Genomic DNA, 54082 nt, shown 5'->3' on the forward strand with positions numbered 1-54082 from the left:
CGGAACGTGATCAACATCGGGCAAGTGGCCAATGAAGTGGCGGGCGGAGCGGATGAGTCGAGTGCGGCGAGTGCGGATCTGACCAAGCTGGCTGAGCAGCAGCGGCGGTTGATCAATCAGTTCAAGGTTTGATCAAAGGGCCCCTTCGCGAGCAAGCCCGCTCCCACACTGGATCTCCATTGATCGCGGATTTTGTAGCCACTGGAGATCAAATGTGGGAGCGGGCTTGCTCGCGAAGAGGCCAGCACAGACGCACAATTAACCGGGGGTCAGACACTCCGGCCCATTAAGCTTCGGATCATTCACCAGATTCGCCAACACCCGCTCGCGCAACGCCGCGGGTTCACTGGCGAGCAACGCTTGCAACGCATGCAACGGAGTCTCTGGATTGAGCCACGCCTCCTGCCCCGCCGCATCGAGAATCAACGGCCGCCGCTGACTCGCCGCCGGCTGCGTGATCACCGCTGTACTCAACCACACCTGCTCCTGCACCGGATACGCTTCCCAAATCGCCGCAAAGAACAGCGTCGAGCCCTCTCCCGGTGTCAGCCAATACGGACGCTTGCGGGTCGTGCCGCGCCATTCGTAAAAACCGTTGGCCGGCAGCAGGCAACGGCGCTCGCGCAGGGCCTGGCGAAACATCGGTTGTTCGGCAACGGTTTCGGCCCGGGCATGGGCTGGCGTACGGGACAAATCGGTCAGCCACGGCGGCGTCAAACCCCAACGCGCGCGGGCCAGCTCACGCTGGCCATCGATGCCTGCACGCAGCATCAACACCGAATCGTTGGGAGAAATATTCCACTGGGCCTGCTGATCGGCGGGGAAGCCAGGCAGGGCCGCGAAGGCGGGGTTCCAGCGAAACAGGGCATAACGTCCACACATGGGGCAACACGACTCTTGATAAAACGAACGTCAGCCTAACAGACCAGCGTGCCGGGAAAACTTTCCGGTTCATCGCCGGGCAGTGGCAGCGCGGCATTGTACGCGGTGATCAACTCCCGGGCGTACTCGGCCTCGTCGTTATCGACTGACAGGCCCAGCAGACCGAAAATCGGCAATTCGCCGCTGCCACCGAGCAAATCGCGCCCCACCAGATGCGCTTCGATGCCCTCGCTGGCCAACATGCTTTGCAGCAACTCACCTTCCATTAGGTTTTCCGGCTCGTAGATTCGCTGCATGGGGTGCCCCTTTCATTCGTTTTCGCTGTGAACTTCGAGCAACCATTCCTGACCGTCAGTCTGCAGAACAAACGTGATCGGGCGACAACACACCGGACAGTCTTCGATATAGGTCTGATCGCCACCGGACAAGTCCAGAACAGCCTCAGCCTCTTCACCACAATACGGACATTCGTAGCGCTCGGTTTCCAGCATCGCGGTCTCCCAGGTGACTTGTGCGTATAATCGCCGGTCTATTTGCAGGGCTATTTTTGTCTGGCTACCGTTTCAGACCGTGCCCCGTTGGTTTTCGATCAAAACCTTTACTTACCCTAGCCGTTTCTAACAAGAGAGCATGATGGGCGAATTCGATGCCATCCGACCGTACGACGATAGCGAAGTCCCAGCGGTGCTGGACAGGCTGCTCGGCGACAAGGCGTTTCTAGACATCCTCATCCACTTCCGCTTCCCGCGCTTTGCCGGTGCTTTCGGCTGGGCGCTCAAACCTCTTATAGCTCATCGGCTGCGCCGTGAGTTCGCCGGCGTTACGTCGGTGGCCACGTTGCAGGATAAAGTCGAGATGTACGTCGACCACACCATCGAGCGAGCCACAGACGGTGTGACGTACACCGGCGTCGAGCAGTTCAAGTCCGGCAGCGCCTACCTGTTCATCGCCAACCACCGCGACATCGTGATGGACCCGGCCTTCGTCAACTACGCCGTGTACCACGCCGGCCTGCCGACACCGCGCATCGCGATCGGCGACAACCTGCTGCAAAAGCCCTTCGTCAGCGATCTGATGCGCCTGAACAAGAGCTTCATCGTGCACCGTTCGATCGCCGGTCGACGCGAGAAGATGGCGGCGTATCAGCTGCTGTCGGCCTACATCAACCACTCGATCCGCAAAGATTGCGCCTCGATCTGGATCGCCCAGGCCGAAGGCCGGGCCAAGGACGGCGACGACCGTACCGAGTCGGCGATCCTCAAGATGTTCCACATGAGCCGCAAGGACGAGCCGTTCGGCGAGGTCATCCGCTCGCTGAACCTCACCCCGGTGTCGATCAGCTACGAATATGACCCGTGCGATCAAGCCAAGGCTCGCGAGCTGTTCATCCGCGCCACCACCGGCAGCTACACCAAAGTGCCGGGCGAGGACGATGTGAGCATTGCCAAGGGCATCACCGGCTACAAGGGCCGCGTGCATGTGAACTTCGCCTCACCGATCACCGAGCTGTTCGATGACACCAAGCAATTGGCGATCGAGATGGACCGGCAGATCCTCGGCGGCTACCGCCTGTTCCCGGTGCACTACCTGGCCTACGCCCAGTGGAAAGACGCCGATCCGCAATTGCAGGTGCCGAAAGCCGCTGAGGTGTTTGCGGCCGACGAACTGGCCAAGGCTCAGGAGCAATGGCAACAGCGTCTGGACGCGTGCCCTGAGGAGCATCGTCCGTTCATGGTCCTGCAATACGCGACGCCGGTGCGCAATCAGTACCGTGTGAAAGCAGGTTTGCCGCTGTAAGGTTTTTGGCTGGATACGACAACGGCGCCCTCGAGCGCCGTTTTCATTGCTGCGTATTTTGCTGTCAGAAGCGCGTGCTGATCCACGACACCAGCAGCGCCAACCCCAGGCAGGCAAAACCGAACCGATAGAAAAACCGGTTCATGCGCAAGGTCGCCCCATCCAGCATCAACGTTGGTTCATCAATACGACGGCTCTGGCTTTGCGCTTCGAGAATGGCCAACGCGCGCTGTTCGCGGCGACGAGTGGCATGCAGCAACCAGCCGCCCGGAAAGGCAAACAACAAGGCCAACAGGTTGATCAACTTGGCGGGATGGTTGGTAAACAGCGAAATCAAATGCAACGACATCACGGACCTCAGCAAAACAGGTGTGGCAGACGCCGAACCGACGACCGCGGCGCGGATTCTACCGAAAGCCTCGCCTTGTGCCCTTGCTTTCCGACAAGTAACGGGCTGCCTGACAGGTCCGTGGGAAATCGACAGGCATGAAAAAACCCGGGACCATCACTGGCCCCGGGTTTTTTTGAATCCAGCGAACGCTTACTCGCCGAGAACCTGACCAATCGTCGGATCCTTGAACAGACGCGTCAACGCATCGCTCAACACATCGCTGACCAGCTTGGTATTGGTTTCCTGATTCGGCGCCATACCAAAACGCTGATCCAGGGACGCACCATAGCGACCGCTGTAACGACGATTGGCATTCTGCACATCGGAGCGGAACGTCGCGCCGATGGTCGCTTCGGTCACGTACATGCCTTCTTTAGGCGACTGATACTTCAGCTCGGCCAGGGTCACGGTGATTTGCGGTGCATTCGGTGCATTGTTGGTTGGCGTAAAACCCAGCAACCGCACGGCCGCTTCGGCCTGAGCCTGCAATTTCGGCAGAATCTGCGCGCCCTGCACGGTGATCGCGCTGGTCTCAGGGTACAGGCCACCACGGGTGCCCAACGTCGGCGACGGACGACCGTCCACCACACGCACCACCACCGGCTGACCATGACCGACCGGTGCCAGCTGAGTCGTCAGCTTGGGTTCCGGATTCAGTTGTTGCGGGCTGTGGGCGCAGCCAACCAGGGTCAAACTGGTCACAGTGATCAAACCGAACAACAGGCGTTGCAACATGCTCTTCTCTCCAGAATCAGGCACAAACAGGCCCGCAGTATAGCGGTGGGCCACTGTGGGTAACTAGCACCTCACAGTGAATACTGAAATCTCTGACAAACCCTTCAGACCGCGGTTCCTGTCACAGAGATGTCACCGCCCATACACTTGCTCGTCACGGCTCGCTGGCAACCTTTACAGCAGTCACCCCACAAGGTACTTCGCCATGCGCTATCTCATTTCGCTGTTCAACCCACGTCCTCTGCATCGCTGCTTCGCCCTGCTCGACCGCAACGGCCACTGCCAGGCATTCAAACAGTGCAGCCTCCAGCCAATGGGCGATGGCTGGGTCGAAATCGAAGAAATCCGTCTCAATTGGCTGCACCATCCCCTGCCCCCTAGCGCCCGTGTCAACCAGCGCCAGCCACGTGCGCGGGCTCAGCAACTGTTGACCACCTGACCGAACACCTAATAAAAGTCATTAAACACGACCATTTCCCTGCGTTTCTTCGCTACAATCTCCCCCCGATTATAAGGACGTCTCCTGATCGGGCCTCGCAGCATCGTCAATGCGCTTGTATTGACACCCCGCACCGCCCACAGAGAGCCGCCCACACAGATCGAGTGAAGCTGGCGCGCTTGCTGTTCCTTGAGCAAAAACCCCACTTTTCGCGAATCTGCAGAGCTGTCATTACGCTCGGTCACTGAGCTGTTTGCCCGTTTTGCTTGTCATGTATCCCATGGCGGCAATCCATCCGGGCACGGTGCCAGGCTGGGGCAGCCCTTTTTTGAGGTTCACGTCTTCAAAAGAGCGTGAAAAAAACGGGTTTTCACAACTTCACAAGAGTGTGGCGAGCAAATGAATAGTTTTGCGTCTGAATATGCACCATTAGCGTCTGAAACAGCCCAACGACACAGGACCGAGTACGCCTCGAATACCGGAGCCTGAAGCCTGTCCTCTACGGATTTGGTTGCACAAACGGATGTATCGACCATAAGTCGAATTGCCAGCCGCGCGTTGAAGTGAGTTCATGTAACTCTTTTAGACCCGGCCGGTAGCGTCCGTCGAAGTTGCGAAAAATTGCGAAGATTCGGACATGGCGATACTGCCATGGGTACTTGGGGCCTCACTGACACGCCCCTGAACGCCTGGCAGCCATGCCGACAATTTGGTGCTGCAGATTTTGGAGACGCGTTAAATGGCGCATAACGAAGCAGTCGACGTAGTACTGGTTGGGGCCGGCATCATGAGTGCCACCCTCGCTGTACTGCTCAAAGAGCTCGACCCCGCGATCAAGCTGGAAGTCGTCGAGCTGATGGATTCCGGTGCCGCGGAGAGTTCGAACCCGTGGAACAACGCCGGTACCGGTCACGCCGGGCTGTGTGAGCTCAACTACACGCCGCAGGCCGCCGACGGCACCGTCGACATCAAGAAAGCCGTGCACATCAACACCCAGTTCGAGGTGTCGAAGCAGTTCTGGTCCTACCTGACCAAGAAAAGCACGTTCGGCTCGTGCAAGACGTTCATCAGCCCGGTGCCGCACCTGAGCTTCGTCCAGGGCGACAATGGCGTTTCCTTCCTCAAGGAACGCTTCAAGACGCTGAGCAAGCACCACGCCTTCTCGGACATGGAATACACCGAAGACAAGGCCACCATGGCCGAATGGATGCCGCTGATGATGCCTGGCCGGCCGGCCGACGAAGTCGTCGCCGCCACCCGCGTCATGAACGGTACCGACGTCAACTTCGGCGCCCTGACCAATCAACTGCTCAAGCACCTGACCAGCGCACCCGACGCCCAGGTCAAGTACTGCAAGCGCGTGACCGGCCTCAAGCGTAACGGCAGCGGCTGGACCGTCAGCATCAAGGACGTCAACAGCGGTAATTCCCGTGACGTCGACGCGAAATTCGTGTTCCTCGGCGCCGGTGGCGCGGCACTGCCGCTGCTGCAAGCGTCGGGCATCGAAGAAAGCAAAGGCTTCGGCGGCTTCCCGATCAGTGGCCAATGGCTGCGTTGCGACAACCCGGAAGTGGTCAAGCACCACCAGGCCAAGGTTTACAGCCAGGCAGCGGTGGGTTCGCCACCGATGTCGGTGCCGCACCTGGACACCCGCGTAGTCGATGGCAAGAAGTCCCTGCTGTTCGGACCTTACGCCGGTTTCACCACCAAGTTCCTCAAGCACGGCTCCTTCATGGACCTGCCGATGTCGGTTCGCGCCGGCAACATCGGCCCGATGCTGGCCGTGGCCAAAAACAACATGGACCTGACCAAGTACCTGGTCAGCGAAGTGATGCAGTCGATGGAGCAGCGCCTGGATTCCCTGCGTCGTTTCTACCCTGAAGCGAAAGCCGAAGACTGGCGCCTGGAAGTGGCCGGTCAACGGGTGCAGATCATCAAGAAAGACCCGAAAAAGGGCGGCGTTCTGCAGTTCGGCACCGAACTTGTCGCGGCCAAGGACGGTACGCTTGCTGCCCTGCTCGGCGCTTCGCCAGGCGCGTCGGTGACCGTTTCGATCATGCTGGAACTGATCGAAAAATGCTTCCCGAACAAAGCGTCCGGTGAATGGGCTGCCAAACTGGCGGAAATCTTCCCGGCTCGGGAAAAGGTTCTGGAAACCGATGCTGCGCTGTATCGCAAGATCAATGTGCAGAACAACGTCGCGCTGGAACTGGTTGAAGCCAGCAACGAGACCGAAAGCTACGCTTGATTCGGCCGCATAAAAAACGCCCCGTTCTCATTGAGAGCGGGGCGTTTTTTTGTGCCTTTAAAAGATCGCAGCCTCGCTACGCTCGACAGCTCCTACAGGTATGAGCAAACCATTTGTAGGAGCTGTCGAGCGGAGCGAGGCTGCGATCTGTTGATCTTAACCGCGAGCCTTGTTGATCAGTTCGATGTACTCGGCCGCGTTGCGCTGATCCTTGATCAGGGCGACGAAGTCATTGCCGTGCTCATCCTTGCCGTCCAGATCCAGACCGGCTTCGACGAAGAACGTCAGAAAGCGCTCGAAGTCATCGATGCGCAGGCCGCGGTAGGCCTTGATCAGTTTGTGCAGCGACGGCGACGTGGCGTCGACCGGTTCGAAATCGAGGAACAGCTTGATCTGCTCATCGCCGATCTCGTCACCAATCACTTGCTTCTTATCTTTACGCATTGCCGACTCCAGCTCGCAGACATTTCACGGGGCGGGCAGTTTACCCCTCCCTTGCCACCGGGCTCAACGCGGACGAACAGCGCCCGTGTGCAGATCGGCCCAGACATGGCCATTGGCGTAGCTGAGGAACTGGCAATACACCGTGTCATTGCGCAACAAGTCGATCACCACCCGATATTGGGCCATCGGGTAAAACAGCGTCAGGGTTTTGCTCTTTTCGTCGTAGATCGGCTTTTTCAGGCTTTTGCTTTCGCCATCGAAATTGACCAGCACCTGGTTGATGGTCGCGCCTTTGTTCAAGGATTTGCCCTTGAGACGGATCAGCAACGGTGAGGTCACCGGAATCGGCTGCTGGTTGGACTGGCGCTGGCTGCCGACCACCACCGAGTACTCGGTGACCTGCAACAGCTGTTGCTGCTCGGGCTCCGCGTCACGCAGGGTCAGGTCATCGGGGGGCAGGAACTGCGCGTGCATCGGCGCCGGGGCGGCAGCCAGAGGCAGGCTGACGGTCAGCAACAGGGCGGCGCAACTGCGGATCAAAAGGCTCATGACAGGCTCCGGAGGGCGGGGCGAGCACTGTAGCAGTTGAGTGAACTTCAATCGAACTGAGCGCGCATCCACGCCTGATACTCAGCCACAGCAGGCTCGCCTTCGCGCGGCGCCCAGCGAGCAAGCTCACCTTCACCGACCGGGCGATAGGGGCCGGCCTTGCACTCGAACATCAGGCTGTCCGCTTCCAGTACCACCAGGCTATGGAACACTCCGGCTGGCAGGTCCACACCAAGACAGTCGCCACCGGCCTGCAGGATTTGTTTGCTCAGCACCCCGCCAGACTCATCGAAGATCAACACACCCAGTCGCCCTTTGAGAACCAACAAGGTTTCAGCCTTGTTTTCCCCCAGGTGCCGGTGAGGCGCAACATAGGTGTCGGGCTGCAAGCCAACCACCATGCGATGACAAGCCTCTTCCATCTGATGGAAGTTGTGATGCTGCCGTCCACGTGGATTTGCCGCAGCCTTCCCGGCCAATTCATTGAACAAAGATTGATCAAGAAAGCTCGGCGCGCTCATGGATTACATCCCTTTAACAGCAAAAATCCCGTTGGCGTTACGCCAGTAGCCTTTGTAGTCCATGCCGTAACCGAAGATGTAACGGTCGATGCATGGCAGGCCGACGAAATCGGCTTTCAGGTCCGGGCGAGCCTTGCGGTCGTGGTCCTTGTCGATCAGCACGGCGGTGTGCACAGCGCGGGCGCCGGCGTGTTTGCAGAAGTCGATGATCGCGCCCAGGGTGTGACCTTCGTCGAGAATGTCGTCGATGATCAGCACGTCGCGGTCGATGAACGACACTTCCGGCTTGGCTTTCCAGAACAGATCGCCGCCGCTGGTTTCGTTGCGATAACGAGTGGCGTGCAGGTAGGACGCTTCCAGCGGGAAGTTCAGATGGGTCAGCAGCTTGCCGGAGAAAATCAGACCGCCGTTCATCACGCAGAACACCACCGGATTGCTTTCAGCCAGCTGGTCGTTGATTTGTGCACCGACGCGGGCGATGGCCGCCTCGACTTCAGCTTCGGTGTACAGGCAGTCAGCCTCTCGCATGATTTGACGGATATGCTCGAGATCAGCGGACATGGCGCTCTCCAGGGGGTGGCAGTTCGGGGAAAAGCGGGCAAAGGTACGCATCCCGCACGGCCAGATCAAGCGTTTGTGGACTAACGTACTTTATGTCTATAGGACAACACCCTCGGATAGATTAATCTAGGCCGGTTTTTTTGCCCGCCGCCGGAGCCTTTCCCATGCCCATCCTCGAGATCCGCCATCCGCTGATCCGCCATAAACTCGGCCTTATGCGCCGCGCCGACATCAGCACGAAGAATTTCCGTGAGCTCGCTCAGGAAGTCGGTGCCCTGCTGACCTATGAAGCCACCAAAGACCTGCCGCTGGAAACCTACGATATCCAAGGTTGGGCCGGCACTGTGTCGGTCGAGAAAATCGCCGGCAAGAAAATTACTGTAGTACCAATCCTGCGCGCTGGTATCGGCATGCTCGAAGGCGTGCTGAGCCTGATCCCGGGCGCCAAAGTCAGCGCCGTCGGCGTGGCCCGCAACGAACAAACCCTGCAGGCCCACACCTACCTGGAAAAACTGGTTCCGGAAATCAACGAACGCCTGGCGATGATCATCGACCCGATGCTCGCCACCGGCAGCTCCATGGTCGCGACCATCGACCTGCTGAAAAAGGCCGGTTGCCGGGATATCCGCGCGATGGTGCTGGTGGCTGCCCCTGAAGGCATTGCCGCCGTAGAGAAGGCTCACCCGGACGTGACCATCTACACCGCGTCCATTGACGAGAAACTCAACGAACACGGTTACATCATCCCAGGCCTGGGCGATGCCGGTGACAAGATCTTCGGCACCAAGCAGAAGGACGCTTGAGCATGCAGCAAGAGTTCAACGATCCGCTCTGGCGCACGGTGCTGTCGGGTGCGCAGATGCTGTTCGTGGCCTTCGGCGCCCTGGTGTTGATGCCGCTGATTACCGGCCTCGACCCGAACGTGGCGCTGTTCACCGCAGGCCTGGGGACGATTCTGTTCCAGATCGTCACCGGGCGTCAGGTGCCGGTGTTCCTGGCGTCGAGCTTTGCTTTCATCACCCCGATCATTCTTGCCAAGGGCCAGTTCGGCCTCGCGGCGACCATGGGCGGCGTGATGGCGGCCGGTTTCGTCTACACCTTCCTCGGCCTTGCCGTGAAGATCAAAGGCACCGGTTTCATTGACCGTCTGCTGCCACCAGTGGTGATTGGCCCGGTGATCATCTCCATCGGCCTGGCCATGGCGCCGATAGCCGCCAACATGGCGATGGGCAAGGCCGGCGACGGCACTGAGCTGATTCACTATCAGACGGCGATGCTGATCTCGATGCCAGCACTGCTGACCACCCTGATCGTCGCAGTGTTCGGTAAAGGCATCTTCCGCCTGGTGCCGATCATCTCCGGTGTGCTGGTGGGTTTTGCGATGGCGTTCTACTTCGGCGTCGTTGATACCGCGAAAATTGCCGCTGCACCATGGTTTGCAATCCCGCACTTCACCGCGCCGGAATTCAACTGGCAGGCGATTCTGTTCATCGTTCCGGTGGCCCTGGCCCCGGCCATCGAGCACATCGGCGGCGTGATCGCAGTTGGTAGCGTGACCGGTCGCGATTACCTGAAGAAACCCGGCCTGCACCGCACCCTGCTCGGCGATGGCATTGCCACCACCGCAGCCGGCCTGTTTGGCGGCCCACCCAACACCACCTATGCCGAAGTGACGGGCGCGGTGATGCTGACCAAGAACTACAACCCGAAGATCATGACCTGGGCGGCGATTTTCGCCATCAGCCTGGCGTTCATCGGCAAGTTCGGCGCGCTGCTGCAAAGCATTCCGGTGCCAGTGATGGGCGGGATTCTGTGCCTGTTGTTCGGTTCGATCGCGGCGGTGGGCATGAACACGCTGATTCGCCACAAGATCGACCTGGGCGAAGCGCGCAATCTGGTGATTGTCTCGGTGACCCTGGTGTTCGGGATTGGCGGCGTCCTGGTCGGCACCGGCACAGGGCCGGACGACTTCGGCCTCAAAGGCATCGCGCTGTGCGCGGTGACGGCGATTGCGCTGAACCTGTTGCTGCCGGGTAATGACAGCTGGAAGCACAAGAAGGCGAATGAATCGCTGCTCTAACAGGCGACTCTGATCGTTCCCACGCTCTGCGTGGGAATGCAGCCCGTGACGCTCCGCGTCACTGGACGCGGAGCGTCCCTTGAGGCATTCCCACGCAGAGCGTCACTAGTGTCCGGTAAAACCTTTTCAAAGCTGAAGGCTGCCTTGGGCAGCCTTCAGCTTTGTTCGCTTTTGCCTTCGCTGTTCAAGGTGTTCAATGCTTAATGGGCGTTCGAACAAGCTGTGGGTTAGCCGAATGGCAAAGTCTGAAATAGATCCCGAGCAACCTGAACGGCGCTGATAAAGATGCAGCAAAAGATAGGTAATCAAGGCGCTGTAGATCTGCAAACGAACGGCATTTTCAGAGAAGCCGAAATACCGTTTGAGCTTGAGGTTTTGCTTGATCCACTTAAAAAACAGTTCGATCTGCCAACGTTGTTTGTACAGATCGGCGATCTCCTCCGCTGAGCGAGAGAAGTCGTTGGTGACCAGAATCAATGGCGTTTCGTGGTCCTCTCGGCGGATCTGAACCCGACGCACAGCCTGATTTTGGTAGAGATTCGGACGTCGAGTGTTCAGGTATTTCTTCCCGAACAATACCGATTCGTCCGCCTCAATGAATTCGGGTGCATCCTTTTCCCTCAAATTTTCTACCGGCTTTAGATTGGCGTTTTTCTTCAGTCGGGTGACGAAGAAAGAACCCATCTGATCAATCTGGTGCCACCAGTTGTAGTCGCAGTAACCCTTGTCGAAAACGTACGTCATACCTGCTTCAAGCGGCATGGTCAGGGCATCGCTCAGATCGTTGACGTTGGCGGCGGTGATGTTTACGTAAGTCGGGGCTGTTTGCTGTGGATCGATGGCCACATGTACCTTCAAGCCTTGGGTTATGCGGGTTTTCGTCGCGGTGGTCCATTCGTCAAAACCGGGTCCGCGCAGGCTGATCGAGGTCGAATCGATCAGGGTGATCATGGCTTCGAGCGACTTGCGCTGCTTGCGGCCAATGCCTTGAAGCAAGTGCTCACAGGCCAGCCGAAACGGCTCTGAGCTGCGCTTGTTCAACGCATCACAAAGGGTCGAACGCACCATGTTCTTGGCGTTGAGGTGGTGGCGATGGGGTTGCAGCGACTGCGAGGCTGTCGCCAACGTACGCAAGCTTTTGGCTTGCGTCAGCTGACCGTAAATCAGCGTGACGAGCAGATCCCAGGACGTGAATTGTTTGGCGTAACGATCAGCGCCACAGCGTTTGACGGCGGCTTTGAAGAGCTGATGAGGAAGGGCTTGAAGCATTTGCGCAAATCGAGTGCTGCTGAACATGGGCGAAAATCAAGTCTGAAAACCTGATTATTGCTTACGAAGCAGGCACAGCAAGGGGGAGCAAGCTCCCCCTTCGGTTTTTACCGGACACTAGTGACGCAGAGCGTGGGAACGATCATCAGAGGGCCAACGGGGCTCTTTCGCACAAGGTGCTCAATGCCCGCGCCCACTGCGGATCGTCGTTGAGGCACGGCACCAACACCAACTCCTCTCCCCCCGCCTCGCGGAACAGCTCTTTACCGCGATCACCGATCTCTTCCAGCGTCTCGATGCAATCGGCAACGAACGCCGGGCACATCACCAGCACTTTCTTCACGCCCATCCCGGCCAACTCGTCGAGGCGCGCTTCGGTGTAGGGTTCGATCCATTTGGCCCGCCCCAGACGCGACTGGAACGACACCGACCACTTGCCGTCCGGCAAACCCATGCGTTTGGCAAACTCTGCAGCCGTACGCAGGCATTGCCCGCGATAACAGGTCGCGACCACTTCCGGTGGTGCTCCAGCGCAGCAATCGCCGCCACCCTCAAAACTGTGGCCTGGATTGAGCTTCTTCAGGTGCCGTTCCGGCAAGCCGTGGAAGCTCAACAGCAAGTGATCGTAATCCTGCTGCAGATACGGCTTGGCACTGGCCACCAGCGCATCGAGGTATTCCGGCTGATCGTAAAACGGCTGCAAAATAGAAAACTGCAGCTCAAGATTCTTCTCCCGCACGACCCGCTTGGCTTCTTCGATCACCGTGGTCACGGTGCTGTCAGCGAACTGCGGGTACAGAGGCGCCAACGTGATACGTTTGATCCCCTGCCCCGCCATGCGCACCAGCACCGACTCGATCGACGGCTCACCGTAACGCATCGCCAGTTCCACCGGACCGTGGGTCCACCGGGCCGTCATGGCCTGTTGCAGGCGACGGCTGAGCACCACCAACGGCGAGCCTTCCTCCCACCAGATCGAGGCGTAGGCGTGGGCAGACTGCTCCGGGCGCTTGAACAGGATCAGCGACACCAGCAAACGTCGCACCGGCCATGGCAGGTCGATCACATACGGGTCCATCAGAAATTGATTGAGGTAACTGCGCACATCCGCCACCGAGGTGGAGGCCGGTGAGCCCAGGTTGACCAGAAGCAATGCGTGATCGGTCATGCAACGTCCTATTTCAAAGGCGGCTGGAAAGGTCGTCCAGAGCCGCGCGCAAATCAGTGAACTGGAAAGTGAAACCCGCTTCCAGCAAGCGAGCCGGTACGGCCTTCTGGCCGCCCAGCAACAGCAATGACAATTCGCCCAGACACACCTTTAACGCCAGGGCCGGCATAGGCATGAACGTCGGGCGGTGCAGCACGCTGCCCAATGTCTTGGCAAACTCGCGGTTGCGCACCGGCTTGGGCGCGCAGGCATTATAAGGACCACTGCTGTCTTCCTGATGCAGAAGAAAATCAATCAGGGCGATTTGATCGTTGATATGAATCCACGGCATCCACTGCCGGCCACTGCCGATAGGCCCGCCCAGCCCCACTTTGAACGGCAGCAACAGCCGCGACAAAAAGCCGCCCTCTGCCGACAACACCAGCCCGGTACGAATGAAGATCACGCGAATGCCCAAGCCTTCGGCACGCTGGGCGGTTTCTTCCCAGGCGATGCACAACTGGCTGGCGAAATCATCGATGACCGGTGGAGACTTCTCGGTCAATTCCCGCTCGCCCCCATCACCGTACCAACCGATCGCAGACCCCGAAATCAACACCTGCGGTTTTTGTTCACGGGTTTCGAGCCAGGCCAGCAGGGTTTCGGTCAGGGTGATGCGACTGCTCCACAACAGCGCTTTGCGCCTGGTTGTCCATGGGCGATCGGCAATCGGGGCACCTGCGAGGTTGATAATTGCATCCACTGGCTCCGGGCCAATGTCCTCGAGGCGGGCCACTCCGCGCACTTGGGCACCGCAGATTTTCGCGACTTTCTCAGGCTTGCGACTCCAGACCGTCAGGCGATGACCCTGACTCAGCCAGAGGCGGCAGAGTTGACGTCCTATCAAACCAGTACCGCCGGTCAGCAATATGTGCATGACTACTTCCTCGCGTAACGTTTTACCCTGATCCCTAGTCTATTTTTATATGCAGGGATCTTTGGTATCGGGCAGGCTCTGTGATTAACAATAGGCCAAGCTGTCAGAACGAGAACGCTAAAAGTTATACCAAAAAATAATATTGTACAGGTTTAAACCACGGCGTAGTCTGTACAGAAAGGTAAACGAGGCCCCTATGACTGTACCTATCGCAATCATCGGCACCGGCATCGCCGGGCTCTCCGCCGCCCAGGCCCTGACAGAGGTCGGGCATGTCGTACAACTTTTCGATAAAAGCCGCGGCAGTGGCGGACGCATGTCAAGCAAGCGCAGCGATGCGGGTGCTCTGGACATGGGCGCGCAATATTTCACCGCCCGTGATCGCCGCTTCGTCACTGAAGTCCAGCGCTGGCAAGGCAACGGCTGGGTCGCTGAATGGATGCCGCAGCTCTACACCTACCATGGCGGCCAGCTCAACCTGTCGCCGGACGAACAGACCCGCTGGGTCGGCACGCCGCGCATGAGCGCCATCACCCGCGGCCTGCTCGGCGACCTGGAAGTGCATTTCGCCTGCCGCATTACCGAGGTCTATCGCGGCGAGGAGCACTGGCATCTGCAGGACGCCGAAGGCTTCACCCACGGCCCGTTCAGTCATGTGATTATCGCCACGCCGGCGCCTCAGGCGACTGCACTGCTGGCCTCCGCGCCGAAACTCGCCGGTGCCGCCGCCGGGGTGAAAATGGACCCGACCTGGGCTGTCGCGCTGGCGTTCGAGACACCGCTGGATACGCCCATGGAAGGCTGCTTCGTACAGGACAGCCCACTCGACTGGCTGGCTCGCAACCGCAGCAAACCCGGGCGCGATAACACTCTCGATACGTGGGTGCTGCATGCGACCAGCGCCTGGAGCCGGCAACATATCGACCTGTCCAAGGAAGCGGTGATCGAGCAATTGCACGGCGCATTTGCCGAGCTGCTGCACAGCGCCATGCCCGCCCCGACCTTCAGCCTCGCCCACCGCTGGCTCTACGCCCGCCCCGCCAACAGCCATGAATGGGGCGCCTTGGCCGATGCCGATCTAGGCTTGTATGTGTGTGGCGACTGGTGCTTGTCCGGTCGTGTCGAAGGCGCTTGGCTCAGCGGCCAGGAAGCCGCCCGACGCTTGCATGCGCATCTGCAGTGAACTGCATTGATCCGGTAGGAGGCCCGACGGTAAAACCTATACAAACAATTTGACTTGTACACCTTTGAATCTATGATGAAGTTATGTTGTACAGACCGAGCAGTCTGTACAGGTTTAGATTCGAGGTGCTCCGATGCCCCACGTGACCGTGAAACCGAAGATCGCCATCAGCGCCTGCCTGATGGGCGCAGAAGTGCGTTACAACGGCGGGCACAAGGCGTCGCGGCTATGCAGTCGCACCCTCACTGACTATTTCGATTTCATCCCGGTCTGTCCGGAAGTCGCCATCGGTCTCGGCATTCCCCGTGAACCGATCCGTCTGGTGGGAGATCCACAACATCCAGAAGCCATCGGTACCGTTAACCCAACACTCAATGTCACCCGGCCACTCGCCGAGTACGGTCAGAAAATGGCCGCGGAACTGGGCGACATCTGCGGCTACATCTTCATGCAGAAATCCCCGTCATGCGGCCTGGATCGGGTCAAGGTCTACCATACCAACGGTGCGCCGGTGGACGGTGGTGGCCGTGGCATCTACGCCCAGGCGTTCTGCGCGCGGCATCCGGATTTACCGGTGGAAGAAGACGGCCGACTCAACGACCCGGTGCTGCGAGAAAACTTCCTCACCCGCGTGTTCGCCTACAGTGCCTGGCAGCAGTTGCTGCGCGAAGGCCTGACTCGCCGTGGCCTCACGGACTTTCACTCGCGCTACAAATACCTGCTGATGGCCCACAACCCGGTGCAATACAAAACCCTGGGCAACCTGCTGGGCAACATGGGCCAGACCGATCCGAACGAACTCGGTCCACGCTATTTCAGCGAGCTGATGACGGCCTTGAAAAAATGCGCCACACGCCGCAGCCACACCAACGTCCTGCAACACATCAGTGGCTATCTCAAACAGGCAATCAGCCCTGAAGACAAACAGGAAGTGCAGCACGTCATCGGTCAGTACCGCCATGGCATCGTGCCGTTGGTGGTGCCGCTGACGCTGCTCAAACACTACTTCCGTCAACACCCGGATCCGTACATTGCGCAACAGGTTTACCTGCAACCGCACCCGGAAAATCTCAGTCTGCGAAACGCGATCTAATGACAATCCAATGAAAAGCCCACTCGACACCAGCGCCAGCGAAGACCTCGGCGCCGACTTCAAGAAAGCCCTCGACGAAGGCTGGTTGCCGATCCGTGAAGTCGCGCGGCAGACCGGCGTCAACGCCGTCACCCTGCGGGCCTGGGAGCGGCGTTATGGCTTGATCGTGCCGCAACGCACGCCCAAGGGGCATCGGCTGTTCTCTGGCGAACACGTTCAACGCATCCTGACGATCCTCACCTGGCTCAACCGTGGCGTGGCCGTCAGCCAGGTCAAGCCACTGCTCGACACCCCGCAGGCCTTTACCGAATCCGTCGAAAACGATTGGCAAGTGCTGCGCCATACGCTGCTGCAGGCGGTCACTCAACTGAACGAACGCACTCTCGATGACACCGTCAATCAGGCCATGGCGCTGTATCCACCACGGACCCTGTGCGCACAACTGCTGCTGCCGCTGCTGGCTGAACTGGAGCAACGCTGGCAAGGACAGTTCGGCGCGCAGATGGAGCGGGTGTTTTTTTACTCCTGGTTACGCAGCAAATTTGGCGCACGCATTTACCATAACAACCGTCAGTTACGCACCGCGCCACTGTTGTTGATCAATCAATCGGACTTGCCACTGGAACCTCACCTGTGGCTGACCGCCTGGCTGATCAGCAGCGCCGATTGCCCGGTGGAAGTGTTCGACTGGCCACTCCCCGCCGGCGAACTCGCGCTGGCGATCGATCATCTGCAAGCCCGCGGCGTACTGCTGTATTCCAGCAAAGCCATGAACCTTTCGCAGCTGCCGAAACTTTTGAATGGTGTCAGTTGCCCAAAAATGATTGCCGGACCCACGGTGTGCATCCACCACACCGAGTTGTCCGCACGAACGTTCAAGATTACTGACTTGTTCCTGGCTGAAGATCCGTTAGCAGCGCATCAGGGCCTGGTTCAGCGTGGGCTCATTTAATGGCGAATTTTTAATGAATCGTGCGGACACCTCTCTGCAATTGATCTGGTTGCGCAGCGACTTGCGCTTCCATGACAACACCGCCCTCTCGGCCGCCGCAGCCCGCGGCCCGACTGTGGCGGTATATCTGCTGAGCCCGGAGCAATGGCTGGAGCACGATGACGCGCCGTGCAAAGTGGATTTCTGGCTGCGCAACCTGAGCGAGTTACGCAGCGCGTTGGAGGAGCTGAACATTCCCTTGTTGATCCGCAAGGCATCCCGCTGGGAGGACGCACCCAAGGTCCTGCTTGATCTTTGCCAACAGTTGAAAATCGACGCGGTGCACGTCAACGAGGAGTACGGCATTCATGAAAGCCGTCGTGACGCAGCCGTGGCCGAAACGCTGAAAGCCCATACCATCGAATTTTATAGCCACCTTGATCAACTGCTGTTCAAACCGGGTACCGTGCTGACCAGGACCGGCACTTACTTTCAGGTGTTCAGTCAGTTCCGCAAGGCATGCTACGACCGCCTGCGCGGGTCGCTGCCGAGGCGGGTCTCAGCACCCGCCATACAGGCGCCGCTGGCGATCAGCAGCGACAAGATCCCATCAAACGTTGAAGGCTTCGCAACGCCCAACGAAAACTTGCGCAGTCTTTGGCCTGCCGGTGAAGTCGAAGCCCACCGCCGCCTCGTCACCTTCGCCAATGCTCAGATCGACTACTACAAAAACGAACGCGACTTCCCGGCCAAACCCGGCACCAGTCAGCTGTCGGCCTATCTCGCCGCCGGGGTGATTTCCCCCCGTCAGTGTCTGCACGCCGCGCTACAAAGCAATCAGGGCGAGTTCGAAAGTGGCAAGGTCGGCGCCGTCACCTGGATCAACGAATTGCTGTGGCGCGAGTTCTACAAACACATTCTGGTGGGCTACCCACGGGTCGCGCGTCATTGTGCCTTCCGCCCGGAAACCGAAGCCCTCGCTTGGCGCGATGCTCCGGAGGAACTCCTGGCCTGGCAAGAGGCCCGAACCGGCCTGCCGATTATCGACGCGGCCATGCGCCAATTGCTTGAAACCGGCTGGATGCATAATCGCCTGCGCATGGTGGTGGCGATGTTCCTGACCAAGAACCTGCTGATCGACTGGCGTGAAGGCGAGCGTTTTTTCATGCGTCACCTGATTGACGGCGACCTGGCGGCGAACAACGGTGGCTGGCAGTGGAGTTCGTCCACTGGCACCGATTCGGCGCCCTACTTCCGGATTTTCAACCCGCTGAGCCAGTCGGAGAAATTCGACAGCGAAGGTCTGTTTATCAAGCACTGGCTGCCAGAATTGGCCAGGCTGAACAAGAAAGAAGTCCACAACCCGGCGAACGTCGGCGGATTGTTCGGCGCGGTGGATTATCCGTCACCGATCGTCAATCTGAGTACTTCCCGCCGGCGAGCCCTGGCCGCATTCAAGAACCTGCCATCACGACAAAATGACGGGCGATTGCCTGGTTGAAAAGGAGAATGGGATGAGATTTACACCTCCACGGCGATATTGGTTGACTGGCGCCAGCAACGGCATTGGTGCCTCGCTGGCCGAAGAAATACTGAAAACCGGTGCTCATCTTGCGGTGAGTTCTCGTTCGGTGGCGCCACTCAAAGTCTTGTCCCAGCGTTATCCGGGGCAAGTGCTGGTGGTGGCCGGAGACCTGACCAACAGCCAGACCGTGCGAGAAATCGGCGAGCAGATTGCCGGGGAGTGGGGAGCTCTGGACACGGTGATCCTCAACGCCGGCACTTGCGAATACGTCGACGTTCAGCAGTTCGATTCGTCGATCGTCGAGCACGTAGTGCGTACCAACCTGCTTGCCAGCAGCTATTGCATCCAGGCTGCCCTGCCACTCTTGCGCGCCGGCACCGCGCCGCATCTGGTGGGCATCGCCAGCTCGGTCACCTACCTGCCGTTGCCGCGGTCCGAGGCTCATGGCGCCTCAAAGCCCGGGCTGCGTTACCTGTTTGAATCGTCGCGAATTGATCTTGCACCGGAAGGCATCGAAGTCACCGTGGTCAACCCAGGGTTTGTCGAGACGCTGCTGACGGCGCAAAACGTCCCCATACCACTCAGCTGGCCGGTGGACAAGTCCGCACGCTACATCTTTGCCGAACTCAAGAATCGCCCGCTGGAATTAGCCTTTCCGGCGTTGTTCATGGCCGACCTCTGGCCACTGTCGAAAGTAACCAACCGGGGGAAACTGGCGATCGGCAAACGCATGGTGCGCAGCAATCCGCCGATCAAGGACCAGCCCTGAAATCACCATCGCCGGTAGCCGCATCTCGGGGTGATCGCACCTGGCTGCTGAATCGCAGCCATGCGATCACCCTGTTCGAACCCGGCTACCAAGCGTCCGTCAGGCCTTTCACACAGCACCGGCCCACTGCCTTACACTGGGCGCCATGAAAACCATTCCCCATACGCAAATCGCCGAGCCTGCGGTCACCTGCTCGACCTGCGCAGCTTGCTGCTGTCAGCTCGAAGTCATGCTGATCACGGACACGGGCGTGCCCGAACGTTTTATCGATACCGATGACTGGGGTGGGGAGGTCATGCTGCGTCTGGATGACGGCTGGTGCGCCGCGCTGGATCGCAACACGATGATGTGCACCATCTACGAAAAACGCCCGTTGATCTGCCGGGAGTTCGAGATGGGTGCACCGGAATGTATCGAGGAACGCCAAGGGATTACCACGGCGTATCGGTGAAAGTCAGACCAATGAAGATTTAATGTGGGAGCTAGCCTGCTCCCACATTAACAGCGCCAAGGCTTACAACGGCATCGTGTAATGCAGCGCGTAGCTTTCTACACCATCGTTCGGGCTGCTCAGCCCGGCATTTGAGTAGTGTGTCGCACGAATCCCGACTTCATGTCCGCCCGTAAAACGTAGCCCAAAACCGAACCGGTCTTCAAACTGAAAGGCATTGCCGAGATTGTTGTTTTCGACTTCGGTATTGGCGAACACTGCTACGCCAACTCCCAACTCAAGATAAGGTTTGATGGTCTGCCCGGCAAACTCGTAAACCAGCACCGGCGCGAACGACAGGCTGTGGTTGCTGGAGGTCTTGTCGCCTTCCCAATAGGTGTAGGCACCGCTCCAGTAACCAGTCAAACGACCGATATCACTCTGCAACCAGCTCTTGTCCCAATCGAATTGCATGCCCAGTCGATAGGTCATGGTCGACTCGCTAGTCTGACCGACCGCGAACTCCACGCCTGCCGCCTGTGCGGTAAAACTGTGCCCCATCAGTGCGGCCGCAATCGCGGCCAAGCAGAATAGTCGCTTCATTAGAAACATCCTTTTCCGAACGATTTCGTATGGTTTTTTTGTTGCTTGACGCTATAGAAGTCGACGCTTAATCAGAAGTTCACCCCAATTACTCGCTTGCCCCGAGTTTTGTTTACTCCTTGAAGCTTCGCACAACACCAGCGGTATTCCACAGTATCGGCAAGATATTTCTGAAATGCTCCGGATCGGCACTCGTCCAGAACTGTGCAGCACGAGCAGGCTCCTCGGCGAGCAATTCACGCTCGGCCAACAATCGCTGAAGTTGCCGCGCAACAGCGGCGCCAGTATCAATCAAGCTGATGTCATCGGGGATCATCTGCTTAAGCAACGGCTTTAGGAAGGGGTAATGCGTGCAGCCAAGAATTATCGTGTCGCACCCGGCGCCGAGCAGTGGTTCGACATACCTGGCAAGCAACTGGCGCAAGGCCTCGCTGTGCAGATCGCCGTTTTCAATCAGCTCCACCAGGCCGGGGCACGGCTGGGTGATGACTCGCACATCGGTGGCGAAACGGTCGAGCAACGCGGCGAACTTGGCACTCTGCAAGGTGCCGGTGGTGGCGAGCACACCGACCACACCGCTACGGGTGGCGGCAGCGGCCGGTTTGACCGCCGGCTCCATGCCGACGATGGGCCACTCGGGATAATCGCGCCGCAAGTCTGCAACGCCAGCGACAGTCGCCGTGTTGCAGGCCAGCACCAAGGCCTTGGCGCCCTGCTGCTGAAAAAAACCGGCCATCACGCTGCAGCGATGACGGATGAATTCCGGGGTTTTCTCGCCGTAGGGAATATTCCCGCAATCGGCGACATACAACAGTGATTCGTTGGGCAGCAAACGCTGGATCTCGGCCAGCACCGAAAGCCCACCGACGCCGGAGTCGAACACGCCAATCGGCGCTTCACGCATGCTTCGAACCACAGACGCTGCAGCCCGGATCACGCTTGACCCGCAATTCGCGAAAACGCGAGCCCAAGGCATCGATCAACAACAGGCGCCCCACCAGCGGCTCGCCGAAACCCACCAGCAACTTCATGGCTTCCAGCGCCTGAAGGCTGCCCACCAGGCCAACCAATGGCCCTACGACGCCGGCTTCGCTGCACGTCAGTTCGGCTTCGCTGCCGTGACCATATAAACAGTGGTAGCACGGGCTTTCCGGACGGCGCGGGTCGAACACCGACAACTGCCCTTCCAGCCGAATCGCAGCGCCACTGACCAGCGGTTTGCCGGCGGCGACACACGCAGCGTTGACCGCTTCGCGGGTGGAGAAATTGTCGGAACAGTCCAGCACCAGATCTACCGCAGCCACGGCGGCGGCCAGGGAGTCTTCGTCCAGCGCGGTGCGATGGGCGATCAACTGAATCTCGGGATTGATTGCAGTCAGTCGGCGAATAGCCGAATCGACCTTGCTCAGGCCGACGCTGTCGGTGTCGTGAACGATCTGGCGTTGCAGGTTGGTCAGGTCGACCGTGTCGAAATCCGCCAGATGCAACTCACCGACGCCGGCGGCTGCCAGATACAGCGCAACCGGCGAGCCGAGGCCGCCGAGACCGACGATCAACACGCGGCTTTCTTTCAGTCGCAACTGGCCGTCGATGTCGACGTGCTGCAACAGAATCTGCCGACTGTAGCGCAACAATTCCTGATCATTCAGCACGGCAGGCGCCCCAGGCTGATACGTTCGTGACCGCCCAGATCGGTGCGGCTGTGGACTTCTTCAAAGCCGCGGGTCAGCAGCAAATCGCGTACCGCAGTGGCTTGATCGTAACCGTGTTCAAGCATCAGCCAACCGCCCGCCTCCAGATAATCTGGCGACTGGGCGACGATCAGACGCAGATCGTCGAGCCCGTCGACGCCGGCCACCAAGGCACTGGCCGGTTCGAAGCGCACATCACCTTCTACCAGATGCGGGTCGGCGGAGGCGATGTAAGGTGGATTGCTGATGATCAGTTGAAAACGCTGACCTTCCAGCGCACTGAACCAATGACTGCTCAGCACGGTGGCGTTGTTCAGGTGCAAGCGCTGGCGATTACGCTCGGCCAGGGCCACGGCTTCGAGCACGCGATCCACGGCGGTAACCTTCCAGGCCGGACGTTCGCTGGCCAGGGCCAACGCAATGGCGCCGCTGCCGGTGCCGAGGTCGAGCACCGAGGCGGGTGTGGCCGGCAGCAGTTCCAGCGCAGTCTCCACCAGCAGTTCGGTGTCCGGGCGCGGGATCAGCGTGTGAGGCGCAACTTCCAGATCAAGCTTCCAGAAACCTTGCTGACCGAGGATGTAGGCCACTGGCTCACCGCCACGACGGCGTTGCAGGTACTCGGCAAACTTCAGCGCCGCTTCGCTCGGAACGATACGCTCGGGCCAGGTGTGCAGAAAACTGCGGGACTTGCCCAACGCAGCGGCCAGCAACAATTCGGCATCCAGGCGCGCGGAGGGCGAATCCGGCAGGTCGGCGGCGCGTAACAAACTGGCAATGATCGTCATTTACTCACCTATCGCTGCCAATTGGTCGGCCTGGTATTCGGCCAGCAACGGCTCGATCACCGCATCGACGCCACCCGCGAGGATTTCGTCGAGGGAATACAGCGTCAGGTTGACCCGATGGTCGGTGACCCGCCCCTGGGCAAAGTTATACGTGCGGATCCGCTCCGAGCGATCGCCCGAACCGACCAGCAATTTTCGCTCGCTGGCGATAGCGTTCGCGGCGGCGCTGGTCTGCTGATCGTTGAGCTTGGCCGACAGCCAGGACATCGCCCGGGCGCGGTTCTTGTGCTGGGAACGTTCTTCCTGGCACTCGACGACAATACCGGACGGCAAGTGCGTGATGCGGATCGCCGAGTCCGTCTTGTTTACGTGCTGACCACCGGCGCCGGAGGATTTGTAGGTATCGATGCGCAAATCCGAAGGGTTGATCTCGATCGCTTCCTGTTCGTCCGGCTCGGGCAACACGGCTACGGTGCAGGCCGAGGTGTGGATGCGGCCCTGGGATTCAGTAGCCGGAACCCGTTGTACGCGGTGGGCACCGGATTCGAACTTCAGCTTGCCGTAGACGTTGTCGCCTTCGACGCGGGCGATGACTTCTTTAAAGCCCCCGTGTTCACCGATGTTCTCCGAGAGGATTTCCACCCGCCAGCCACGACGCTCGGCGTAACGCGAATACATGCGGAACAGGTCACCAGAGAAAATCGCCGCCTCGTCACCGCCGGTGCCGGCGCGGATTTCGAGGAACACGTTACGCCCATCGTTCGGATCCTTGGGCAGCAGCATGCGTTGCAGGCTGGCTTCTATTTCGATCAATTGCTCTTTGGCTTCGCGGACTTCTTCCACGGCCATTTCGCGCATGTCCGGGTCGCTGTCCTTGAGCAGCGCCTGAGCGCCCTCGAGATCGCTTTGTACCTTGAGCAACTGTTTATAGGTTTCGACAATCGGTTCGACTTCCGCGTATTCCTTGGAATAGGTGCGGAATTTGTTCTGATCGGAAATGACTTCGCCGTCGCCAAGCAAGGCGGTCAATTCCTCGAAACGGTCCTGGAGGATGTCCAGCTTATTGAGCAGTGACGCTTTCATTGCGGTTTTTTATCCGAAAAGCTATCCGATGAGCCCTCATTCAGGGCAAAGAGTTCCTGGGCCATGGCCAGCGCATCGAGGCGGCCTTCGGCAGAGAGCTTTTTCAACTGCACGCTCGGTGCGTGCAAGAGTTTGTTGGTCAGGCCCCGCGCCAGTTGCACCAGCACGTCTTCGGCGCTGCTGCCGTTGGCCAGCATGCGCTGGGCCTTCTGCAATTCTTCGTCGCGCATGCGCTCGCTTTGTTGGCGATAGGCCTTGAGCACATCCACCGCCGCCAGTTCACGCAGGCGGACCATGAAATCTTCGGCACCGACCGAGACCATCTCTTCCGCCGCCTGGGCTGCGCCCTGGCGACTCTTGAGGTTCTCGGCGACCACTTCGTGGAGATCGTCGACGCTATAAAGGTAAACGTCATCCAGTTCGCCGACTTCCGGCTCGATATCCCGGGGGACGGCGATGTCTACCATGAAGATCGGCTTGTGCTTGCGCAGTTTCAAGGCGCTTTCCACTGCGCCCTTGCCCAGGATCGGCAACTGGCTGGCGGTGGAGCTGATAACGATGTCGCTGCGCACCAGCTCCGCCGGGATGTCCGAGAGCAACACCGCGTGGGCGCCGAACTGCTCGGCCAGAATGCTCGCGCGCTCCAGGGTGCGGTTGGCGACGACGATGCGCTTTACACCCAATTCGTGCAGATGGCGGGCGACCAGGGTGATGGTCTCGCCGGCACCGATCAGCAAGGCCTGGCTGCGTTGCAGGTCGCTGAAAATCTGTTTCGCCAGACTGACCGCGGCAAACGCCACGGACACCGGGTTCTCGCCGATGGCGGTGTCGGTGCGCACCTGTTTGGCCGCATTGAACGTGGCCTGGAACAGCCGCCCGAGCAACGGACCGATGGTGCCGGCTTCGCGGGCCACGGCGTAAGCCGATTTCATCTGACCGAGAATCTGCGGTTCGCCCAACACCAGCGAATCGAGCCCGGAGGCCACCCGCATCATGTGACGAACTGCCGCATCATCTTCGTGCACATAAGCACTCGCGCGCAGCTCTTCGAGGCTCAAATGGTGATAATCGGCCAGCCAGCGCAATATGATGTCAGCCGAAAGGTGATCCTGTTCTATATAGAGTTCACTGCGATTGCAGGTGGAGAGGATCGCAGCTTCGCGGCTGTCGGTGAGTCGGCAGAGCTGCTGCAAGGCCTCCACCAGCTGCTCAGGGGTAAAGGCCACGCGCTCGCGGACGTCTACTGAAGCAGTCTTGTGGTTAATACCGAGTGCAAGGAAGGCCATTCAAGGTCGCTGATGGTGACGTGAAGCCGGCAATTGTCCTACTTCGACAGAGCCAGAACAACTACCGCTGACTATTGTCCCAATGACCTGCCTCTATAAAGGCGCCAATTGAGACTCGGTTATGTTTGGCCGAAGGCTTGTGTCATGATGATCCGACCGCAGGTTAGTCGTCCTCTTCCTATATGAATAGATCCTCCGCGTTGCTCCTCGCTTTTGTCTTCCTCAGCGGCTGCCAGGCCTTGGCACCCGTTTCGTCGGACGGTACGCCGCCGGTCGAAGACAGCACTCCGGCCCCTGAAAAGCCCAAGGTTTACAGCTCATTCAGTGAAGAAACCATCTTCAGCCTGTTGAGCGCCGAACTGGCTGGCCAGCGCAATCGTTTCGACATTGCCCTGGACAACTACGTGACCCAGGCGATCAATACTCAGGATCCGGGCATCTCCGAGCGGGCATTCCGTATCGCCGAGTACCTGGGCGCCGATCAGGCGGCGCTGGACACCGCGTTGATCTGGGCGAAAAACGCCCCGCAAGATCTTGAGGCGCAACGAGCAGCTGCCGTGCAACTGGCTCGTGCCGGGCGTTATGACGACTCCATGGTCTATATGGAGAAAGTCCTGCAAGGCAAGGGCGACACGCATTTCGACTTCCTCGCCCTGTCTGCGGCCGATACCGACCAGGACACGCGCAACGGCTTGATGAAAAGTTTTGACCGTTTATTGCAGCGCCATCCGAACAACAGTCAGCTGATTTTCGGCAAAGCCTTGCTGCTGCAACAGGACGGTGACGCCAAGGGGGCGCTGGGCCTGCTGGAAGACAATCCGCCGGACGACGGCGAAATAGCACCGATTCTGCTGCGCGCACGCCTGCTGCAGACCCTCAGTCGTGGCGATGAAGCGTTACCGCTGCTGCAAAAAAGCATCAAGAAGTACCCGGACGACAAACGCCTGCGCCTGACTTACGCGCGCATGCTGGTTGAACAGGACCGCATGGACGACGCCAAAGCCGAGTTCTCGAGCCTGGTTCAGCAGTACCCCGAAGACGACGAACTGCGTTATTCCCTGGCGCTGGTCTGCCTGGAAGCCAAGGCCTGGGATGAGGCCAAGGGCTATCTGGAAGACCTGATTGCCCGGGAAAGCCACGTCGATTCGGCTCACTTGAACCTCGGTCGTATCGCTGAAGAGCGCAACGATCCTCAAGGCGCGCTGATCGAGTACGCCCAGGTCGGCCCGGGCAACGATTACCTGCCGGCGCAATTGCGTCAGGCCGATATCCTGATGAACAACGGCAAGACCGCCGAAGCCCAAAGCCGTCTGGCTGCGGAGCGCGATGAGCAGCCCGATTACGCGATTCAGTTGTATTTGATCGAAGCCGAAACCTTGTCCGCCAATAAACAACCCGACAAGGCCTGGAACGTACTGAAGCAAGCCTTGCAACAATACCCGGACGATCTGAATCTGCTATACACCCGCGCCATGCAAGCGGAAAAACGCAATGACCTGGCGCAGATGGAAAAAGACTTGCGCCTGATCATCAAGCGCGACCCGGACAACGCGATGGCGTTGAACGCCCTCGGTTACACCCTGTCCGACCGTACGACGCGCTACGCCGAAGCCAAGGCCTTGATCGAACAGGCACACAAGATCAATCCGGAAGACCCGGCGGTACTCGACAGCCTCGGCTGGGTGAACTTTCGCATGGGCAATCTCGACGAAGCCGAACGCCTGCTGCGCCAGGCGCTGGAGCGCTTCCCCGATCAGGAAGTCGCCGCGCACCTGGGCGAAGTCCTGTGGGCCAATGGCAAGCAACGGGAAGCCAAGCAAATCTGGAGCAAGTTCCTCAAGGAGCAGCCCGACAGCCCCATCCTGCGCAGCACCATCAAGCGCCTGACCGGATCAGAGACTCTTTAAGATTATGTTTTTGCGCCACCTCATTGTTTTCAGCTTCATCTCCCTGCTCGCCGGTTGCGCGGGCTTCGGCGCCCGCGAATCGGTCCAGGGTCAAGGCAACGCGGCCCAATGGCGGGACTACAAACAGCAACTGACCAGCCTCGACGGCTGGCAGATCAACGGCAAGATCGGCATCCGCGCGCCAAAAGATTCAGGCAGCGGCACGCTGTTCTGGCTGCAGCGACAGGATTACTACGACATCCGGCTTTCCGGCCCCCTGGGTCGCGGCGCGGCTCGCTTGACGGGTCACCCTGGCAAAGTCTCGCTGGAAGTGGCCAATCAGGGCCGTTATGACGCAACGACACCAGAGGCGCTGGTCGAAGAACAGCTCGGCTGGAAGTTACCCGTTTCCAATCTGGCCTGGTGGGTTCGCGGGCTCCCGGCGCCGGACAGCAAAAGTCGCCTGACCCTGGATGCCGATAGCCGCCTGGCCAATCTCGAACAGGATGGCTGGCAGGTCGAATACCTGAGTTACGCCGAGCAAAACGGTTATTGGTTGCCCGAGCGGATCAAACTGCACGGCACCGACCTTGATATCACGCTGGTGATCAAGGAATGGCAACCACGCAAACTGGGGCAGTGAACATGACCACTCCTCGCTTGACGCTGCCCTCCCCGGCCAAACTCAATCTGATGCTGCACATCCTCGGTCGCCGTGAAGATGGTTATCACGAGTTGCAGACTATTTTTCAGTTTCTCGATTACGGCGATGAAATCACGTTCGCCGTTCGTGACGACGGTGTGATTCGACTGCACACCGAATTCGAAGGCGTTCCTCACGACAGCAATCTGATTGTTCGAGCTGCAAAAAAACTTCAGGAGCAATCCGGTTGTTCACTCGGTATCGACATCTGGATCGAAAAAATCCTGCCCATGGGCGGTGGAATCGGTGGCGGCAGTTCAAATGCCGCGACGACTTTGCTCGGTCTCAATCATCTCTGGCAATTGGGTTGGGATGAGGATCGGCTGGCCGTGCTGGGCCTGACGCTTGGCGCCGACGTCCCGGTTTTCGTGCGTGGACACGCGGCTTTTGCCGAAGGCGTGGGGGAGAAACTGACCCCTGTAGACCCCGAAGAACCGTGGTATCTCGTGCTTGTGCCGCAAGTCTCTGTAAGTACAGCAGAAATTTTTTCAGATCCGTTGTTGACACGTAACTCTTCTCCCATTAAAGTGCGCCCCGTTCCCAAGGGAAACAGTCGAAATGACTGCTTACCGGTGGTAGCAAGGCGTTACCCAGATGTACGTAACGCATTGAATTTGTTAGGTAAATTTACCGAAGCAAAACTCACCGGAACTGGAAGTTGTGTGTTTGGGGGCTTCCCAAGCAAAGCTGAAGCTGATAAAGTCTCGGCCCTTCTTACAGAGACCCTTACAGGGTTTGTAGCAAAGGGAAGCAACGTTTCGATGTTGCATCGCAAGCTGCAAAGTCTGCTCTAAAAGGAATCGAGTACTGGGTACTCGTTGCAACAGATACAGGGGCGTCGCCAAGCGGTAAGGCAGCAGGTTTTGATCCTGCCATGCGTTGGTTCGAATCCAGCCGCCCCTGCCATTTTCTATACTCATCCAGGTTACCCTCAGCCTCTAGGTACTGCGCGTGTCCAAGATGATGGTCTTTACGGGGAATGCTAACCCCGATCTGGCTCGGCGTGTTGTACGTCAGCTGCATATCCCTCTCGGTGACATCTCTGTCGGTAAGTTCTCCGACGGCGAAATTACTGCCGAGATTAATGAAAACGTCCGCGGTAAAGATGTCTTCATTATTCAGCCGACTTGCGCTCCGACCAACGATAACCTGATGGAACTGGTAGTGATGGCTGATGCCTTCCGCCGCTCCTCGGCTACTCGTATCACTGCTGTTATTCCTTACTTTGGTTATGCCCGTCAGGATCGCCGTCCGCGTTCCGCACGTGTGGCTATCAGCGCGAAAGTCGTTGCTGACATGCTTACCGTAGTCGGCATCGACCGTGTTCTCACGGTTGATCTGCATGCTGACCAAATCCAGGGTTTCTTCGATATTCCGGTAGATAACATCTACGGCTCCCCAGTATTGGTGGATGACATTGAAGATCAGCGCTTCGAAAACCTGATGATCGTGTCCCCGGACATTGGCGGCGTCGTGCGTGCACGTGCTGTGGCCAAATCTCTGGGCGTGGATCTCGGGATCATCGACAAACGCCGTGAGAAAGCCAATCACTCTGAAGTGATGCATATCATCGGTGATGTCGAAGGGCGTACCTGTATTCTGGTCGATGACATGGTCGATACCGCCGGCACTCTGTGCCACGCGGCCAAGGCCCTGAAAGAGCATGGCGCTGCCAAGGTTTTCGCCTACTGCACACACCCTGTGCTGTCCGGTCGGGCGATCGAAAACATCGAAAATTCAATGCTGGACGAACTGGTGGTGACTAACACCATCCCGTTGTCCGCTGCTGCTCAAGCCTGCTCGCGTATCCGTCAACTGGATATCGCGCCGGTAGTTGCCGAAGCGGTTCGCCGCATCAGCAACGAAGAATCGATCAGCGCGATGTTCCGTTAAGGGCCCTGCCCTTCTCGAATATCTCGTTGACGAAAAGCGCCCCGCCCCGGCATTCCTGTCGGGGCGGGGCTTTTTTGCCCATATCGCCTTTAGCGCTGGTCGCAAACGCTGGGGCGAATGTGGTTATTTTGGAGATACAACATGAACGATTTTACTCTGAATGCTGAAGTGCGTTCCGACCTGGGGAAAGGTGCGAGCCGCCGCCTGCGTCGTCTCGCAAGCCTGGTACCTGCTGTAGTTTACGGTGGCGAAAAAGCCCCTGAATCCATCAGCATGCTGGCTAAAGAAGTTGCCAAACTGCTCGAAAACGAAGCGGCTTACAGCCACATCATCGAGCTGAACGTTGGCGGCACCAAGCAAAACGTAATCATCAAAGCTCTGCAGCGTCACCCGGCCAAAGGCCACGTGATGCACGCTGACTTCGTACGCGTTGTAGCTGGCCAGAAACTGACCGCTATCGTGCCTGTACACTTTGTTGGTGAAGAAGCTCCGATCAAGAAAGGCGGCGAAGTTTCGCACGTTGTTGCTGAAATCGAAGTTTCGTGCCTGCCAAAAGACCTGCCTGAATTCATCGAAGTCGACCTGGCTAACGCCGAAATCGGTTCGATCATTCACCTGTCTGACCTCAAAGCCCCTAAAGGCGTTGAGTTTGTTGCTCTGGCACACGGCGATGACAAGGCTGTTGCCAACGTCCACGCTCCACGTGTTGCTCCAGAAGCTACTACTGAAGAAGGCGCAGCAGAGTAATTTCACTCTGTTCGCCGGAGTGACCGGAAACATCGCGGACTAGAGCGTAGCGAGAAAGCGGGCGAGAACGCGGAGTTTACATAATGGTAAATGAGCACTTGTCGTCCACTTTCGCCGCACACACCTGTCGCGGCGATGTTATCCACCACTCCAAGGAAGGGCCCCTATCGTGACTGCCATCAAACTGATCGTTGGCCTGGGAAATCCAGGCGCTGAATACGAACAGACCCGGCATAACGCAGGGGCCCTTTTTGTTGAGCGCATCGCGAACGCACAAGGCGTAAACCTTGTGGCGGATCGCAAATATTTCGGCCTGACCGGGCGCTATTCGCATCAGGGTCAGGATGTTCGTCTGCTGATTCCCACCACCTACATGAACCGCAGCGGCCAGGCCGTCGCGGCACTTGCCGGCTTCTTCCGCATAACGCCTGAAGAAATCCTGGTGGCGCACGACGAACTCGACCTGCCACCGGGTGTAGCCAAGCTCAAACAGGGCGGCGGCCATGGCGGTCACAACGGGTTGCGCGACATCATCGCGCAACTGGGCAATCAGAATACCTTTCACCGCTTGCGGCTTGGCATTGGCCACCCGGGCGTTGCCAGTATGGTTTCAAATTTCGTCCTGGGTCGTGCGCCACGCGCCGAACAGGAAAAACTCGATGCCAGCATCGACTTTGCCCTCGGCGTGCTGCCGGATATCCTCGCCGGTGAATGGAACCGCGCGATGAAAAACCTGCACAGCCAGAAGGCCTGACTCTTATCCGAGGGGAAACACCATGGGATTCAATTGCGGCATCGTCGGCCTGCCTAACGTCGGCAAGTCCACCCTGTTCAACGCCCTGACCAAATCCGGGATCGCGGCCGAGAACTTCCCCTTCTGCACCATCGAACCGAACACCGGTATCGTGCCGATGCCGGATTCGCGTCTGGAAGCCCTGGCCGCCATCGTCAATCCAAAGCGCATCTTGCCGACCACCATGGAATTCGTCGACATCGCAGGCCTGGTGGCCGGCGCCTCGAAAGGTGAAGGCCTGGGTAACAAGTTCCTCGCCAACATCCGTGAAACCGATGCCATCGCCCACGTAGTCCGCTGCTTCGAAGACGAGAACGTGATTCACGTCTCCAACAGCGTCGACCCGAAACGCGACATCGAAATCATCGACCTGGAACTGATCTTCGCCGACCTCGACAGCTGCGAGAAGCAACTGCAGAAAGTTGCCCGAAACGCCAAGGGTGGTGACAAGGACGCCGTGGTCCAAAAAGGCCTGCTGGAGCAACTGATTGCTCACTTCACCCTCGGCAAGCCTGCGCGTACGCTGATGAAGACCATGGGTGCCGACGATAAAGCGGTGATTCGTGGTTTCCACCTGCTGACCACCAAGCCGGTCATGTACATCGCCAACGTCGCTGAAGACGGTTTCGAGAACAACCCGCTGCTGGACATCGTCAAAGCCATCGCCGAAGAAGAAGGCGCCATGGTGGTTCCGGTCTGCAACAAGATCGAAGCCGAAATCGCCGAGCTGGATGACGGCGAAGAGAAAGACATGTTCCTCGAAGCCCTGGGCCTCGAAGAGCCTGGCCTGAACCGCGTGATCCGCGCCGGCTACGAAATGCTGCACCTGCAGACCTACTTCACCGCCGGTGTCGAAGAAGTCCGCGCCTGGACCGTCCGCGTGGGTGCTACCGCACCACAAGCCGCTGGCGTGATCCACACCGACTTCGAAAAAGGCTTCATCCGCGCCGAAGTCATCGCCTACGATGACTTCATCCAGTACAAGGGCGAAGCCGGCACTAAAGAAGCCGGCAAATGGCGTCTGGAAGGCAAGGACTACATCGTTAAAGACGGCGACGTGATGCACTTCCGTTTCAACGTCTAAGTTTTCAGGAAGAAGCACCCGCCCAAGAAAAAGCCGCGTTTAAACGCGGCTTTTTTGTGCCTGTGATTTTTATACTTTTTTGGTTCTTGGCAGGAAGATCGCCAGCACACCGAACAACGGCAGGAACGAACACAGCAAGTACACGTATTCGATGCCGTGTATGTCCGCCAAATGCCCGAGCAACGCCGCACCAATCCCGCCAAAGCCGAACATCAACCCGAAGAACACCCCGGCAATCATTCCGACATTGCCCGGCACCAGTTCCTGCGCATACACCACGATCGCCGAGAATGCTGACGCCAGGATGAAGCCGATCACGACGCTGAGGATGCTGGTCCAGAACAGATCCACATGAGGCAGGATCAGGGTGAACGGCGCGACGCCGAGGATCGAGAACCAGATCACCGCCTTACGCCCGATCTTGTCGCCTATCGGTCCACCGAAGAAGGTCCCCGCCGCTACCGCGCCGAGAAACAGGAACAGGTGCAACTGCGAACTCGCCACCGAGAGGTCGAATTTCTCGATCAGGTAGAACGTGAAGTAACTGGTGAAGCTGGCCATGTAGAAATACTTGGAGAACACCAGCAGTCCGAGCACCACGAGCGCACTGATCACGCGGTTCTTCGACAAGCCATGCGTCGCCGCCTGACCTTGCTTGAGTTTGAACAGACTCAGGTGGTTGGCGTACCAGCGGCTGATCCGATAGAGCACGAACAGCGCAAACACCGCGAACAATCCGAACCAGGCCACATGGCCCTGACCGAAAGGAATGATGATCGCCGCAGCCAGCAACGGACCGAAGGCCGACCCGGCATTACCGCCGACCTGAAAGGTCGATTGCGCCAGGCCGAAACGCCCACCCGAGGCCAGTCGCGCTACGCGAGAAGCTTCCGGGTGAAAGGTCGAGGAGCCGATACCGATCAACCCTGCAGCCAGCAAAATCATCGGAAAACTGCCGACCACCGACATCATCAAAATGCCGATCAATGTGCAAACCGTCCCGGCGGGTAGTAGCCAGGGTTTGGGGTGCCGATCGGTGTAGTAACCGACCCACGGCTGCAACAGCGAAGCCGTCAGCTGGAACGTCAAAGTGATCAGGCCAACCTGGGTGAAGGTCAGGCCATAGTTGGCCTTGAGCATCGGATAGATCGACGGCAGCACCGACTGGATCAAGTCGTTGATCAAATGCGCCAGCGCCACGGCGCCGATGATGCGCATGACCAAAGGGCTGCTTTGTGAAGTCGCGGATGCCGGCTGCGCGCCGGTCTGGACATTGCTGATAGCCATAAGAGTTTCCGTACAACAGATGGGTGCACACGGGCAGGTGCGTCAATGTGCCATTTTTCAGTGCAGCAGCGCCATCCCCTTAGCCTGCTAACGACCTCGGTTTTCATCGCTGAAAAGGTGATAGCGCAACGCCATGGTCTGAATCTTGCCTTGGTAATCCGCTTCAACGCGGCCCCTTACAAAGGGGACCGAGAATGGGAAGTTTCGCTACAGAGCCGGCCTACAGAGCTGGCGAGGGTGAACTTTCGAGGCCTTTTAAAAGGGCACAGGTCGCGGCCGCAACGGTTGCGACGCACGCCAATGGCGCGTGGTGTCCAGAGGAGTTTTGGGGCATGCAGGCTTTTTTATCACCGGGGATCGGGTTGCTGGGGCGTTTTGGCTTCGCACGCAAATTTCAGCTGTTGTTTCTGCTGTTTATCCTGCCGCTGACGGGCAGCCTGTGGATGATTGGTCAGGACTACCGCGACAAACTGAACCTGATCTCCGGCGAACGTGCCGGGGTTCGGCAACTGCTCGCCCTCGATGCTCTGGATAACCTGCTCGCAGCCCAGCGTGACCGCGCGGCTCGCTGGCGCGCCACCGAAACCAATCGCCAGCCGACACCCGCGACGATCGCGGCGATGGCTGCTTTCGATACGGTTCAGCCAGCTGTTGCCCAAGCCACCTCGGACCTCGGCAACGCACTGCAAACCGAAGGCGCCGAGGGCGAAACCCTGGCCCGTTATCAAGCCCTGCAAACCGCCCTCAATGGACTGGATTCGAAAAGCCTGAGCAGCGTCGGTTGGTGGCCGGACGGTTACGATCGTTTCACCAATGCCTTGAGTGCCCTGCAAGCCTTGCGCGAGCAGATCGCCATGGACAATCGCCTGACGTTGGCGCCGTGGCTGGAGACCTATTTGCTGACGCAGATCTCCACGCAGCACGCACCAGACCTGATTGAACGAGTCGGCCGTCTCGCCAGCGTCGGCCAGGCATCAGTGGTGTCCGGGCAGTTCACCCTGCAAAGCCGTCTGCAATTGCGCGACTTGCGCAGCCGCATCGGCGATGCCCGGGAGCAACTGGTCAAAACCGCAAGCCTGCTGGAGGCACGACTGCCCAGCGCGTTGCAAGCCTGGGCCGGGCAATACCATGACAGCCTCAAGCACCTGGACGCCGAGTTGAAAGTCCTCGATGACGGCGTATTCGGCGGCAGCATCAAGCTCAAGCCGGAAGAGTTCGAACGCAGCCTCGACGCCCTGCTCGTCGACCTCTCTTCGCTGCGTCAGCAGTCGTTGGTGTCGCTGGATCAGCGTCTGGACTATTACCACGGCTCTGCCATCCGCCAGTTCATCCTGGTAGCGACCATTTTTGGCTGCCTGCTGCTGGCCGCACTGTACCTGTTCATCTGCCTGCAAGCCTCGATCCGTCGCAGCGCCAGCGGCATCACCCTGCTGGCCGAAGCCCTGCGCGACGGCAATCTGAGCCTGCAAGTACCGGTGGAAGGCCGCGACGAACTGGCTGCCATCAGCACTGCCCTCAACGTCGCGGTGGTGCAACTGCGCAACAGCCTGCTGGGGGTCGATCATGAAACCTTGCAGCTGAGCAACGCTGTGCGCACCCTCAACCATCACTCCAGCGGCGCCCTTGGGGAAGTCGAAGCCCAGCAGTTGCAGATCAGCCAGATCGCCGCGGCGGCCACGCAATTGGCCGCGACCTCTCAAGGGGTCGCCCAGAGTTGCGAGCAGGCCTCCGGCAGCGCTCAGCACACCCAGCGCATCGCCGCCGACAGCAGCCGTGACAGCCAGCGCACGACGGCAAGCATTCAGCAACTCAATCAGCGTTTGAACGACACCGCTGCGGCATTGGGCCGGGTCAGTGAGCAAGGGCAGCAGATTCAGTTGGTGGTGGACACCATTCGCGGGGTTGCCGAGCAGACAAACCTGTTGGCACTGAACGCCGCCATCGAGGCCGCTCGCGCGGGTGAGCAAGGTCGTGGCTTTGCGGTGGTGGCCGATGAAGTGCGCAGCCTGTCGCAACGCACCCAGTCCTCCACCGCGCAGATTGCCGGCACTGTCGACAGCCTGCGCAGCACCGTGAACGAAGCGGTGAGCCTGATGGAAGCCGCTTGCGGCCAGGCTCAGTCCGACGCCCAGGCCGTCACTGGCCTCGGCGAACGCCTGGGGGAAATTGCCAGTGCCGTGCAGAGCGTCACCGACACCCTGGCGCAGATCGCCACAGCGGTCGACGAGCAAGCGACCACCGCCGACGAGGTCAGCGGCAATATCCAGCAAGTCGATCAGGCGGCGGTACGCTTGCTCGAAGGCGCGCGGGCGGTGAACCTGGCGGCGGACACTTTGAGCCAGGGCAGCAAGGCCTTGAGTGCCAATACCGGGAGATTTCAGCTCAGTTGACGCCCTCCCCTGGCCCGTTTTTTCGGGTCAGACGGATAAGCGGTTGAAAGCGTAGAGAAATATTTTAGATTTACGCTTGACACATCTCTGTTACGAGCCAATAATGCGCGCCACTTGGCTACATAGCTCAGTTGGTTAGAGCATAGCATTCATAATGCTGGGGTCCGGGGTTCAAGTCCCTGTGTAGCCACCAAGTACTAAAAACGGCTTACCGAAAGGTAGGCCGTTTTTTTATGCCTCGAGAAAAGTGCTCCCGCCCGCAGGGTGGTTAATGCCCGCTCTTTGCGGTTCTCTCCTACAGTTAATGCCAAAGCTTGAGCGCAGAGAGACCACCCTATGCATTGGGGCCTGGACGAAATCATTCTGTTTTTCATCGTGGTCGCCATCTTCTGCGTGGTGCTGGAACTCGCTTTTCGTCTCGGCCGTCATCACCGAACCCACAGCAACGATTCAACCCGATCCCACCTCACCGTTTTGCAAACCGCCCTCCTCGGTCTGCTCGCGTTGTTGCTGGGTTTCAACTTCGCCATGGCCACCTCACGTTTCGAAGCGCGCAAAACACTGATTCAAGATGAAGTCACGGTGATCGGCTCGACCTATCTGCGAGCGAAGTTGTTGCCGTCTGATCTGCGCGGGAAGATGTCGGCGCTGCTCAAGGATTATGTCTCGGCGCGGATTGAATTCATGCGCGCCGGCACGGACGAGAAACTGCTGAAGGCGGCCGGCGAATCGTCCCGGACGATCGAGGACCAATTATGGAATCTGGCTGCCGCCGCCGAGTTCCAGGGCGAAGCGACTGCCGCCATGAACCTGGTGATCCAGTCGTTGACCGACGTCTACAACGTCAATGAAAAGCGTCGCGCCGCCCTGGACAATCATGTCCCGGCAACCGTCATCAATCTGCTGTTCGTCGTGGCCATCGGCGCGTTGGGTTTCATCGCTTACAGCTACGGCCTGAGCCACCGTCGACGGCACGCTTCGACGACCATCTTCGCGATCCTGATTGCCATGGTCTTCACCCTCATCCTCGACCTGGATCAGCCCCGCAGCGGCTTCATCCGCGTTGGCGAAGAAAGCATGCTGCGGTTGCAGGAAGATTTGAACCGTATGAGTTCGGGCAACGAGAGGCCACGTCCCCGTAAATCACGTCAGGAGCGAATTGCCGGCAATGCTGACAACGCCCGCTCCCAAATCTGCCAGGTGCGCAGCCAGACCATCGCCTGCCAATCGCTGTCGGCGGGATAGAACTGCTCCACCAGATTGAGTTTGATCCCGCGCCCCACTGCATCACTCGGATTGCCATGCAGATGCAGCCAGTGATCATCGCGCAGATGACGATGAACCTCGGCGCCGGGATACGTCCCGCACTCGATCACAAACGGCATCAACCGCACGTGCGGCAACGCGTTGATCAACGCTTGCGAGGTGTAACCGGTGGCGGTGGCTGCAACGCCGGTTTCGCTCAGCGTGTCGGCCCCCGTGTGCAAGGTATAGAGCCATGGACCATAAATGGCCTGCGCATTTGCAAGAGCTGGATACGCCGCCTCGGTAATGGTCAGCAACATTGGATGACCGTACTCCCCGGCGCCGGTGTGCAAGTCGAAACACATGGCCACTTCGGCATGGGAAACATGCTTTTGAATGATCTGATGCAACGTGCGGTTCGACCAGCTCGGTGCCAGTCCGCCGTAAAACAAACCATCGGGATGACGGTGCTGGCCGCCCTCGACAATCGACATCACCGCTGGCCAGCCGTGTTCGGCGATTTGCTCATCGAGCAAGGCATCGGCGCGATCACGCTCCGGGCCCTGCAACTGCGTGCAGGCATAGATTTCATGCAGTGCTGCGTAGGCCTGATTATCTGGCAATGCGTGGTCGAAGTTCAGGTGATTGCGGTTCAGGTCGATGTTGTCTTCGTTGACCCGACGCAGCCACGCAGTGCCCCACGGATTGATCAGGTGGATCATCACCACCGCGACATCGGCCGGCAGCGAACGCTTGCCCAACTCCTGCAACCACTTGATCTGACATCCCGAACCATAGAAGCCTTCGACGCCATGAGTGCCACTCAGCGCAATCAGCAAACGCTTGGCGCCCGGATCACCCAGCACGGCCACATCGGTGCTCAACGACTCACCGAACGGCCCTTTGAGTGGATGCGGGTACTCGGTCAGCGTCGCACCGGCCGCGGTCGCGACGGCCAGGAATTGATCACGCTGGGTGCGGTAACTTGGCTGGGTGGGGAACTCGGTCTGCATGTCTGCCTCTTGTTGATCTTCTGGCCAGTCTGTTGCCCTCGACCCTACAGAAAATCCTTGACGTCATGAAGGGCAAAAACATCTTTGCTGTAGGCCTTGGTTTGCGTCACTTCCGTTCGGCCGATAAAGTCCCCTGTTCTTTCCCACGGACGGAGTGCCCCCACGTGTTCTCAGCCTTCCACTTGAGCCGCTATCGCCTGTCAGCCCTTTCGCTGATCGCCGCTGCTTTAACCCTCGCAGCCTGTAGCGCCCCGACCACTTCGACGTTGCCTGTCGCGCCAGAAGTCGCGTCAGGTTATCGCGCCGACCTGCAGACCCAATACGCCTCAAAACACATGGCGGCCGCGGCCAATCCGCTGGCGGCCGAGGCCGGGCGGGAGATGTTGCGCCAGGGCGGTTCGGCAATCGATGCCGCGATTGCGATGCAGGCCGTGCTGACCCTGGTCGAGCCGCAATCCTCGGGCATTGGCGGTGGTGCGTTGATCGTGCTCTGGGATGGCAAGGCTGTACGCACTTATGACGGTCGCGAAACCGCTCCGGCCGGCGCCACCGAGAAGCTGTTCCTGCAAGCCGACGGCAAACCGATGCCGTTCACCCAGGCGCAGATTGGCGGTCGTTCGGTGGGGACACCGGGCGTGTTGCGGGCGCTTGAGTTGGCCCATCAGAAACACGGTCATCTGCCGTGGGCGCGACTGTTCGAACCGGCGATCAAACTCGCGGAGCAAGGCTTCGCCATCTCGCCACGCCTTCACCAGTTGGTCGCCTCGGACTCGTCCATTCGACGCTCGCCGGACATGGCGGCCTACTTCCTGAATGCCGACGGCAGCCCGAAAGCCGCAGGCACGCAACTGAAAAACCCGGCACTGGCCGCGGTGTTCAAACGCATCGCCAAAGAAGGACCGGATGCGTTGTACAAAGGCCCCGTCGCACAGGAGATCGTCGCCAAGGTTCAGGGCCACGCCAACCCCGGCAGCCTCTCGCTGAACGACCTCAAAGGCTACAGCGCCAAGGAACGCGCGCCGCTGTGCACCGACTACAAACGCTGGCAGGTCTGCGGCATGCCGCCACCGTCGTCAGGCGGGATCGCCGTGGCGCAGATCCTCGGCACCTTGCAGGCCCTGGAAACCCGTGACCCGCGTTTTGCCCTGGCGCCGCTCAAACCGGTCAAGACAAACAAACCTGCGGGCGTCGAACCAGCGCCTGAAGCCGTGCACCTGATTTCGGAGGCCGAACGCCTGGCCTACGCCGACCGCGCGCTCTACGTGGCCGACGCAGATTTCGTACCCGTCCCCGTCAAAGGCCTGGTGGACCCTGCGTATCTGGCCGACCGCGCGGCCCTGATCGGCGATCGCAGCATCGGCACGGCCAAACCCGGCACCCCGCCGGGCATTCAGGTCGCCTACGCACCGGACCGTTCGCCGCTGCGCATCTCCACCTCGCAAGTGGTGGCGGTGGATGACGAAGGCGGCGCCGTGTCCATGACCACCACCGTGGAGTCCGCGTTTGGCTCGCACCTGATGGTCCAGGGCTTCCTGCTCAACAACCAGATGACCGACTTCTCGTTCATCCCCGAAGAAAACGGCCAGAAGGTTGCCAACCGCGTCGAACCCGGCAAACGCCCACGCTCATCCATGGCACCGACCCTGATTTTCGACCGCCAGAGCGGCGAATTCCTGGCCACCATCGGCTCCCCCGGCGGCTCGCAGATCATCGAGTACGTCGCCAAATCCACCATCGGCCTGCTCGACTGGAACCTCGACCCACAAGCCGCCATCAGCCTGCCCAACTTTGGCAGCCGCAACGGCCCGACGGAGCTGGAACAAGGGCAGTTCAGCCCGGGATTGATTCAAACGCTGAAAGACAAAGGGCACAACGTGAACGAGATCGACATGACCAGCGGGACCCAGGCGATTGTCCGGGTCAAGGATGCGCAGGGGAAAACGTCGTTGGCGGGTGGGGCCGATCCGCGGCGCGAGGGGGCTGCGTTGGGGGATTGAGTCGTACGCGGGAATGAGCAAGGGCTTACCGGGAGGTAGGCCTTTTTTTGACTTAGCGGAAAGAAGGAATAGAGATAATTTTCATGCCCACTTCAAAAGTAGCCCTCTAAACAGGAGATATCGAGCACCTCGTTAGAGATAACCTTGAGGATACCTGGAGATAAGCTCGAAATTATTTGATGTGGATACAAGGACTTGAGCTTACCCCTACGGCAAGCTCTACCGTGGCCCCCGACCAGTCTAAAAGGAGGTTTCACATGCTTACCATCGGACAAATGGCCCGCAGCCACGGGCTCATCACCAAAACCCTGCGCCACTATGACAGCATCGGTCTGTTTACCCCGGCGCTAACCGGTCGCGACAATGGCTATCGCTATTACCGCCCCGAACAGATCGTCACACTGGGGCGGATCGTCTGGCTCAAACAACTGGGCATGGCGCTGGAGGATATTCGAGCCCTTGCGGTCAACGGTGGGCTGGATAGCGTCGCCAGCCTGCGCGAATCCCTCGAAGGACATGCCCGGCAGTTGAGAGCCGACATCCAGCGTAGCGAGCAAGTCCTGGGGCAACTGACCCGCTACTTGGCGCAACCAGAGCGCAGCCTGCCCCCCATGCAAACGCCGGAGCGAATCGCCTACCCCGCCTTGCGGATCATGGGCATGAGTTGGCAACAGGGCGACGACGGCACCATCGCCGAGATGTGGCAGCGCTTTGTGCCGCGCGAGGAGGAAATCGATCGTCTGACCGATCCGATGGGCACCTTTGGTGTGTGCCAGCCGCTGGAGGACGGTCAATGGCGCTACATCGCCGGACTGCCGGTAGGACCGCACGCCCCGCTTGTTCAAGGCATGGTGGAGATGGAGATACCCGCTCGCCGTTACGCCCGGGTCGAACACCACGGGACGGTCACCACCCTGCCGGAAACATTCCGGGCAGCCTATAGCGAATGGTTACCTGCTGCGGGAATGGCGCCGGCTGAAGGGATCGAATTCGAGTACTGCGGCGAACGCTTTTTCGGGCCAATGCACCCCGACAGCGTGGTCGAGTTGTACATCCCGCTCAAAGGCTGACAAAAATCCCGGAGGCTGGAACAGCCGCCTCCGGGTTTAGATCAGGCCGGCACACCCAAAATGATATGCGACGCCTTGATCACCGCCGTCGCACTCACGCCCGGCGCCAGGCCGAGTTCTGCCACAGCCTGGCGTGTCACGATCGAATAGACTTCGGTGCCGCCGTCGAGCTGGATGACCACTTCGGAGTTCACGGCACCGTCGATGACACTGGTGACTTTGCCTTCCAGGCAGTTGCGTGCCGACAGGCGAATGTCGCTGGATTCGGTCATCAACATGACCCACGGTGCCTTCACCAGCGCGATCGCTTCCTTGCCGACCGCCAGGCCGAGGTTCTTCACGCTTTCCATGGTCACCACAGCCACCAGTTCATTGCCGCCCGACAGTTTCAGTGAGACTTCGGCGCTCACCGCGCCGGGTTGCAATTGACTGACGGTGCCTTTGAAGACGTTACGTGCGCTGACTTTCATGACACGTCTCCTCGAATAATTATTGTTGTATTCAGCCTAGCGAGAGATCTTCAGCGCCTGCCGCGCCTTATGCTTCTCCAGCGCCAGCTCGATCAAACGGCTGACCAGCTCGCTGTAAGTCATACCGGTGGCCTGCCATAGCTTGGGATACATGCTGATGCGGGTGAAACCGGGCAACGAGTTGATCTCATTGATCAGCACTTCGCCGCTCTCGGTCAGGAACACGTCGACCCGCGCCAGCCCGGAACAGCCCAACACCTGAAACGCCTCGACGGCCAGGGCGCGGATGCGTTCACTGGCCTCGATGCTGATGTTAGCCGGCACCACCACTTCCGCTGCTTGAGCGTCGATGTATTTGCTGTCATAGGAATAGAACCCGCTGCGTACCACGATTTCGCCACAACCGCTGGCGATGGCGTCTTCGTTGCCGAGCACTGCGCATTCAATCTCGCGACCGCTGACGGCGGACTCGATCAAGACTTTCTCATCGAAACCCAGGGCCAGCTCTACTGCTACCTCGTACTCGGCTTCGTCATTGACCTTGCTTACGCCCACGGAAGATCCCTGGTTAGCCGGTTTGACGAACAGTGGCAGGCCGAGTTTGCCTTGCACCTCGGCGAACCCGGTGCGCGCTGCAGTCGCGCGAGTCAGGGTGACGAACGGCGTGACCGCCAACCCGGCGTCACGCAACAGACGTTTGCTGATGTCCTTGTCCATGCAGACGGCCGAACCGAGTACATCGGAGCCGACAAACGGCAGATCGGCCATGCGCAGCAAACCTTGCAGGCAACCGTCCTCACCCAGGGTGCCGTGGACGATCGGGAAGATCACGTCGACGTGACCCAGCATTTCCTGACTGGAGGTTTCCACCAATTGCTGACTGACCTTGCCCGGCACGACGGCCAGTTCTCGGTTGGACTGGTTAAGGGCAATCAGCGCCGGGTTTTCCTGGTTGAGCAGGAAGTTCGAAGGGTCGTTCAGATGCCAGAGGCCTTGCTTGTCGATGCCAATCAGCACCGGTTCAAAGCGCGAACGATCCAGCGCATCGACGATGTTTTTCGCCGATTGCAGCGACACTTCGTGTTCAGCCGAACGACCGCCAAAAATAATGCCTACCCGCAGCTTGCTCATTCAGAACTCCTCAACGATTCGGCCCCGGCGTCACCACCGCAACCGTCCACAACAGCGCCAATGACAACAACGGAGCGGCATAGCTCAGGTGGGATATTTCCATGATGTGGGCGCCTTCGTGGCTTAAAAAATATTCAACACCTTGCAACATTAGTCCGGGATTTTCTACCAACCGGGTGATTCGAACGGCAGCAGACAGGCGGTTGGTCAGTGGGGTAACGTGTTCAGCATCGAGCTCAAGGCAACACCACCATGACCAAGCACACGCCTCCCATCGACTGGTTCCACCGCGCGCCCGACGTCGGCGGGCTTCAGCGTTTCGAGGCGTTTTTTGCAGGCCACGGCTACGACCTTCACCGCCACGACACCTACGCCATCGGCCATACCCTGGCCGGTGTGCAGAGTTTTCAGTACCGCGGTGGCTGGCGCCACAGTCTGCCGGGCGGGACCATGGTGCTGCACCCGGACGAAGTTCACGATGGCGAAGCCGGCACCGAGACCGGGTTCCAGTACCGAATGATGTACATCGAACCGGCACTGATCCAGCAGATGCTCGGCGGCCAGCCATTGCCGTTTATCAAGACCGGCCTGTCGACCGATCCACGTTTATTCGCCGCCACCGCCGTGTTGCTGCGAAGCCTCGATTGCCCCCTCGAGCCTCTGGAAGAGCAGGATGCGCTGTTCGATCTGGCGCAAGCCTTGAACAGCGTTTCCGGCGTGTCTGCCACCCGCCAGAGCTTCGACTACGTGGCCGCCGAACGCGCGCGGGAATTCATCCACAGCGCCCTGGATCGTACCGTGACGCTGGAAGAACTGGCGCAACACAGCGGTCGCGATCGCTGGAGTCTGTCGCGGGATTTTCGTCTGTTGTTCGGCACCAGCCCTTATCGATACCTGACCATGCGCCGCCTGGACCTGGTCCGCTCGCTGCTGATTCAGGGCCAGTCACTGGTCAGCGCTGCGCTGATCGCCGGCTTCACCGATCAGAGCCACATGACCCGGCAGTTCAGCAAAACCTACGGCCTGTCGCCGGCCCGCTGGATGAAAATGCACCGCCGCTGAGCCACGCACAATCGTTCAAGAAGCACGCCGATGTGCCGGCTATCGTGGATTTACGATCAACCACGAGAGCTGCTTCATGAAAGCTTACGAAAGCCTGAACTTCGCTGAAAAAATCTCCAGGATCGGCCCGTACTGGACGCCCCGGGTCATCGCCGAAATGAACGACTACCAGTTCAAGGTGGTGAAACTGCTGGGGGATTTCATCTGGCACGATCACCCTGAAACCGACGAAACCTTCATCGTGCTCGAAGGGCAACTGCGCATCGACTTTCGCGATGGCCACGTGCTGGTGAACGCCGGCGAAATGTATGTGGTATCAAAAGGTGTCGAGCACAAACCGTTCGCCGAGCAGGAGGTGAAACTCCTGCTGATCGAACCCAAGGGTGTGTTGAACACGGGTAACGAAGGTGGCGAGCGCACGGCGCAGAATGACGTCTGGGTGTGAAAGGCTGGCGGCTTACGGCTGCAAGGTTTTGCCGTCCACTGGATCGCCGATTTTCAGGAAATGTCCGCCAGCCACATGGTGCAAGGTGCGCAACGCGTCTTGCCCTTCGAAGTGCCAGCGACCGTCACTGAACACGCGCTCGTCTGCCTGAGCGGCAATCACTTCGGCCAGGAACAGATCGTACTGCTGGTGATTGCCTGGCTCCGGCAGCAGTCGGCACTCCAGCCAGGCGACACAGCCTTCGAGCATCGGTGCATCGATCAGTTCAGCGCTGAAGGTCGGCAAGCCATAGACCTGGAACTTGTCCCGGCCTTGGTCCCGGGTCAATTCCAGGCCGGACGTCGAACCCACGGTCTGGACGATATCGGCCTGGGCGGCGCAGGGAACATTCAGCACAAACGTGCCCGAAGCCTCCAACAATTGCCGTGTCCAGGTGGACTTGTCCAGCACCACGGCAATTTTCGGCGGCTCGAAATCCAGCGGCATCGCCCAGGCCGCCGCCATGATGTTGCGCTGGCCGTCATGGGCCGCGCTGACCAACACGGTCGGGCCGTGATTGAGCAGACGATAAGCCTTGGCCAAGGGAACCGGACGGCGGTGGGAAACGCTCATGATGGCTGCTCCTGGGGAAAACGCCGATTGTAGCGATTTCCACCGGGATGGCAGGTATCAAGTCGCCAACTGATTGGCAAACTGCCCGACCGCGTTCACCACTTTCTGTGCACCGTCCTGAATCTCGACAATCACCGTCCCCGCCTCTGCCGCCAGCGCCAGCCCCTGTTCAGCCTGGAGTTTACCCTCGGTCATCAGCGCCACGGCGTTGCGCGCCATGTCCTGGTTCTGCCGCACAACGCCGACAATCTCATCGGTTGCCTGGCTGGTGCGCGAAGCCAATTGCCGGACCTCATCCGCCACCACTGCGAAACCACGCCCCTGTTCCCCGGCCCGAGCCGCTTCGATGGCCGCGTTGAGCGCCAGCAGGTTGGTCTGTTCGGCGATCCCGCTGATGGTTTTGACGATGGTACCAATCACCAGCGACTGCTCGTTCAGCGCTTCGATGCCTTCGCCGGCGGTCTGCATGTGCCTGGCAAGGTCACGCATCACGTTGACCGCCTGAGTCACCACAGCGTTACCGCGCTGCGCGCTGCTGTCGGTTTGCTGCGAGGTGCTGTAGGCAATGTTGGCCGCGTCGGCGACCGCTTGTTCCTGATTGACTTGATCGGTGATCACCGTGGCGAACTTCACCACTTTGTAGAGTTTGTTGTTGGCATCGACCACCGGGTTGTAGGAAGCCTCCAGCCAGACCACGCGGCCGTGGCTGTCGATGCGTTTGAAACGGCCGGCGACGAACTCGCCTGCATTCAAGCGGCGCCAGAACTCCTGGTACGTGGTGCTGTTGTATTCCTCCGGTTCGCAGAAGGTGCGGTGATGTTTGCCTTTGATCTGCGCCAGGCTGTAACCCATGCCGCTGAGGAACCGGTCGTTGGCCGCCAGTACATTGCCATTGAGATCGAACTCGATCACAGCCGTGGAACGTACGAGCGCGCCGATCAGGTTCTCATGTTCACGAGACGCCTCGATGGTGCGGGTCAGATCACTGGAGTAAATCGAGAAGTGTTTGATCCGGCCGTCCGCGGACTGGACCGGCTGCACGATCGAGCGCAGCCAGGCTTCCTGGCCATTGCCGCGCAACAAACGCACCGCGCCGGCAAAGTGCTCGCCACGGGTCAACGCGACCTTGAAGCGCTGGTGGAATTCGTCCGACTTCACATGGGCCGGGACGATGTCTTCGATGTGTCGCCCTATCAGGTCGCTGCTTTTGTAGAGCATCTCGCCGATGAAGTTCTGGTTGACCGATTGAATCCGCCCATCGGCATCGAGGGTCAGGACCAGCATCTCGCTTTCCAGACTTTCCTTCACTTGCTGGAGGCTGGAGAGTTCTTCGCGAAGAGCCGACAGCTCCTGCTTCAAGCGTTTGTTGAACATGGGGATACACCGATGGACAGGGATAGAAAGCGGTATGCAGCCTAACCATCGGCCTCAGGGATATTTTCTGAAGAGTGTTTCAGGGTTGTCCTACAAAAATAGTTGCAGGGGGTTCCCCTGATCAACTGACACGGTTCAGCCGTGCCATCACGTTTTCCATCTTCGGCCGTTGTGCCGCCCATTCCTGTCGAGTAATGCCCAGCATCACCACATCGACTCTGACGTTGTCCTTGATGATGTTCTGGCGTCGGACGCCCTCAATGGAAAAGCCGAACTTCTGGTGCAGCCTGATCACCGCCGGGTTGCTCTGCAGCACCTCACAGTTGAGTTTTTCCAGACCTGCCACACCGAACGCATGGTCCAGAAGCCAGAACTCCAACCGACTGCCCAGCCCCTGTCCTTGCAATTCACTGTCGAGATAAAAAGCCCAGTCAGCCGTTTTGTGCAGGGTGCTGATCGCGTTCAGCGACACCACGCCACGGACTGCGCCGTCGAGCATGAGTACGAACACGGATTGACGCGGATTGTCCGGCAACGAGCCGAGCCAGGCAGTGTGCTCGGCGTCGGATATCTCATGATCGGTGTACATGTATTGGCGAACATCAGGCTGATTGCGCAAATCCCGCACACGCGACTGAACCTGACGGGATACTTCAAGGATGGGTACCAATTGCATTGTGCTGCTCCTTCATTGTGTTGCTCCTTTGCATTGCAGGAACCCACTGACATTCGCTAAACGCAGGGAGCCACGCTGCGGCGCCCGACATTGGGCATGCGTGCCCCGAAATACGCCGCGCAGCTGATCCCCACAGCCCCCATCACCGCGCAGAAGATCACGCAGATCCATGGGCTCCACGGCATCAGACCGATCAGCAACAACGGTGTGATACTCGCCCAGACGGCGTAGGCAATGTTGTAGGTGAAGGAAATCCCCGAGACACGAATCCGCGCCGGGAACAGGCTGACCATCACCGACGGCACCGCGCCGACCACCCCACAACCAAGGCCGGCCACCGCGTACGCCAGACCGATCCAGTTGCCACCGATGATCAGGCAGGTATAGAGAACGCCGATGCCCAGTGGCAGCAACAGGCTATAGAGCATCACCGTGCGCCAGGCGCCCATGCGGTCGACAAGCAGCCCGGCGAGTACGCAGCCAATATTCAGAAAAACAATGCCCAAGGCACTGAGGGCGAAGGTGTGGCTGGCGGTCATGCCGAAGGTTTTCTGCATCATGGTCGGGGTGATCACCACGAACACCACCACCGCCGAGGTGAGTACGCAGGTGAGGATCATCGCCGGCAACATGGCCAGGCGATGTTCACGCAAGACCGTGCGCAGCGGCAGTTCGACGGCCGCATTACGTTGTGCCTGCATGGCCATGAACACCGGGGTTTCGCTGAGCCAGCGGCGTAGCCATACGCCGATTACGCCGAACACGCCGCCCAGCAGGAACGGGTAACGCCAGGCGTAATCAAGGATCTCTGCCGGGGTGAACGCCTGTGCCAGAAAAGTCGCCGTCAGTGCACCGATCAGGTAACCAAACGTCAACCCGGCCTGCAGGAAACCGAGGGCATAACCGCGATGCCCGGCCGGTGCATGTTCGGCGACGAATACCCAGGCGCTCGGCACTTCACCGCCCACCGCCGCGCCTTGGAGAATTCGCAGGGCCAACAGCAGCAGCGGTGCGAAATAACCGATCTGGGCGTAGGTCGGCATGATGCCGATCAACAGGCACGGCAGCGCCATCATCAGGATGCTCAGGCTGAAGACCTTCTTGCGGCCCAGTCGATCGGCGAAATGCGCCATCAGAATCCCGCCCAACGGCCGCGCCAAATACCCGGTAGCGAAGATCCCGAAGCTTTGCAGCAGTCGCAGCCACTCCGGCATTTCCGGCGGGAAAAACAGCTGGCTGAGGGTCAGGGCGAAAAATACGAAAATGATGAAATCGTATATTTCCAGCGCGCCGCCAAGGGCCGCAAGGCCGAGGGTCTTGTAATCCGAGCGGGTGAACGGCGCCGGGCGCGAGTGGGTGTTGGCGGTCATGAAAAGAACTCTGGCATAGGCAAAAATCCAAGGCGCCCATGGTCTACGCAAACGCGCCAACGGACAACCCGTTAGACCAAAGTCCTAGACTCGTAAAACTTCGTCACAAAATAGAACCGATTGTTTTACTGTTGGCACCTGTCTGGACGGGCCTTGGCGGCCCCAAAGACCACAACAAACATAAAAATTCGAGGTACACCCGTGGCCGCTGATATCGAAGATACCCGCTCTGCCCGCTTTGCCCTGCGCTGCTCAAGCTTTGCCGAACGCTGGTTTCCCGACTCCTGGGTGTTCGCCGCACTGGCGGTGATTATTGTCGCCGTGGCCACCCTGTTCATGGGCGCCAAACCCACCGACGCCGCCATGGCCTTCGGTGACGGCTTCTGGAGCCTGATCCCGTTCACCATGCAGATGGCTTTCGTGGTGATCGGCGGTTATGTGGTCGCCAGCTCGCCACCGGCGGTGAAACTGATCGACCGGCTGGCGCGAATCCCGAAAAACGGCCGCTCGGCCGTGGCCTGGGTGGCGTTGATCTCCATGGTCGCTTCGCTGCTGAACTGGGGGCTGTCACTGGTGTTTGGCGGTTTGCTGGTGCGCGCCCTCGCCCGCCGTACCGATCTGAAAATGGACTACCGCGCTGCCGGGGCTGCCGCGTATCTCGGCCTTGGCGCGGTGTGGGCCTTGGGCCTGTCCTCGTCCGCCGCACAATTGCAGGCCAACCCGGCCAGCCTGCCGCCGTCGATTCTGTCGATCACCGGTGTGATTCCTTTCACGCAAACGATCTTTCTCTGGCAGTCCGGCGTGATGTTGCTGGCACTGATCGTGATCTCGCTGATCATTGCCTACGCCACTGCACCCGGCCCGAACTCGGCCCGTGATGCAAAAGCCTGCGGTATCGATCCGAGCTTTAACCTGCCACCATTGCAACCGCGCACCCGCCCCGGCGAATGGCTGGAGCACAGCCCGCTGCTAACGATTTTGCTGGTGCTGCTGGCAGCCGGATGGCTGTTCCATGAGTTCTCGACCAAACCGGCGATCAGTGCGATTTCCGGACTGAACACCTACAACTTCCTGTTCATCATGCTCGGAGCCCTGCTGCACTGGCGCCCGCGCAGCTTCCTTGACGCAGTATCCCGCGCGGTACCGACCACCACGGGCGTACTGATTCAGTTCCCGTTGTACGGCTCGATCGCCGCACTGATGACCACCGTCAAAGGCACTGACGCTCAGACGCTGGCTCACCACATCTCGACCTTTTTCGTACAAATCGCGTCCCACGACACCTACGCGCTACTGATGGGTGTGTACTCGGCGATCCTCGGTTTCTTCATCCCGTCCGGCGGCGGCAAGTGGATTATCGAAGCACCGTACGTCATGCAAGTGGCCACCGACCTGAACTACCACCTGGGCTGGGCCGTGCAGATCTACAACGCCGCCGAAGCCCTGCCGAACCTGATCAACCCGTTCTACATGCTGCCGCTGCTGGGCGTGCTCGGCTTGAAGGCGCGGGACTTGATCGGGTTTTCGTTTGTGCAACTGCTGGTGCACACGCCGCTGGTGCTGTTTCTGCTGTGGGCGCTGGGGACGACGCTGACGTATACGGCACCGGTCATGCCGTAACACGTAAGTGATTGCACCTGCTGCTGGCAGGTGCAATCTGTTCACCCGGCTTGAGCATGAAACAAACGCCTGGATTTATCCTACATACAGGCTCGATTGCGCCTGACATGAAACCCGGAGAGTTCTTATCTCCAACCTATAAATCGCTGAGTAAACTCCGACAGCTCACAAACTTTTTAAAGCAAGACAGCACTGACCAAGGATGACCAAACACATGTCTTTAATATCGAAAACGCTGGAAGAGATGATTAACGAGATTTACCAGGACGGTAGGGTTTCAGTCGTTGAATATAAAAAGCTGCGTGATGATGCAGATCGTCGTATGGACGCTGTCGTCCGTGAGTTCGGCCAGCACAACAATTTGACCGCCCTTCAAAAAGCGATGGATGTAGTGATGCAATTAACGCAAACGTCCATCATTGATGCCAAAAAAGCCAAACTGACCGATACAGGAGAGGCCATCGTCAAGGATGCCGTATTTGCACAGGTCGAGTACTTGCGCGCCGGTACTCATCTGGCACTCAAGCTGTTGTAACGCTTAAACCTCCGTCCGGCCCATAGACATCAAGCCCGGGCCGGACTCCATAACCGAGAGTTCCTGGCATACACAGCGCAAGCTCTACGCAAAAAAACTACATGCACACACTGTTCTGTGTAACGCCGCTGATCCAGTATGACGCGTACCCCAATCAACGGGACCACGCTGAAAAGGATCTGAGCATGTTCAAATTCGCTGGCCTCACCCTCGCGGCCCTCACCCTGAGTGCCGCCGCCCATGCCGATGTCGACCTGAAGCTGGGCAGTACCGAACGCGTCACCCGCCTGTTCGCCTATCCCAACAACTGCAACGTGATCTGCTTTCGCAACTGGACGCTGGAGCAAACGGTCGAGCATTACCTGACCCAAAGCGTGCAGCGCGATGGTTACAGCGCGGCGAAAGTGCTGGTCAAAACCGATAACAATCAGCTCTACGCCGAAATCAGCGGCGTACCCCGTGGCTACGAAAAACCGTTGGCGGCGTTACTCGATGCTGGTGATCTGGCCTTTACCGGCGCCAGCAAGCTGAATGCCGATGGCAAGTGGGCTTACAGCTGGTATCTGTTCCTGCCACTGGGCATGGCTCTGGAAAACCGCAAAAGCGTTGAACTGTTGCACTTCCCACCCGACTATTCGTTGACCCAGGCTCAGGATTACCTGCGATCCGCCACCACCGATCGCTGGGCCACACTGCTGACTGTCAACGGAATTCCGGCCGACCAGACTCCGGGCTACCAGACCATCATCGACATCGCACCGATTGCCGCACCGTCCAACGCCGGCAAGGATCTGGAAGGCGTCTACGACTACTTCAAGGACTACCAGACCACCATGGTCAAGCAACTCAGTCAGAACGCCAGTGGTGAGGCGTTGCCGATGGTTGCCTTCGGCGCGCCGGTGCGTAACTGGATAAAGCAGCAATACGGGCCGACCGTGAACGTGCTGGGCCTGGCCAGCATCAGTCCGAGCAACGGGGTGAAAGTGCCAGTGCTGGGTTCCAACCACCCAAGCTACATTTGGTACGCCGCCGACCCGGAAAGCTATACCGGCAACGATGCCCAGGCCAAGGCCGACGCGGCTGGCCTTAAAGTCATGGGGCAGGATTTGAGTGCCGCGTGCTGGCAGGCCGCCATGGGCCGCCAACCGGACAGTAATCCCGACATTGAACTGAGAAGTTGCACCCAAACCTGGCAAGTGGCCCAGGCAGATAAAACCTGCGAGCTGTTCTATACCTCGATCCGCAACCTGACGCCCGAAAAAGCCGCGGCCAAGTGCGCGACGGCACCGATCAAATCTCAGCTCAAACAGCTGAAAGCCCCGGTACCCGCAACCGCGATCCCTGTCCCGCCCCTGTAAAACGATGAACGGCGGGTCTACTGTCAGTTATGACAGTAGACCCGCCGTTTCATTTGCGAGAGGCTTGAATCGTACCCATGTGCTGCAGAGCTGACAGGATCGTCAGCTGATGGAGGTCGCAGCACCCAACCAACAAGGATCGTTATGAAAACCCACGCCCTGCACGAGACGCTTGCAAAACCTCCCGATGGGATTTATCCATTTGCGGAGCTGCCTGTTCACCTTGGATTCCCCTCCAGGGCCGACTTCGAGATTATCGACAACACCAACGGATCGGCGGCAGCCGTCGCAGTACTTCGGGAATTTCCACGCATCAGCCGAATTTGTCGGGCTTCGGGGCATCTGCTGCCTTATCGGCGCCGGCATACCCGGCAACTGGCCCGTGGCATCCATGTCTACGACCCGTGCTTCTGCGGGCTGCTGCGACACTCCTGCGACCCGAACGTTTTTCTCGACATGAGCGAGATGTGGTTGTGGGCGCTGAAGGACATCAAAAAAGGCGACCGACTGACGATGGACTACGCCACCACCGAAGACAAACTCCTGCGTCAGTTCGCCTGCCAGTGCGGTTCGTTAGACTGCCGTGGCTGGATCACCGGCTACGATGAGACGCCGAACGCCGACGGCCAGTTGTTTCTGCAGCACTGGCGCCGGCGAAGTCTATGCTGAAGGGCGTTACAACGCCTCGACCGGACGCAGACGGTATTGCGGCGGCAATTGCTCGAAACCGCTGATGGTGGCGTTCAGGCTTTTCCAGCGACCGTCCTTGATGCCATAGATGCAGCCGTGAACAGACAGGCTCTGCCCGCGGTGCCAGGCGTTTTGCACAATGCTGGTGTGCCCGACGTTGGCCACTTGCTGGATCACGTTGTATTCGCAGAGGCGGTCGACCCGCTCTTCTTCAGTGGGCAATTTGGCGAGTTCTTCGCGTTTTTCATAATAGAGATCGCGAATCGAGCGCAGCCAGCCGTCGATCAGGCCCAGTTGACGGTCCTGCATCGAGGCGCGCACGCCGCCGCAGCCATAGTGGCCGGTAACGAGGATGTGTTTGACCTTCAGCACGTCGACCGCGTACTGAATCACCGACAAACAGTTGAGGTCGGTGTGCAGCACTACGTTGGCCACATTGCGGTGTACAAACAGATCGCCGGGCAGCATGCCGACGATCTCGTTGGCCGGTACGCGTGCATCGGAACAGCCGATCCACAGGTACTCAGGCGTCTGTTGGCGGGCCAGCTTGGAGAAGAAGTCCGGATCTTCCTGTTTGATCGCTTCGGCCCAGCGTTCGTTGTTATCAATCAGATCTTGTAATTCGTTCATGCTGTAAAGCCTCAAGAATGATGCGCTGGTTTGACAGACAACCGCCCGTCGGGGTCACGCGCTTGATGCAAGTATGGCCGGTGGAATTCTAAGGAGCCCAGTGGGTCCACCTAGTAAGGCCCACAGTATGAGGAATTGCCATGAATGAATCACGACGTCCGTACGATGCGGTGCAACCCGAGCCCATCGATGACAACGAAGACCGCATGGGATCAATGCATGAACTGGATTTCGACGAGGAAACACCCAGCGGCAAAATCGGCGACGAGCTACCGGAATCGGAACGCGAGCGGCTGATGCCTAGGGATCGCGTGCGTGAAGCCGGCATGACCGGGGCCTCGACGGATGACCATGAGCCCACCGACGACGATATGAGCCCGGAAAACCTGATCCGTGAAGACGGCGCACGGGACGCCCATGAAGCGGGTGACGGTGGCCAGGCCGATTGGGATTTGAGCATTGTCGATGAAGAAGACATTGGCGGTGGTAATGGGCTGGATGAAGCGGAAATGGCGCAGCGCGATCCGATAGACGGTAATCGTTGATCCTGTGACGCGGGGGAGCTCGCTCCCTCGCCACAATAACAACGCATCAATCCACCAAGGTGCAGGCCATTACAACG

General features: G+C 59.1%; 58 protein-coding genes, 2 tRNA genes and 2 pseudogenes (2 of these 62 running past the window's edge). 32 read left to right on the forward strand and 30 right to left on the reverse strand.

Features of this window, described 5'->3' with window-relative positions; translation table 11 throughout:
- A protein-coding gene (locus tag ACMXYI_RS01870) for a methyl-accepting chemotaxis protein (protein ID WP_415773844.1) crosses the window boundary here: on the forward strand, positions 1 to 132 show its end. The gene continues 612 nt to the left of window position 1, outside the view; 132 of the gene's 744 nt are visible here — the last part of the coding sequence; its start codon lies beyond the left edge, outside the window; the stop codon is at positions 130 to 132.
- 126 nt (positions 133 to 258) lie between these two features.
- On the opposite strand, the gene ACMXYI_RS01875 is transcribed toward ACMXYI_RS01870, so the two are convergent.
- The 3 genes from ACMXYI_RS01875 to ACMXYI_RS01885 are packed head-to-tail and all read right to left on the reverse strand — an operon-like array spanning position 259 to position 1373.
- The gene (locus ACMXYI_RS01875) at positions 259 to 882 is read right to left on the reverse strand and encodes an SOS response-associated peptidase (RefSeq protein ID WP_415771348.1); all 624 of its coding nucleotides are present in this window, start codon (positions 880 to 882) and stop codon (positions 259 to 261) included.
- A gap of 35 nt (positions 883 to 917) precedes the next feature.
- On the reverse strand, positions 918 to 1178 hold the full coding sequence (locus ACMXYI_RS01880; RefSeq protein WP_008153386.1) for a putative signal transducing protein: 261 nt from the start codon (positions 1176 to 1178) through the stop codon (positions 918 to 920).
- Between the two features lie 12 nt (positions 1179 to 1190).
- Positions 1191 to 1373: a CPXCG motif-containing cysteine-rich protein gene (locus ACMXYI_RS01885; protein ID WP_008153387.1), complete on the reverse strand. Its 183-nt coding sequence runs from the start codon at positions 1371 to 1373 to the stop codon at positions 1191 to 1193.
- A gap of 142 nt (positions 1374 to 1515) precedes the next feature.
- On the opposite strand from ACMXYI_RS01885, the gene ACMXYI_RS01890 reads away from it, so the two are divergent.
- Positions 1516 to 2679: a 1-acyl-sn-glycerol-3-phosphate acyltransferase gene (locus ACMXYI_RS01890; protein WP_415771349.1), complete on the forward strand. Its 1164-nt coding sequence runs from the start codon at positions 1516 to 1518 to the stop codon at positions 2677 to 2679.
- 64 nt (positions 2680 to 2743) lie between these two features.
- Here the strand turns inward: ACMXYI_RS01890 and ACMXYI_RS01895 are convergent, their stop codons facing one another.
- Together ACMXYI_RS01895 and ACMXYI_RS01900 are read right to left on the reverse strand one after the other, a co-directional pair.
- Positions 2744 to 3028 carry a hypothetical protein gene (locus ACMXYI_RS01895; RefSeq protein ID WP_415771350.1) on the reverse strand — a complete coding sequence of 95 codons (285 nt, stop codon included), beginning with the start codon at positions 3026 to 3028 and terminating at the stop codon, positions 2744 to 2746.
- Positions 3029 to 3220: 192 nt separating this feature from the next.
- Positions 3221 to 3805, reverse strand: coding sequence for a YajG family lipoprotein (locus ACMXYI_RS01900; protein WP_309677343.1), 585 nt, complete (start codon positions 3803 to 3805; stop codon positions 3221 to 3223).
- 205 nt (positions 3806 to 4010) lie between these two features.
- Between ACMXYI_RS01900 and ACMXYI_RS01905 the strand changes: the two genes are divergently transcribed.
- The gene (locus ACMXYI_RS01905) at positions 4011 to 4244 is read left to right on the forward strand and encodes a hypothetical protein (protein WP_415771352.1); all 234 of its coding nucleotides are present in this window, start codon (positions 4011 to 4013) and stop codon (positions 4242 to 4244) included.
- 739 nt (positions 4245 to 4983) lie between these two features.
- Positions 4984 to 6492, forward strand: a complete 1509-nt coding sequence (mqo, locus tag ACMXYI_RS01910; RefSeq protein ID WP_415771354.1) for a malate dehydrogenase (quinone) — start codon at positions 4984 to 4986, stop codon at positions 6490 to 6492.
- Between the two features lie 156 nt (positions 6493 to 6648).
- Here the strand turns inward: mqo and ACMXYI_RS01915 are convergent, their stop codons facing one another.
- The 4 genes from ACMXYI_RS01915 to ACMXYI_RS01930 all read right to left on the reverse strand — a co-directional run bounded on the left by ACMXYI_RS01915 (position 6649) and on the right by ACMXYI_RS01930 (position 8567).
- Complete coding sequence (locus ACMXYI_RS01915) at positions 6649 to 6936, reverse strand: PA4642 family protein (protein ID WP_046053428.1); 288 nt, start codon at positions 6934 to 6936, stop codon at positions 6649 to 6651.
- 63 nt (positions 6937 to 6999) lie between these two features.
- Entirely contained in the window at positions 7000 to 7485 is a 486-nt protein-coding gene (locus tag ACMXYI_RS01920) for a hypothetical protein (protein WP_415771356.1), read from the reverse strand.
- Between the two features lie 47 nt (positions 7486 to 7532).
- Positions 7533 to 8006, reverse strand: a complete 474-nt coding sequence (locus tag ACMXYI_RS01925; protein ID WP_415771358.1) for a WbuC family cupin fold metalloprotein — start codon at positions 8004 to 8006, stop codon at positions 7533 to 7535.
- 3 nt (positions 8007 to 8009) lie between these two features.
- The gene (locus ACMXYI_RS01930) at positions 8010 to 8567 is read right to left on the reverse strand and encodes a hypoxanthine-guanine phosphoribosyltransferase (protein ID WP_223488059.1); all 558 of its coding nucleotides are present in this window, start codon (positions 8565 to 8567) and stop codon (positions 8010 to 8012) included.
- Positions 8568 to 8731: 164 nt separating this feature from the next.
- Between ACMXYI_RS01930 and upp the strand changes: the two genes are divergently transcribed.
- Both upp and ACMXYI_RS01940 read left to right on the forward strand, forming a co-directional pair.
- A complete protein-coding gene (gene upp / locus ACMXYI_RS01935) occupies positions 8732 to 9370 on the forward strand; it encodes a uracil phosphoribosyltransferase (RefSeq protein ID WP_033061273.1) in 639 nt (212 codons plus the stop codon).
- A gap of 2 nt (positions 9371 to 9372) precedes the next feature.
- Positions 9373 to 10647, forward strand: a complete 1275-nt coding sequence (locus ACMXYI_RS01940) for a uracil-xanthine permease family protein (RefSeq protein WP_008153403.1) — start codon at positions 9373 to 9375, stop codon at positions 10645 to 10647.
- A 126-nt stretch (positions 10648 to 10773) separates the two neighbouring features.
- Here ACMXYI_RS01940 and ACMXYI_RS01945 read toward each other — a convergent pair whose 3' ends face one another.
- The 3 genes from ACMXYI_RS01945 to ACMXYI_RS01955 form a co-directional block, all read right to left on the reverse strand.
- Positions 10774 to 11943: an IS4 family transposase gene (locus ACMXYI_RS01945; protein WP_415768078.1), complete on the reverse strand. Its 1170-nt coding sequence runs from the start codon at positions 11941 to 11943 to the stop codon at positions 10774 to 10776.
- 118 nt (positions 11944 to 12061) lie between these two features.
- Positions 12062 to 13084 carry a ferrochelatase gene (gene hemH / locus ACMXYI_RS01950; protein ID WP_415771361.1) on the reverse strand — a complete coding sequence of 341 codons (1023 nt, stop codon included), beginning with the start codon at positions 13082 to 13084 and terminating at the stop codon, positions 12062 to 12064.
- A 13-nt stretch (positions 13085 to 13097) separates the two neighbouring features.
- The gene (locus tag ACMXYI_RS01955) at positions 13098 to 14000 is read right to left on the reverse strand and encodes a TIGR01777 family oxidoreductase (protein WP_415771363.1); all 903 of its coding nucleotides are present in this window, start codon (positions 13998 to 14000) and stop codon (positions 13098 to 13100) included.
- Between the two features lie 196 nt (positions 14001 to 14196).
- On the opposite strand from ACMXYI_RS01955, the gene ACMXYI_RS01960 reads away from it, so the two are divergent.
- The 6 genes from ACMXYI_RS01960 (at position 14197) to ACMXYI_RS01985 (ending at position 19952) form a co-directional block, all read left to right on the forward strand.
- Positions 14197 to 15183, forward strand: coding sequence for an NAD(P)/FAD-dependent oxidoreductase (locus ACMXYI_RS01960; RefSeq protein WP_282481451.1), 987 nt, complete (start codon positions 14197 to 14199; stop codon positions 15181 to 15183).
- Positions 15184 to 15316: 133 nt separating this feature from the next.
- Positions 15317 to 16276, forward strand: a complete 960-nt coding sequence (locus ACMXYI_RS01965; RefSeq protein WP_415771365.1) for a YbgA family protein — start codon at positions 15317 to 15319, stop codon at positions 16274 to 16276.
- 10 nt (positions 16277 to 16286) lie between these two features.
- Positions 16287 to 17228, forward strand: coding sequence for a MerR family transcriptional regulator (locus tag ACMXYI_RS01970; RefSeq protein WP_415771367.1), 942 nt, complete (start codon positions 16287 to 16289; stop codon positions 17226 to 17228).
- A 34-nt stretch (positions 17229 to 17262) separates the two neighbouring features.
- Positions 17263 to 18708: a deoxyribodipyrimidine photo-lyase gene (gene phrB, locus ACMXYI_RS01975; RefSeq protein WP_415773846.1), complete on the forward strand. Its 1446-nt coding sequence runs from the start codon at positions 17263 to 17265 to the stop codon at positions 18706 to 18708.
- Positions 18709 to 18721: 13 nt separating this feature from the next.
- Positions 18722 to 19501, forward strand: coding sequence for an SDR family NAD(P)-dependent oxidoreductase (locus tag ACMXYI_RS01980; RefSeq protein ID WP_415771369.1), 780 nt, complete (start codon positions 18722 to 18724; stop codon positions 19499 to 19501).
- A 145-nt stretch (positions 19502 to 19646) separates the two neighbouring features.
- Positions 19647 to 19952, forward strand: a complete 306-nt coding sequence (locus ACMXYI_RS01985; RefSeq protein WP_074880229.1) for a YkgJ family cysteine cluster protein — start codon at positions 19647 to 19649, stop codon at positions 19950 to 19952.
- A gap of 63 nt (positions 19953 to 20015) precedes the next feature.
- Here the strand turns inward: ACMXYI_RS01985 and ACMXYI_RS01990 are convergent, their stop codons facing one another.
- The 6 genes from ACMXYI_RS01990 to hemA all read right to left on the reverse strand — a co-directional run bounded on the left by ACMXYI_RS01990 (position 20016) and on the right by hemA (position 25379).
- The gene (locus tag ACMXYI_RS01990; RefSeq protein WP_415771371.1) at positions 20016 to 20534 is read right to left on the reverse strand and encodes an acyloxyacyl hydrolase; all 519 of its coding nucleotides are present in this window, start codon (positions 20532 to 20534) and stop codon (positions 20016 to 20018) included.
- A 112-nt stretch (positions 20535 to 20646) separates the two neighbouring features.
- Positions 20647 to 21438 (reverse strand): glutamate racemase, encoded by a 792-nt coding sequence (murI, locus tag ACMXYI_RS01995; RefSeq protein ID WP_008153416.1) that lies wholly within the window; start codon positions 21436 to 21438, stop codon positions 20647 to 20649.
- Positions 21431 to 22186: a molybdopterin-synthase adenylyltransferase MoeB gene (locus tag ACMXYI_RS02000; RefSeq protein WP_008153418.1), complete on the reverse strand. Its 756-nt coding sequence runs from the start codon at positions 22184 to 22186 to the stop codon at positions 21431 to 21433. Before ACMXYI_RS02000 ends, murI begins: the two co-directional genes overlap by 8 nt.
- The gene (prmC, locus tag ACMXYI_RS02005; protein WP_415771373.1) at positions 22180 to 23010 is read right to left on the reverse strand and encodes a peptide chain release factor N(5)-glutamine methyltransferase; all 831 of its coding nucleotides are present in this window, start codon (positions 23008 to 23010) and stop codon (positions 22180 to 22182) included. Before prmC ends, ACMXYI_RS02000 begins: the two co-directional genes overlap by 7 nt.
- Positions 23011 to 24093: a peptide chain release factor 1 gene (gene prfA / locus ACMXYI_RS02010; RefSeq protein WP_283181651.1), complete on the reverse strand. Its 1083-nt coding sequence runs from the start codon at positions 24091 to 24093 to the stop codon at positions 23011 to 23013.
- Positions 24090 to 25379, reverse strand: coding sequence for a glutamyl-tRNA reductase (gene hemA, locus ACMXYI_RS02015; RefSeq protein ID WP_046053450.1), 1290 nt, complete (start codon positions 25377 to 25379; stop codon positions 24090 to 24092). The genes prfA and hemA overlap by 4 nt, the downstream gene beginning before the upstream one ends.
- 182 nt (positions 25380 to 25561) lie before the next feature.
- On the opposite strand from hemA, the gene ACMXYI_RS02020 reads away from it, so the two are divergent.
- The 8 genes from ACMXYI_RS02020 to ychF all read left to right on the forward strand — a co-directional run bounded on the left by ACMXYI_RS02020 (position 25562) and on the right by ychF (position 32485).
- On the forward strand, positions 25562 to 27286 hold the full coding sequence (locus ACMXYI_RS02020) for a tetratricopeptide repeat protein (RefSeq protein WP_415771376.1): 1725 nt from the start codon (positions 25562 to 25564) through the stop codon (positions 27284 to 27286).
- 4 nt (positions 27287 to 27290) lie between these two features.
- The gene (gene lolB, locus ACMXYI_RS02025) at positions 27291 to 27908 is read left to right on the forward strand and encodes a lipoprotein insertase outer membrane protein LolB (protein ID WP_415771377.1); all 618 of its coding nucleotides are present in this window, start codon (positions 27291 to 27293) and stop codon (positions 27906 to 27908) included.
- A gap of 2 nt (positions 27909 to 27910) precedes the next feature.
- Positions 27911 to 28762 carry a 4-(cytidine 5'-diphospho)-2-C-methyl-D-erythritol kinase gene (gene ispE / locus ACMXYI_RS02030; RefSeq protein ID WP_415771378.1) on the forward strand — a complete coding sequence of 284 codons (852 nt, stop codon included), beginning with the start codon at positions 27911 to 27913 and terminating at the stop codon, positions 28760 to 28762.
- A gap of 37 nt (positions 28763 to 28799) precedes the next feature.
- A tRNA-Gln gene (locus tag ACMXYI_RS02035) sits at positions 28800 to 28874 on the forward strand.
- 45 nt (positions 28875 to 28919) lie between these two features.
- Positions 28920 to 29861, forward strand: coding sequence for a ribose-phosphate pyrophosphokinase (locus ACMXYI_RS02040; protein WP_003208392.1), 942 nt, complete (start codon positions 28920 to 28922; stop codon positions 29859 to 29861).
- Between the two features lie 141 nt (positions 29862 to 30002).
- Positions 30003 to 30608, forward strand: a complete 606-nt coding sequence (locus ACMXYI_RS02045) for a 50S ribosomal protein L25/general stress protein Ctc (RefSeq protein ID WP_033061244.1) — start codon at positions 30003 to 30005, stop codon at positions 30606 to 30608.
- A gap of 169 nt (positions 30609 to 30777) precedes the next feature.
- Positions 30778 to 31362 (forward strand): aminoacyl-tRNA hydrolase, encoded by a 585-nt coding sequence (gene pth, locus ACMXYI_RS02050; RefSeq protein ID WP_008153430.1) that lies wholly within the window; start codon positions 30778 to 30780, stop codon positions 31360 to 31362.
- A 22-nt stretch (positions 31363 to 31384) separates the two neighbouring features.
- Positions 31385 to 32485, forward strand: a complete 1101-nt coding sequence (ychF, locus tag ACMXYI_RS02055) for a redox-regulated ATPase YchF (protein WP_134419017.1) — start codon at positions 31385 to 31387, stop codon at positions 32483 to 32485.
- 69 nt (positions 32486 to 32554) lie between these two features.
- Here ychF and ACMXYI_RS02060 read toward each other — a convergent pair whose 3' ends face one another.
- Complete coding sequence (locus ACMXYI_RS02060) at positions 32555 to 33772, reverse strand: MFS transporter (RefSeq protein WP_415771380.1); 1218 nt, start codon at positions 33770 to 33772, stop codon at positions 32555 to 32557.
- Positions 33773 to 34104: 332 nt separating this feature from the next.
- Here ACMXYI_RS02060 and ACMXYI_RS02065 point away from each other — a divergent pair, with 332 nt between their 5' ends.
- The 3 genes from ACMXYI_RS02065 (at position 34105) to ACMXYI_RS02075 (ending at position 37407) form a co-directional block, all read left to right on the forward strand.
- Positions 34105 to 36162 carry a methyl-accepting chemotaxis protein gene (locus ACMXYI_RS02065; RefSeq protein ID WP_415771382.1) on the forward strand — a complete coding sequence of 686 codons (2058 nt, stop codon included), beginning with the start codon at positions 34105 to 34107 and terminating at the stop codon, positions 36160 to 36162.
- Positions 36163 to 36278: 116 nt separating this feature from the next.
- Positions 36279 to 36355, forward strand: a tRNA-Met gene (locus tag ACMXYI_RS02070).
- Positions 36356 to 36498: 143 nt separating this feature from the next.
- Positions 36499 to 37407, forward strand: a complete 909-nt coding sequence (locus ACMXYI_RS02075) for a hypothetical protein (protein ID WP_415771384.1) — start codon at positions 36499 to 36501, stop codon at positions 37405 to 37407.
- Here the strand turns inward: ACMXYI_RS02075 and ACMXYI_RS02080 are convergent.
- Entirely contained in the window at positions 37311 to 38420 is a 1110-nt protein-coding gene (locus ACMXYI_RS02080) for a DUF2817 domain-containing protein (protein ID WP_415771386.1), read from the reverse strand. The genes ACMXYI_RS02075 and ACMXYI_RS02080 overlap by 97 nt on opposite strands.
- A gap of 164 nt (positions 38421 to 38584) precedes the next feature.
- On the opposite strand from ACMXYI_RS02080, the gene ggt reads away from it, so the two are divergent.
- Together ggt and ACMXYI_RS02090 are read left to right on the forward strand one after the other, a co-directional pair.
- Positions 38585 to 40417, forward strand: a complete 1833-nt coding sequence (gene ggt / locus ACMXYI_RS02085; RefSeq protein ID WP_415771388.1) for a gamma-glutamyltransferase — start codon at positions 38585 to 38587, stop codon at positions 40415 to 40417.
- A gap of 257 nt (positions 40418 to 40674) precedes the next feature.
- The gene (locus ACMXYI_RS02090; RefSeq protein ID WP_415771390.1) at positions 40675 to 41487 is read left to right on the forward strand and encodes a MerR family transcriptional regulator; all 813 of its coding nucleotides are present in this window, start codon (positions 40675 to 40677) and stop codon (positions 41485 to 41487) included.
- Between the two features lie 41 nt (positions 41488 to 41528).
- Here ACMXYI_RS02090 and ACMXYI_RS02095 read toward each other — a convergent pair whose 3' ends face one another.
- From ACMXYI_RS02095 to ACMXYI_RS02105, 3 genes and pseudogenes are all read right to left on the reverse strand, one after another.
- A complete protein-coding gene (locus tag ACMXYI_RS02095) occupies positions 41529 to 41957 on the reverse strand; it encodes a TOBE domain-containing protein (RefSeq protein WP_415771392.1) in 429 nt (142 codons plus the stop codon).
- A gap of 36 nt (positions 41958 to 41993) precedes the next feature.
- Positions 41994 to 43088: a D-alanine--D-alanine ligase gene (gene ddlA / locus ACMXYI_RS02100; RefSeq protein WP_415771394.1), complete on the reverse strand. Its 1095-nt coding sequence runs from the start codon at positions 43086 to 43088 to the stop codon at positions 41994 to 41996.
- A gap of 16 nt (positions 43089 to 43104) precedes the next feature.
- Positions 43105 to 43191 (reverse strand): annotated as a pseudogene (locus ACMXYI_RS02105) (lysine transporter LysE); the annotation flags it as partial.
- 149 nt (positions 43192 to 43340) lie between these two features.
- On the opposite strand from ACMXYI_RS02105, the gene ACMXYI_RS02110 reads away from it, so the two are divergent.
- Positions 43341 to 44150, forward strand: a complete 810-nt coding sequence (locus ACMXYI_RS02110; protein ID WP_415771396.1) for an AraC family transcriptional regulator — start codon at positions 43341 to 43343, stop codon at positions 44148 to 44150.
- A gap of 76 nt (positions 44151 to 44226) precedes the next feature.
- Complete coding sequence (locus ACMXYI_RS02115) at positions 44227 to 44595, forward strand: cupin domain-containing protein (protein WP_415771398.1); 369 nt, start codon at positions 44227 to 44229, stop codon at positions 44593 to 44595.
- Positions 44596 to 44607: 12 nt separating this feature from the next.
- On the opposite strand, the gene ACMXYI_RS02120 is transcribed toward ACMXYI_RS02115, so the two are convergent.
- From ACMXYI_RS02120 to ACMXYI_RS02140, 5 genes and pseudogenes are all read right to left on the reverse strand, one after another.
- Positions 44608 to 45207 carry a flavin reductase family protein gene (locus tag ACMXYI_RS02120; protein WP_283181665.1) on the reverse strand — a complete coding sequence of 200 codons (600 nt, stop codon included), beginning with the start codon at positions 45205 to 45207 and terminating at the stop codon, positions 44608 to 44610.
- 57 nt (positions 45208 to 45264) lie between these two features.
- Positions 45265 to 45873 (reverse strand): methyl-accepting chemotaxis protein, encoded by a 609-nt coding sequence (locus tag ACMXYI_RS02125; RefSeq protein WP_415773848.1) that lies wholly within the window; start codon positions 45871 to 45873, stop codon positions 45265 to 45267.
- A pseudogene (locus tag ACMXYI_RS02130) lies at positions 45853 to 46581 on the reverse strand (PAS domain-containing protein); the annotation flags it as partial. The pseudogene ACMXYI_RS02130 and the gene ACMXYI_RS02125, both read right to left, overlap by 21 nt.
- Before the next feature lie 121 nt (positions 46582 to 46702).
- Positions 46703 to 47257 carry a UDP-4-amino-4,6-dideoxy-N-acetyl-beta-L-altrosamine N-acetyltransferase gene (gene pseH, locus ACMXYI_RS02135; protein ID WP_415771400.1) on the reverse strand — a complete coding sequence of 185 codons (555 nt, stop codon included), beginning with the start codon at positions 47255 to 47257 and terminating at the stop codon, positions 46703 to 46705.
- A 56-nt stretch (positions 47258 to 47313) separates the two neighbouring features.
- A complete protein-coding gene (locus tag ACMXYI_RS02140; protein ID WP_415771402.1) occupies positions 47314 to 48627 on the reverse strand; it encodes an MFS transporter in 1314 nt (437 codons plus the stop codon).
- A gap of 201 nt (positions 48628 to 48828) precedes the next feature.
- On the opposite strand from ACMXYI_RS02140, the gene ACMXYI_RS02145 reads away from it, so the two are divergent.
- The 4 genes from ACMXYI_RS02145 (at position 48829) to ACMXYI_RS02160 (ending at position 52809) form a co-directional block, all read left to right on the forward strand.
- Positions 48829 to 50247: a short-chain fatty acid transporter gene (locus ACMXYI_RS02145; RefSeq protein WP_033061219.1), complete on the forward strand. Its 1419-nt coding sequence runs from the start codon at positions 48829 to 48831 to the stop codon at positions 50245 to 50247.
- 214 nt (positions 50248 to 50461) lie between these two features.
- Entirely contained in the window at positions 50462 to 50782 is a 321-nt protein-coding gene (locus ACMXYI_RS02150; RefSeq protein ID WP_008153466.1) for a hypothetical protein, read from the forward strand.
- 185 nt (positions 50783 to 50967) lie between these two features.
- Entirely contained in the window at positions 50968 to 52140 is a 1173-nt protein-coding gene (locus ACMXYI_RS02155) for a hypothetical protein (protein WP_415771404.1), read from the forward strand.
- A gap of 144 nt (positions 52141 to 52284) precedes the next feature.
- Positions 52285 to 52809: an SET domain-containing protein-lysine N-methyltransferase gene (locus ACMXYI_RS02160; RefSeq protein WP_415771406.1), complete on the forward strand. Its 525-nt coding sequence runs from the start codon at positions 52285 to 52287 to the stop codon at positions 52807 to 52809.
- Positions 52810 to 52815: 6 nt separating this feature from the next.
- Here the strand turns inward: ACMXYI_RS02160 and can are convergent, their stop codons facing one another.
- Positions 52816 to 53460 (reverse strand): carbonate dehydratase, encoded by a 645-nt coding sequence (gene can, locus ACMXYI_RS02165; protein WP_415771408.1) that lies wholly within the window; start codon positions 53458 to 53460, stop codon positions 52816 to 52818.
- A 140-nt stretch (positions 53461 to 53600) separates the two neighbouring features.
- Here can and ACMXYI_RS02170 point away from each other — a divergent pair, with 140 nt between their 5' ends.
- The gene (locus ACMXYI_RS02170; protein ID WP_415771410.1) at positions 53601 to 54005 is read left to right on the forward strand and encodes a serine kinase/phosphatase; all 405 of its coding nucleotides are present in this window, start codon (positions 53601 to 53603) and stop codon (positions 54003 to 54005) included.
- A gap of 46 nt (positions 54006 to 54051) precedes the next feature.
- Here the strand turns inward: ACMXYI_RS02170 and rimI are convergent, their stop codons facing one another.
- Positions 54052 to 54082, reverse strand: partial view of a ribosomal protein S18-alanine N-acetyltransferase gene (gene rimI / locus ACMXYI_RS02175; RefSeq protein ID WP_008145534.1) — the 3' portion only. 422 nt of this gene lie beyond the right edge of the window; 31 of the gene's 453 nt are visible here — the last part of the coding sequence; its start codon lies beyond the right edge, outside the window — the gene reads right to left on this strand; its stop codon occupies positions 54052 to 54054.

Origin of the sequence: Pseudomonas lyxosi (assembly GCF_047758685.1) — a bacterium.
Classification (GTDB): Bacteria; Pseudomonadota; Gammaproteobacteria; order Pseudomonadales; family Pseudomonadaceae; genus Aquipseudomonas; species Aquipseudomonas lyxosi.

What these genes read in the sequence shown, in the direction of transcription:
- ACMXYI_RS01875 (WP_415771348.1), bottom strand. Translation starts at nt 882, where the DNA reads ATGTGTGGACGTTATGCCCTGTTTCGCTGGAACCCCGCCTTCGCGGCC.
- ACMXYI_RS01880 (WP_008153386.1), bottom strand. Translation starts at nt 1,178, where the DNA reads ATGCAGCGAATCTACGAGCCGGAAAACCTAATGGAAGGTGAGTTGCTG.
- ACMXYI_RS01885 (WP_008153387.1), bottom strand. Translation starts at nt 1,373, where the DNA reads ATGCTGGAAACCGAGCGCTACGAATGTCCGTATTGTGGTGAAGAGGCT.
- ACMXYI_RS01890 (WP_415771349.1), top strand. Translation starts at nt 1,516, where the DNA reads ATGGGCGAATTCGATGCCATCCGACCGTACGACGATAGCGAAGTCCCA.
- ACMXYI_RS01895 (WP_415771350.1), bottom strand. Translation starts at nt 3,028, where the DNA reads ATGTCGTTGCATTTGATTTCGCTGTTTACCAACCATCCCGCCAAGTTG.
- ACMXYI_RS01900 (WP_309677343.1), bottom strand. Translation starts at nt 3,805, where the DNA reads ATGTTGCAACGCCTGTTGTTCGGTTTGATCACTGTGACCAGTTTGACC.
- ACMXYI_RS01905 (WP_415771352.1), top strand. Translation starts at nt 4,011, where the DNA reads ATGCGCTATCTCATTTCGCTGTTCAACCCACGTCCTCTGCATCGCTGC.
- mqo (WP_415771354.1), top strand. Translation starts at nt 4,984, where the DNA reads ATGGCGCATAACGAAGCAGTCGACGTAGTACTGGTTGGGGCCGGCATC.
- ACMXYI_RS01915 (WP_046053428.1), bottom strand. Translation starts at nt 6,936, where the DNA reads ATGCGTAAAGATAAGAAGCAAGTGATTGGTGACGAGATCGGCGATGAG.
- ACMXYI_RS01920 (WP_415771356.1), bottom strand. Translation starts at nt 7,485, where the DNA reads ATGAGCCTTTTGATCCGCAGTTGCGCCGCCCTGTTGCTGACCGTCAGC.
- ACMXYI_RS01925 (WP_415771358.1), bottom strand. Translation starts at nt 8,006, where the DNA reads ATGAGCGCGCCGAGCTTTCTTGATCAATCTTTGTTCAATGAATTGGCC.
- ACMXYI_RS01930 (WP_223488059.1), bottom strand. Translation starts at nt 8,567, where the DNA reads ATGTCCGCTGATCTCGAGCATATCCGTCAAATCATGCGAGAGGCTGAC.
- upp (WP_033061273.1), top strand. Translation starts at nt 8,732, where the DNA reads ATGCCCATCCTCGAGATCCGCCATCCGCTGATCCGCCATAAACTCGGC.
- ACMXYI_RS01940 (WP_008153403.1), top strand. Translation starts at nt 9,373, where the DNA reads ATGCAGCAAGAGTTCAACGATCCGCTCTGGCGCACGGTGCTGTCGGGT.
- ACMXYI_RS01945 (WP_415768078.1), bottom strand. Translation starts at nt 11,943, where the DNA reads ATGTTCAGCAGCACTCGATTTGCGCAAATGCTTCAAGCCCTTCCTCAT.
- hemH (WP_415771361.1), bottom strand. Translation starts at nt 13,084, where the DNA reads ATGACCGATCACGCATTGCTTCTGGTCAACCTGGGCTCACCGGCCTCC.
- ACMXYI_RS01955 (WP_415771363.1), bottom strand. Translation starts at nt 14,000, where the DNA reads ATGCACATATTGCTGACCGGCGGTACTGGTTTGATAGGACGTCAACTC.
- ACMXYI_RS01960 (WP_282481451.1), top strand. Translation starts at nt 14,197, where the DNA reads ATGACTGTACCTATCGCAATCATCGGCACCGGCATCGCCGGGCTCTCC.
- ACMXYI_RS01965 (WP_415771365.1), top strand. Translation starts at nt 15,317, where the DNA reads ATGCCCCACGTGACCGTGAAACCGAAGATCGCCATCAGCGCCTGCCTG.
- ACMXYI_RS01970 (WP_415771367.1), top strand. Translation starts at nt 16,287, where the DNA reads ATGAAAAGCCCACTCGACACCAGCGCCAGCGAAGACCTCGGCGCCGAC.
- ACMXYI_RS01980 (WP_415771369.1), top strand. Translation starts at nt 18,722, where the DNA reads ATGAGATTTACACCTCCACGGCGATATTGGTTGACTGGCGCCAGCAAC.
- ACMXYI_RS01985 (WP_074880229.1), top strand. Translation starts at nt 19,647, where the DNA reads ATGAAAACCATTCCCCATACGCAAATCGCCGAGCCTGCGGTCACCTGC.
- ACMXYI_RS01990 (WP_415771371.1), bottom strand. Translation starts at nt 20,534, where the DNA reads ATGAAGCGACTATTCTGCTTGGCCGCGATTGCGGCCGCACTGATGGGG.
- murI (WP_008153416.1), bottom strand. Translation starts at nt 21,438, where the DNA reads ATGCGTGAAGCGCCGATTGGCGTGTTCGACTCCGGCGTCGGTGGGCTT.
- prmC (WP_415771373.1), bottom strand. Translation starts at nt 23,010, where the DNA reads ATGACGATCATTGCCAGTTTGTTACGCGCCGCCGACCTGCCGGATTCG.
- prfA (WP_283181651.1), bottom strand. Translation starts at nt 24,093, where the DNA reads ATGAAAGCGTCACTGCTCAATAAGCTGGACATCCTCCAGGACCGTTTC.
- hemA (WP_046053450.1), bottom strand. Translation starts at nt 25,379, where the DNA reads ATGGCCTTCCTTGCACTCGGTATTAACCACAAGACTGCTTCAGTAGAC.
- ACMXYI_RS02020 (WP_415771376.1), top strand. Translation starts at nt 25,562, where the DNA reads ATGAATAGATCCTCCGCGTTGCTCCTCGCTTTTGTCTTCCTCAGCGGC.
- lolB (WP_415771377.1), top strand. Translation starts at nt 27,291, where the DNA reads ATGTTTTTGCGCCACCTCATTGTTTTCAGCTTCATCTCCCTGCTCGCC.
- ispE (WP_415771378.1), top strand. Translation starts at nt 27,911, where the DNA reads ATGACCACTCCTCGCTTGACGCTGCCCTCCCCGGCCAAACTCAATCTG.
- ACMXYI_RS02045 (WP_033061244.1), top strand. Translation starts at nt 30,003, where the DNA reads ATGAACGATTTTACTCTGAATGCTGAAGTGCGTTCCGACCTGGGGAAA.
- ychF (WP_134419017.1), top strand. Translation starts at nt 31,385, where the DNA reads ATGGGATTCAATTGCGGCATCGTCGGCCTGCCTAACGTCGGCAAGTCC.
- ACMXYI_RS02060 (WP_415771380.1), bottom strand. Translation starts at nt 33,772, where the DNA reads ATGGCTATCAGCAATGTCCAGACCGGCGCGCAGCCGGCATCCGCGACT.
- ACMXYI_RS02065 (WP_415771382.1), top strand. Translation starts at nt 34,105, where the DNA reads ATGCAGGCTTTTTTATCACCGGGGATCGGGTTGCTGGGGCGTTTTGGC.
- ACMXYI_RS02075 (WP_415771384.1), top strand. Translation starts at nt 36,499, where the DNA reads ATGCATTGGGGCCTGGACGAAATCATTCTGTTTTTCATCGTGGTCGCC.
- ACMXYI_RS02080 (WP_415771386.1), bottom strand. Translation starts at nt 38,420, where the DNA reads ATGCAGACCGAGTTCCCCACCCAGCCAAGTTACCGCACCCAGCGTGAT.
- ACMXYI_RS02090 (WP_415771390.1), top strand. Translation starts at nt 40,675, where the DNA reads ATGCTTACCATCGGACAAATGGCCCGCAGCCACGGGCTCATCACCAAA.
- ACMXYI_RS02095 (WP_415771392.1), bottom strand. Translation starts at nt 41,957, where the DNA reads ATGAAAGTCAGCGCACGTAACGTCTTCAAAGGCACCGTCAGTCAATTG.
- ddlA (WP_415771394.1), bottom strand. Translation starts at nt 43,088, where the DNA reads ATGAGCAAGCTGCGGGTAGGCATTATTTTTGGCGGTCGTTCGGCTGAA.
- ACMXYI_RS02110 (WP_415771396.1), top strand. Translation starts at nt 43,341, where the DNA reads ATGACCAAGCACACGCCTCCCATCGACTGGTTCCACCGCGCGCCCGAC.
- ACMXYI_RS02115 (WP_415771398.1), top strand. Translation starts at nt 44,227, where the DNA reads ATGAAAGCTTACGAAAGCCTGAACTTCGCTGAAAAAATCTCCAGGATC.
- ACMXYI_RS02120 (WP_283181665.1), bottom strand. Translation starts at nt 45,207, where the DNA reads ATGAGCGTTTCCCACCGCCGTCCGGTTCCCTTGGCCAAGGCTTATCGT.
- pseH (WP_415771400.1), bottom strand. Translation starts at nt 47,257, where the DNA reads ATGCAATTGGTACCCATCCTTGAAGTATCCCGTCAGGTTCAGTCGCGT.
- ACMXYI_RS02140 (WP_415771402.1), bottom strand. Translation starts at nt 48,627, where the DNA reads ATGACCGCCAACACCCACTCGCGCCCGGCGCCGTTCACCCGCTCGGAT.
- ACMXYI_RS02150 (WP_008153466.1), top strand. Translation starts at nt 50,462, where the DNA reads ATGTCTTTAATATCGAAAACGCTGGAAGAGATGATTAACGAGATTTAC.
- ACMXYI_RS02155 (WP_415771404.1), top strand. Translation starts at nt 50,968, where the DNA reads ATGTTCAAATTCGCTGGCCTCACCCTCGCGGCCCTCACCCTGAGTGCC.
- ACMXYI_RS02160 (WP_415771406.1), top strand. Translation starts at nt 52,285, where the DNA reads ATGAAAACCCACGCCCTGCACGAGACGCTTGCAAAACCTCCCGATGGG.
- can (WP_415771408.1), bottom strand. Translation starts at nt 53,460, where the DNA reads ATGAACGAATTACAAGATCTGATTGATAACAACGAACGCTGGGCCGAA.
- ACMXYI_RS02170 (WP_415771410.1), top strand. Translation starts at nt 53,601, where the DNA reads ATGAATGAATCACGACGTCCGTACGATGCGGTGCAACCCGAGCCCATC.